The organism is Marivibrio halodurans, assembly GCF_017963645.1.
In the GTDB taxonomy this organism is placed as follows: Bacteria; Pseudomonadota; Alphaproteobacteria; order UBA8366; family Aestuariispiraceae; genus Marivibrio; species Marivibrio halodurans.
Genome location: NZ_JAGMWN010000004.1, coordinates 161,379 through 215,890, shown reverse-complemented (window position 1 = coordinate 215,890; position 54,512 = coordinate 161,379). Strand labels below are relative to the sequence as shown.

Genomic DNA, 54,512 nt, shown 5'->3' with positions numbered 1-54,512 from the left:
TTTCCGGCCGGACGCGCGGATGGGCACATGATCGTCAATCGCACCGAGCGTCCCGTGCGCCTGCTGGAGGTCGGAACGCGCGCCCAGGCGGATCGCATCCATTATCCCGATATCGATCTTTTCCTGGAGCGCGGCGTCGGCGCGGCCCGATGCACGCGCAAGGACGGCACGGCCTATTGAGGGCGCGCGTTGTCCGGCCGCGCGCCCTCCAGCGCCTCATAGGCGGCGGAGAGCGCGGACACCCCGAAGGCGATGGCGAGGTAGCTGAGCGCCTGCCCGACGAGCGCGAGCAGCGCCGTGCCCGTCATCGTCTGAAGGGCGCCGGCCGAATCCAGCGCCATGCCGATCAGCATGACCGGGATGGAGGCGATCATCGCCAGCAGCCCGGGCAGGATCATCACGCCGAGCATGCCGACGGCACGTCCCTTGGTCAGCGCCCAGGCGGCCTTGAACCCGAAATCCCGCCGGCCGACCGCGATCGCGGGAAAGACCAGCGACAGCCGCGCGAAGATCGCGAAGACCAGCAGGAACCCGATGACGAAAGGAATCATCTGCATGCCCGAAAGGCCGGAGAGCCCCATCGGCGCGCCTGCGGCGAGCCCGCCGCCGAACGCCGCGGTGACGAAGATCACGACCGTCATGATCGGCACGCCCACCAGCATCACCAGCAGGAAGCTGAGCACGAAATAGAGCAGGAAACGTGTCTTTTCCGGGCCCCAGCTCAGTGCCCGGGCGACCGTCATGCCCTCGTCCGGGATCAGGTACTTGCGATGCCACGCGACCGCGAACATGACGTAGAGAATGATGCTGAAGCCGAAGAAGGCGAGATTGGCGAGACCCGCCCCGCCGCCATTCTCCACGGGCAGCCCGCCCGGCCCGCCGGCATCGTCCACGCCCGGTGCGGGAAGCACGAGTTGCAGCAGCGCCTCGACGATCGCGAGGCCGATCACCGGCGGTGTCGCCAGGCGCGCGAAGTCCGCGAAGTTCGCCACGAGATACTTGAAGGCGCCGTCCATGCAGTGGAAGGCGGAGAAGGAGGGGGGCGTGTTCATGTTACCTCAGTGTCCCTGCCGGTTCGCCGGATCGGGCGGTGCCGTCCTGTCGCCCGCGGCATGTTCGACGGAGCCGAGCGCATCCGCAAGCCTGTGCTTCGCGCTCCCTGGCCGCAGCGGCTTGGGCTGGCTGGCGTCCGGCGCCCAACCGTGCAGATAGACGATATCGACGGTCGCCGTGATCCGGCCGTCGGGGCCGGCATGGCGCTCGGCATAGATGCGCGCGGCCTCTTGGAACAGCACGCGGGGCGGGATGCCGCGTGGGCTATCGATCAGCGCCGCCGTCTCGCCCATCGCGCGCAGATCGGCGGCGAGGTGGAAAAGCGTGTCGTATGTGATCGTCACCCGGTCGAAATCCACGACCGGCAGCGCGAAGCCCGCCCGTTGCATCAACGCGCCCGCGTCCTGCAAGGCCAGCGTCGGGGCGACGCGGATCGCGGCCCCGCCGCGCACCCGGCTCTCCGCCTCCACCATGACCGCGCGAAGCTCGGCCAGCGTGTCCCCGCCGAGCACGGCCGCGAGGAACAGCCCATCCGGTTTCAGGGCGCGGTTCACCTGGATCAACGCGCCCGGCAGATCCTCCACCCAATGCAGCGCGAGGTTGGAGAGCACGAGGTCGAAGGCCCCCTCCTTGAAGGGCAGCAGGTCGATATCGGTCGCGACCGTCGGCTGGTCCGTCCGGGCCCGTGCCGTCCGCGCCATCCCGGCCGAGACGTCGCAGCCGATCAGATGCGCGACCCCCGCCTTGGGCGGCAGGGCGCGGGCCAAGGCCCCCTTCCGGCAGCCGATCTCCAGCGCCGAAGGGAACTGGCGGCTGACGTCGAGCAGCCGGTCGCACAGCCGATCCGCGGCTTCCTCGAAAAGGAATTCCGCGCGGTCGTCGCGCATGGCGGCCCGGTCCCTGCGGCGGCGCAGCAGGGGGATGTCGAACAACTGTCCGGTCTCCATCGCGGGCTCCTCGAAACGGCGCGGGTCCAAGCGGCGCGGGGCGGATCGGCCCTTGAATAGGACGGGTGGCGGGCACGGTGCAAACCTTTGTCACCCCGGTAGCCCCGCCGACCCGGCACGCTCCCGCGCTTGAGGCGCGCGCGGGGATGCGCCTAGACTTCTCATCCGCCGGGCCGCGACGATCCCGTTCACCGGCATCCGGAGGAGAGGGGCCATGACGTGACGAGCGAACGCGATATCGCGGCCGTGCCCTTCCTTCGGGGACGCCTTCTCCGGGCGGGTCTATCGATTGGCCGGGCGGTGCGCGACGGGCTGTTGCCGCCGCGCTGTCTCTCCTGCGGCACGGTGGTCGGGCGGGACGGCGTGCTTTGCGCCGGTTGCTGGGCCGAGGTCTCGTTCCTCGCCCCGCCGCTTTGCGTGCGCTGCGGCTATCCGTTCGAATTGGATTTCGGCGAGCCGGTGACCTGCGGACGGTGCCTCGCCGATCCGCCGGCCTTCGACAGGGCGCGCGCCGTTTTCGCCTATGACGAGGCCAGCCGGTCCATGCTGCTGGATTTCAAGCATGGCGACCGTACCGACTACGCGCCCAGCCTCGCCGCCTGGATGGCGCGGGCGGGGGCGGAGTTGCTGGCCGATGCGGACCTGATCGCGCCGGTGCCGCTGCATCGGCGGCGGCTCTGGTCGCGGCGCTATAATCAGGCGGCGCTGCTCGCGCTTGAACTGGGGCGAAGGACGGGTCGGCGGGCGGTGCCCGACCTGCTGGTCCGGCGCCGTGATACGCCGAGCCAGGGGCGGCTCTCGCCCGCGGGGCGGCGGCGCAATGTCGCCGGGGCCTTCGCGCTTCGCCCCGGCTGCCGCGCGATGCTGGCGGGGAAACGGGTGCTGCTGATCGACGATGTGATGACCACGGGCGCGACGGCGGAGGCCTGCGCCAAGCTGCTCAAGCGCGCGGGCGCGGCTTCCTGCGATCTGCTGGCGGTCGCCCGGGTGGTTCGGGCGGGCTGAGGCGAGGGGCCTTTCCAGCCGCATGCGATGGCGGTGGCATTTCCCCGGCCACTTCCTATATCCTGCCCGCGTGGCGAGAGGCGCGCGCGGGGGGCATGCCGCCCTCCCGGCTTCCTCCCACGGCGATTCATCGAATGAAAGGCGCGAAACATGGCGCATGTTGAGATTTATACTCGTCCGATGTGCGGCTTCTGCTTCAAGGCGAAGAAGCTGCTCGGCAAGAAGTCGATCGACTTCGTCGAATACAACATCTGGGAAGAGGATGGCCGCAAGGACGAGATGACCGAGCGCACGGGCGGCGCCACGACGGTTCCGCAGGTCTTCATCGACGGTAAGTATGTCGGCGATTGCGACAAGCTCCATCGGCTCGACGACGAGGGCGAGCTCGACAAGCTGTTGGCGAGCGCGGCATGAGCGCGGAGCGCCTGACGGTCGCGGCCGCGCAACTCTGCTCGACGACCGATCCGGCGCGTAACCTGACGCTCGCCGGAGAGTTGGTGCGCGAGGCGGCGTCCAAGGGCGCCGATCTCGTCGGCCTGCCGGAGGTGGTGAACCTGATGCAGGTGCGCCGCAAGGACGCGGTCGCCGCCGCCCATTACGAGGCGGACGACCCGAGCCTCAAGGGGTTCCGGGATCTGGCGGCGGAACTCGGCATCTGGCTTCATGTCGGCTCGCTCGCCCTTCGGATCGAGGGGGAGGAGCGCCTTGCCAATCGCGGCTTCATGATCGACCCGAAAGGCGAGATTCGCGGCCGCTACGACAAGATCCATATGTTCGACGTCGATCTGGAGGGCGGGGAGAGCTATCGCGAGAGCAACGGCTATCGCCCCGGCGATCATGCCGAACTGGTCGAGACACCCTGGGGCGGGTTCGGGATGAGCGTGTGCTATGACGTGCGCTTCCCGCACCTGTATCGCGATCTGGCCCAGGCGGGCGCGAAGATGCTGGCGGTGCCGGCGGCCTTCACGCGCAAGACCGGCCGGGCGCATTGGCATATCCTGTTGCGCGCGCGCGCGATCGAGAATGGCTGTTTCCTGATGGCCCCCGCCCAATGCGGCGATCACGAGGACGGGCGGGAGACCTTCGGGCACGCGCTGATCGTCGCCCCCTGGGGCGAGGTGCTGGCGGACGCCGGGGAGGACCCGGGCCTCGCGCTGGCCGAGATCGATATGGCGGAGGTCGCCCGGGTGCGCGGCATGGTGCCCTCCCTTTCCAATGACCGGGACTACGCGCGGCCCAGGCGTGTCGGGCTGGCGGCGGAATAGGTCGAATGGAATAGGGCGGGGGTCATTCCCGCCGGCGCGCCGCGATCCATTGCTTGATAGCGGGCGCGGGGCTTTCGGTCCGGCCTTCCTCGAAGGCCAGGATGTCGAACGCCGGGGCGGCGAGGTCGCGCAACTCTCCGGGGCGTAACAGGAAATCGGGATTGCGCGGCCGTCCCAGTGCCTCGTTCCCGGCCATGAAGGTCTCATAGAGCAACAGGCCGCCCGGCGCGACCAGCCGCGGGATATCCTTCAGGATCGGCCGCCAGAGATAGTTGACGACGACCACCGCCGCGAAGCGTTCCCCGTCGAGCGGGAAGGGGCCGTCCGTCTCCAGATCGGCCTCGACGATCCGCGCGCCGTCCACGCCGCGCAGATCGTGAAGCCGCCCGATATCACGGTCGAGAAAGGTGACGGCATGGCCGCGCGCCAGGAAATGCCGGCCGTGCCGCCCCGCGCCGCAGGCGAGGTCGAGGATCGCTCCCCCCTCCGGTACGTCATCCGCGAATCGCGCGATCCAGGGGCTTGGGCGGCTGTGGTCATGCGGGGTCGTCATCGTCTGGTCACCGGATTGACTTGCCGTTTCAGGGGTATGACGCCAAATATATTTCAGTCGGACGGAAAGGGGCCGCCCATGCAGGGCGCGCGACCGGTCCGTCGAGAGGGTCGCGACGCATGATTTCCTTCAATCTACGATGCAGCAAGGATCATGAATTCGAGGGCTGGTTCCACGATAGCACCAGTTTCGAGAAGGATTTGAAGAGGCGCCGGATCGAGTGTCCGGTCTGCGGCGATTCCAATTTGGAACGGGCCTTGAGCGCGCCCAATATCGCCAGTTCCGAGCAACGCGACGCCGCGCGCCGGGACCGGGACCGGGCCATGCGGGAGACGCTGCGCGCCTTTCGCCGCCATGTCGAAACCAATGCGGAGAATGTCGGCGAGCGTTTCGCGGAGGAAGCGCGGCGCATTCATTACGGCGAGACGGAGAAGCGCGCGATCTACGGAGAGGCGAGCGCGGACGAGACGCGCGATCTGGTCGAGGAGGGGGTGCCCGTCGCCCCCATCCCCTGGATCGAGGAAGCCAAGGACAATTGACCGACCGGCGCCCGACCGGCGCGGCGTGCCATGTCATGGCACGCTCTAATCGCTTGAAACCCGCGACACCATTCCCCGCCAGGTCACGATCCGGGCCATATAGCCCTCCCGGTCGAGTGGGGCCCCCTCCAATATGGCCTTGAGGCGCCCGGGAACCTCGATCGTGCCGTCCTGCGCGATATCGCGCAACTTGAACCGCCGGTCCGGTCCGATATAGGCCCTGGTCGCGACGAAGCGGCGCGGCTGCGCGGCGAGCGCGCGCAGACTTTCGATCGCCGTCTCGGGTGGGAAGGGCTTGTTCAGGATCTGGTCGAAGCCGGCGGCCGCGTAGCGTCCCGCGAGATCCTTCGTCACGCCGGATCGACAGGCGACCGCCACGAGGAACGGGTCGCCGCCGAGGCGCGCGCGCCGCACCCGGCGAACGATCTCCACCAGGGCGTCGTCCTCCCCGTCCATGTCGAGCAGGGTGAGGTGCGGCGCATCGCGCATGATCGCATTGGCGAGCGATTCAGCGTCGTGGAACGGTTCGAGGTTCCGCAATCCCTCCTCGCGCAGAAGGTTCGCCATGGCCGCCGCCTGATGCCGGTCGGGCGAGAAATAGAGGGCGCGTATCGATCCTAGGCGCTTGAGGCGCGGGTCCTGATTTCGAGGAAGGCGAGGATCGAAGGCGGTCATGCCCGAAAGTCTGGCCGCATCCCGTGAGAACGGCAAGTTGGATATACCATGGATGTGTCGCACGTTATTTTTATATCAAATTGATATATTATGGCTTGATATAGGAAGGGCTTGAGGCTATGTGCCCCCCGTTCGGAAAGGGGATGGTGCGAAATGGATGTGAAAACCACATGTCTCGGCGTTCTGGCGATGGGCGAATCGAGCGGCTACGAGATCCGCAAGCATTTCGAGGAAGGCCCATTCAGCCATTTCGCCGAAGGTGGTTTCGGTTCCATATATCCCGCCCTCAACCGCTTGACGGCCGACGGGCTGATCGATTGCAGCGAACAGGCGCAGGAGAAGCGGCCGGACAAGAAAGTCTACCGCATCAATGAGCGCGGCTTCGCGGCGCTTCTCGATGCGCTCGGTAAGGCCCCGGCGGAGGATCGCTATAAGTCGGATCTGCTGTTCATCCTGTTCTTCGCGGATCATATGTCGCCGGAACGGTTGGAGGGGCTGATCGATGCGCGCATCGCCTTCTATGACGAGAAATTGGCGCATATGTCGGTGCGTGGCGCGGATATCTGTGGCGCCGGCGGTGCCGGTCCGGATTTCGTATGCGGTTTCGGGCAGGCCGTCTATCAGACGGCGCGCGACTACTTGAACGACAACAAGGCGGCGCTGATCGACCGGGTAACGGCGCGGCGCGAGACCAACGCGGCGGAGTAGCGGCGGATGAGCGAGCACCCGAAGAATATCGAGACCAATGGCGGTGGCCGCCCGAAGCGCCGACGCCTGCCGGTTCGTCCCTCCGTATTGATCGCGGTGATGCTGGCCGCGGGCGCGGCGGCCTGGATCATGAGCGGGGATATGGAAAGCCAACGGCCCCCCGTGGCGGGCGCTCCCATGCAGGACGAGGGGGAAAAGGTCGGGTCCGGGGGGATGTCCGCTCCTTCTCCGGCAAACATGCCGGACGGCAAGGCCGTCGCGGTACGCGTCCAGGACAGTGTCGCCGAGCCGCGCCGCGCGCATATGCGCCTGACCGGCAAGACCGAGGCCGACCGTCGCGCGGTGTTGAGCGCGGAGACGGTGGGCCGCGTGGTCGAGATCGGCGTCGATCTAGGCGACCGGATCGAGACGGGGCAGACGGTGGCCCGGTTGGCGACCGACGACCGCATGGCGCAGCTTCGCGAGGCGCGGGCGTTGGTGACGCAGCGCGAGATCGAGTTCAACGCCGCCGACAAGCTCTCCAAGAAAGGCTTCCAGTCCGAGACCGCCAAGGCCCAGTCCCGCGCCCAGTTGGAGGCCGCCCAAGCGCAGCTCGAACGCATCCAGGTGGAGATATCCAAGACCGAGATCACCGCGCCCTTCGCCGGACGGGTGGAGGAGAAGCTGGTCGAGGCCGGCGATTTCGCCCAGACCGGCACGGCGTTGCTACGCCTCGTCGATCTCGACCCGATGCTGGTGACGGTTCAGGTATCCGAACGCGAGATCGAGGAGATCGAGGTCGGTACCGAGGCGACGGTCGACCTGATGTCGGGGCAGTCGCTGACCGGCACGGTGCGGCGTCTCGCCCCCACCGCCACGGAGGAAACCCGGACCTTCGAGGTGGAGATCGAACTGCCAAATCCCGATTTCCGCCTGCGCGATGGCGTCACCGCCAGCGTGCGCCTGCCGACGCGCGAGCGGCTGGCCCATTCCCTGAGTCCCGCCGTGCTGACCCTGGACGATGCCGGCCGCGTCGGCGTCAAGGCGGTCGATGCGGACGACAAGGTGGTTTTCCATCCCGTGCGGATCCTGGAGGATCGGGCGGACAGGATGTGGGTTACGGGCCTGCCGACGACTCTCACGATCATTACTCTCGGCCAGGAGTATGTCGGCGTCGGCGCGACGGTGCGCCCGATGCAGGACGATGTCTTCGAGGATGCCAACGGCCCCAGGATCGAAGCCGATCCGATCGATGAAGATACCCCGCCGCGCGTCAGTCAGGGCGAGGGCGGCGACGTGGGGAACGCCCAATGAGCCCGATCGACGCGGCGCTCGACCGCTCCCGCACCGTCCTGTCGCTGCTGCTGTTCATTCTGATCGCGGGCTTCATCGCCTATGCGACGATCCCCAAGGAAGCCGACCCGGACGTCAATATCCCGATCATCTATGTCTCGATGCATCACGAGGGCATCTCGCCCGAGGATGCGGAGCGTCTGCTCGTCCGGCCGATGGAACAGCAGATGCAGTCGATCGAGGGGCTGAAGGAGCTGCGCTCCACCGGCTATCAGGGCGGGGCCAACGTGCTGGCCGAGTTCGAGGCCGGCTTCGACGCCGACGAGGCGCTCCAGGATGTGCGCGAGAAGGTCGATATCGCGAAGCCCGAATTGCCGGAGGAGACCGACGAGCCGACGGTGAACGAGGTCAATCTGAGCCTTTTCCCCGTCCTGGTCGTGACGCTTTCCGGTCCGGCGCCGGAGCGCACGCTGCTGCGCCTCGCCCGCACCCTGCAGGACGAGATCGAATCGATCCCCTCCGTCCTGGAAGCCAGGATCACCGGCGACCGGGAGGAATCCGTCGAACTGCTGATCGATCCGGCGGAGGTCGAAAGCTATGGGCTGGAGCCGGCCGACCTCTTCAACAAGATCGACCGCTCCAACCAATTGATCGCCGCCGGCGCGCTCGACACGGGCGCCGGGCGGTTCTCGATCAAGGTGCCGGGCCTCTATGAAAGCGTGGACGACATCCTGAACCAGCCCCTGGTCAGTTCCGGTGAATCGGTCGTGCGGGTGCGCGATCTGGCCGAGGTGCGGCGTACCTTCAAGGACCCGACGCAATTCGCCCGCGTCGATGGCGAGCGCGCCATCGGTCTGGAGGTCTCCAAGCGCACGGGCGAGAATATCATCGAGACGATCGAGGCGGTGCGCGCCCTCGTGACGGAAGCCGCGACGCGCTTCCCGGAGACCGTCGAGGTCTCCTTCAGCCAGGATAAGTCGGAGGATATCCGCACCATGCTGAAGGACCTGCAGAACAACGTCATCTCGGCCGTTCTGCTGGTCATGGTGGTGATCGTCGGTGCGCTGGGCGTGCGCGGCGGCCTTCTGGTCGGGATCGCGATTCCAGGCTCTTTCCTGGCCGGTATCCTGGTGCTGTCGATCGCCGGGTTGACGGTCAATATCGTCGTGCTGTTCTCGCTCATCCTGGCGGTCGGCATGCTGGTCGACGGCGCCATCGTGGTGACGGAATATGCCGACCGGAAGCTCGCCGAGGGCGAGAGCAAGGATGTCGCCTACGGTCTGGCGGCCAAGCGCATGGCCTGGCCCATCATCGCCTCCACCGCCACGACGCTGGCGGCCTTCCTGCCGTTGCTGTTCTGGCCCGGCATCGTCGGCGAGTTCATGAAGTTCCTGCCGATCACGCTGATCGCGACACTGTCCGCCTCGCTCGCCATGGCCCTGATCTTCGTGCCGGTGCTGGGCGCGCGGCTCGGCGGGGTGGTGCGCATCGTCCTCACGCTCGCCGTCGCGGCCGCGCTGGTCGGCATCGCCATGGGACTGACCGGATCCGTGCTCGGGTGGATGGCGCTGATTGTCACCGGGGTCGCGGGGGTGGCCGGCCTCGTGCTCGGCTGGTGGCTGGGCGGTATCGCCGGCCGTTTGGTGGAGCGCCAGGACATCGACCCCGAGCGGGCCAAGGCCCTGGCCGCCGAGGCGGATGAGGACCGCACGCCGCTTGACCGGATCGGCGGTTTCACGGGCGGGTATCTGAAGCTGCTGGGCTTGATGCTGCGAGCGCCGGGGACGGTGCTGTTCGTCTCCTTACTGTCCCTCGTCGGCGTCTATGCCGCCTATGGTCAGTTTGGCAAGGGCGTGGAATTCTTCCCGAGTGTCGAGCCCGAGCAATTGATCGTGAACATCCATGCGCGCGGCAACATGGCGGTGCGCGAGAAGGATGCGTTGGTGCGCGAGGTCGAGGCCGACCTGCTGGCCATGCAGGCGGAACGCGGCGAATTCCATACCATCTACACCGCCGCCGGCATCTTCCAGAATCGCGACGACGAGGCCGAGGACATCATCGGCAAGATTCAGCTCGAATTCGTCGATTGGGAGGAACGGCGTCCGGCCGCCGCCATCAAGCGCGAGATCCGCGAACGCACCGCCGATCTGGCCGGCCTATGGGTCGAGGTGCGCGAGCCCGAGGCCGGGCCGCCGACGGGCAAGCCGGTCCATGTCCAACTCTCCGCCCGTGACCCCAGCAAGCTCGACGACGCGGTCCGGGTGATACGCGACCGTTTGGAATCCATGCCGGGCCTCGTCGATCTGGAGGATTCCCGGCCGATCCCCGGCATCGAATGGAAGCTTAGCGTCGATCGGGCGCAAGCGGCCAAGTTCGACGCGGATATCAGCCTGATCGGCAGCTTCATCCAACTCGTCACCAAGGGGTTGAAGGTCAGCGAATACCGTCCGGACGACAGCGACGACGAGGTCGATATCTCCGCCCGCTTCCCGGAGGAGTATCGCACGATCGACCAACTCGACCGGCTGCGCATCAACACCGGCCGGGGGCAGGTGCCGGTCGGCAATTTCGTCGAGCGCTCGGCCCAGCAGCAGACCGGTGTCCTCAACCGGGTCGACAGTCGGCGCATCATGTATGTGCGCGCCGACGTGGCCGAAGGGGTTCTGCCCGACGACAAGGTGCGCGAGATCCGGGCGTGGCTGGACGGGAACCCTGGCTTGCCGGAGGGGGTGAATGTCGAGTTCAAGGGCGAGGACGAGGAGCAGAAGAAGGCGCAGGAATTCCTGGTCCAGGCCTTCGCCGTCGCGTTGTTCCTTATGGCGGTGATCCTGGTGACCCAGTTCAACAGCTTCTATTCCGCCTTCCTGATCCTCTCTGCCGTCGTGATGTCTACCGTCGGCGTGTTGCTCGGCCTCATGGCGATGGGCGAGCCGTTCGGCATCGTCATGTCGGGGATCGGGGTGATCGCGCTCGCCGGGATCGTGGTGAACAACAATATCGTGCTGATCGACACCTTCGACCGCTTGAAACTGACCAGCCCGACCCCGCGCGAGGCGATCCTGCGCACCGGCGCCCAGCGCCTCAGGCCGGTCATGCTGACCACGGTGACGACGATCCTGGGGCTGATGCCGATGGTGTTGCAGACGAATATCGACTTCGTCGCCCGCACCGTCTCGATCGGCGCGCCGTCCACGCAATGGTGGGTGCAACTCTCGACCGCGATCGTCTTCGGGCTTGCCTTCGCGACGGTGCTCACGCTGTTGGTGACGCCGTCGGCGCTGATGGTGCGCGCCAATATTCAGACCCGGCGCGCGCGCAAGGCGGATGGGACGGGCGCGACGGCGCAGCCGGCGGAATAAGGCGGTCGTCCCCGCCTGCCGGCCGTATGGGGCCGCGTCAACGCGCCGGGTCGGTGTTGTCCTCGTCGCGCACGATCCTATGGGCCTCGTGCTTGTCGCGCCCGCGCGCTTCCTCCTCGCGCTCGCGTATCTTATCCGCCTTGGTACGGCCGAACTTCGTCCGGTTGGCGGAGGCCTCGGCGTCCTTCACTCGGCGCGCCTTTTCCTTACGGAAGGTCTTCAGATTGACGATGTCGGCCATGATCCTGGGATCTCCGAGGATAGGAAGCGGCCGTGTCCGCGGGCGCCGCTTCGGTGACGGTCTCCGGGTGACGACGGTTGATCGACCGTCGCCCTCGGGTAATCTTAACGCCACGCGGGGAGGCCGCGCGATAGCAAATGACGGGACGGGCGCCCTTGGGCGGCCGCCCGGGTGCGCGCGCGGGCGGACACGCGGTCGATTCCGAGCCCCGGGGGCAGGGGCGATACGGGGGGGACCAAGCGGGTGGGACCAGCAGGACGGGAGGCCGGATGAAACGGCTTTATTGGGCGGCTGGCTTGGCCTGCGCCGGGCTTGTCGGGGCGCTTTTCATCGCTCCCCGTTTCGTCGATTGGGATGCCTGGAAACCTGACATCGAACAGGGGGCGGCGGCGTGGCTGAACATGCCCCTGGCGATCGATGGCAATCTCGCCGTCGATCTGCTGCCGAGTCCGCGCCTGACCGCGACCCAGGTGACGCTGGGCCCGGCGGACGCGCCGGCGGCCACCATGCGATGGGTTCGCGCCTCGCTCGATCTGCGTGAATTGATCAAGGGCTCTATCGTCCTGAAAAGCGTCCGCCTCGTCGAACCGGAAGTCCATATCAACCGAATGATCGCGGCCACGGAGGGGGCATCGCCGGACGGGGCGACCGCGCCCTCCGGTGACGGCGGTTCGGCGGCGCCGAATTTCCTCGGCGGCACCGATGCGCTCAACACCATTCCCTTTGAAATCGTCGATGGCGTCTTTCGCGGCACGCCGATCGAGAATCTGGCCGTGCGGCTCGACGATGTCGACGGTACGCTATCCGTGCGTCCGGGGGCCGGCGGCATCGCGGCGGAAACCGGATTCGATGGCGCCTTCACGCTCGCCTCGCGGCGGCTTTCGGGTGGCTTCCGGATGCAGGCGCGCGATGACGGGTTACGCCTCGGGGTCGAGTTGAGCGCGGCGGATGTGCGCGCCGACAATCCGCAGGGTGTTTCCCGGCTCAGCTTCTCCGGACGTAGTTCCGGGGAGGATCGGGGGCGTATCGCCGGCGATCTTCGCATTACAGCCGGCCGCTTGACCGCGTTGCCCTGGTTGCCGGGCGCCGTGATGGCGGAGGCGGAACGGATCGCGCCCGGCGCGGTCACGCTGGAGGGCCGGTTGATCGCGGATCGGACGGAGGAGACCATCCGCCTGGAGCAGGCCAGCGCCTCCACCGATGATCTCAGAGGGACGGGCGGATTGGGGCTTTCCCTGGCGGGGCGGCCGCGTCTGAACCTGACCTTGTCGCTCGCCTCGCTCGATCTGACCCGCCTCGACGAACCGTCGGCGTCGGCCGCCCGGGGGGATTTGCTGGATGGCGAGGGGGAGGCCCTGGGCTCGGAGGCCGCGTTGCCCGCGCTCCTTGGCGACACACGGCCGGCGGGCGAGGCGGGGCCGTTGGCGCTCGACGATCCCGCGCGCTTCCCGGAAGCCTTGAGCGCGCGTTTCGCCGCTTTCCACGCCGCCTTGCTGGCGCGGGTGCGAAGCATTGCGGCCGCCTCGCGGGCCTTCGACGGAATCGCCACCACGCTCGATATCTCCGCCGACACGCTGCGCCTACCCGGCGGGGTCGTTCGGCAGGCGGCCTTACGGGCCTCCGCCTCGTCGGGCGAACTCCTGATCGAGCGCGCGAGCGCGCTGCTTCCCGGCGGGTCCGATCTGGCGGTCTTCGGTTTCATCGACACCGACGTGGACGCGCCGCGGTTCGAAGGCGAGTTGGCGCTACAATCGGACGATGCGCGCCGTGTTCTCGAATGGCTTGGTTGGGAGGAAGAGGCCTGGGTTCGCGCCATCCCCGACGACCGGCTGCGCTCGGTCCGTTTGTCGGCCTCGGCCGTCCTGGACCGGGAAAGCCTGCGCGTCAGCGATATCCTGGCCGATATCGACGCGGCGACGCTGTCCGGTTCCGCCCATCTCGAAGCCGGTACGGGGGGGCCTCGTCTTTCCGTCGATTTCGACGCCGATAGCCTGAACATCGATGCCTATCGCGGTGATCTGTCGGACGATCCGACGGGCACCGATCCGGCCTCCCCCGATCCAGCCGCCGACGCGGCCGGGAGGGGCATGGTGACGGATGCCGGGCGCCCCGCCCCCTTCATGGCGGGAGAGATGGTGCAATTCTTCAGCCGGGCCAGCGCCTGGGCCAAGGCCTTGGCTGGCGCCCCCATCGCGTTCGATATCGATGTCGGCCGGGTGACGGCCGCGCGCAGGGCTTATGAGGGCGCGCGCTTCACCCTCGGCACGCGCGAGGGCGAGCGGCGCGTGACCCTGTCGGTCGACCAGGTGGCCTCGATCGGCTTGCGCGCCGCTTTGCGGTTTCCGGTGGAGGAGGCGCGGGTCGATTGGCGTCTGGCGCTGCGGGTGGAAGGTCCCGATCTCGGCACCAGCGCCGCGGCTTTCGGCGCCAGCCCGCATTGGACCCAGCGCGCGCGCGCGGTGGAGGCCGGATTTCTGCGCGCCACGGTCGATGGCAACTCAGCCGGTCTTGGGTTCCGGGCCGATCTGGGAGCGGGGCCCCAGGCGATCGATGGCGAGGCGCGATATCAACTCACCCTCGGAGGCGTTCTTTCCCCGGGGCGGGAGGGGGGGTACCGTCTTCAGGTCTCGCAGGGGCGGTTGCTTAACCGGGGGCGGTCTTTCGATGGGGTGCAGGGTGTCGCGCGAATCGCCCATCCGTTCGACGCCGCCCGAACGATCGCGATCGATTCGGCACGTTTGAACCTGCTTGGCGGGACACTGGATGTCTCCGGGCTGGCCGCCGCCGCGTCGGCGGGCGGAGTCGATCTTGATCTGCGCGGCGGGCTGACCTCGATCGATCTTGCCAGGGCGGTGGGCGATATCGGTCCGCTGGTGCGCGTCGATGGAGAGGCGCAATTGACCGGTCGACTGATCGGCCGGGATGTCGGCTTCGTCGATCCCTGGGCGGGGCTGTCGGGGGAAGGACGTCTTGATGGGCGGGCGTCCCTCGCCGTGCGGCCGGGTGCCGCCGGTCAGGCGGCCGGTGTCGCGCAGGTCGAGCGTCTGGCGAACAAGCTTTCGGACTATTTCGGTGGCGAGGGAGGCGCGCTGGGGGGGACCTTCACGCTCGATGCGGGCCATCTGAGCATTCCCGATCTCGCGGTCGAGGCCTCGGGCGCGCGGGCAGCCGGTCGAATCGATGCGGACCTCGCCGAGGACCGTCTCGACGTTCGATTCAGCGTGCGCGAGCCGTCGGCAGATTCGTCCTATCTCGAACTTGAGGCGCGGGGCCCGATGACAAGCCTCGATGTACGCACTGCGGGAAGCTGGATTTCCGGGAATCGGTAAGCCGAGCGGACCTCGTTCAACGGGACGTCTTCGCCAGCAGCACGTAGGTTCGAATCGCGCTCGACAGATTGCCGCGTCGGCCGCGGTCGATTTCCGTAACCAATTGGTTGACCGATATCGAACGCGCGCCGGCCAATTCGCGAAGCGCTTCCCAGAAGGCGTTTTCCAGGGAAATGCTGGTTCGATGACCGGCGATGACGACGGAACGCTTCTTGATTTCGGCGGCGTCGGGTCGCGGTTCGGCGGAGCCCGATCCGGTGGAATGTGATCCATCGCCTTGATCGGAATAGGCGGCGAGAAGTCTGTGCTCGTTCATGGCTACCGGGTTCTCCAACACGGCCGGCGTTTCGCCAATTGTGGCGCTGGCCCCGCATTCAACCAAATTCTGACTGCGTTCTAGCGTCCAACCCCTTAAGGAAAGTTTAAACGAAATGCTTTAGAAATTCGGCGATCGTTCGGGCCGAGTCGTTCAGGGTGTCGGCATGGTCGAGGCCGCTTTTTTTCCGGGGGGCAAGGTCGTGGTCGCCGTCCGGTGCCCAGAAAAGATCGATATGGGGGGAGAGGGCATAGCCCTCGACCTCCTCCCGCCGGCCGAACGGGTCACGCTCCCCCTGACAGATCAGCGTGGGCGTGCGCAGCGTCTCCAGATGGGCGGTTCGGGTACGCTCCGGCTTGCCCGGCGGGTGGAATGGATAGCCAAGGCAGATCAGCGCATTCACCCCGGTCTCGGCCGCGATCAGGCTCGCCATGCGTCCCCCCATGCTCTTGCCGCCGATGGCGAGACGCGCCGATGCCGGGCCGGCGAGGTTCGCGCGCAGATCGTGAACGACGGTGCGATAAGCGTCGAGCAGCACGGGCTGGCGGTCCGGCGGGCGGCGGGTTCCTTCCAGACGGCGCCTGACCATATAGGGAAATTCGAAGCGGATTACCCGAATGCCATGCGCGGCGATGCGCGCGGCGATATCCGTCATGAAGGCGGAATCCATCGGCGCGCCCGCCCCATGGGCAAGGCACAGACACCAGGTCGCGTCCTCCGGCCCGTCGAACAGCCAATTCCGCGCCGTGGTCTCCATGCGTCGTCTCCATCGCTCGTTTCTCGGTCGCCATGCCCTGAAAGGCACGGGGCGGATGCCGGGATGGCATGGACCGGCGGCATTCGCGTCAATAGGATATTAACCTGGATAAGGTCTAATATAGGGACGGAATGGGTGGCACCGGATCGCGATGGTCCGCTATCCTCCTAGGAATCGTATGAAGAAAGGGAGGGATGGACGATGTCCAGCCTGGCCGTCGCGGATAAGACAAGGTCTCATGAGATGAATGCCGAGGACGAAGAGCAGCTCGTCACGATGATCGTGGACGATCAACTGTTCGGCATCCCGATCCTGCGCGTCCAGGATATCGTCGAGCCGACGCAGATCACGCCAGTCCCCCGCGCGCCCTCCGCTATCGCGGGTGTCCTCAATCTGCGCGGCCGGATCGTCACCGTCATCGATCTGCGCGAATGCCTGGGCGCCCCGCCGGTTTCGAGCGAGAACCGCCTGATGTCGGTCACGGTCGAGCATAATGGCGATCTCTTTACCCTGTTGGTCGATTCGATCGGCGATGTGCGTTCCCTGCCGCGCGCGGCCTTCGATAAGCCGCCGGTCACGCTGGACCAGCGCATGCGGCGCCTGTGTTCCGGCGTCTTCCGGCTGGAAGGGCAACTCCTCGCGGTCCTCGATGTTGAGAAGGTGCTGGACGAGGAATTCATCGCCAGCATGCCGACGCGCACCCGGCCGCGCCTGGACCTGGGACGGAAGAAGGACAAGAGCAAGGACAAGGATCGCCCGCGCGCGGTCAAGGAATCCGCCCGCTCCAGCGTCAAGCGCGCCTCCTCGGCCGAGGACGATTCGGCGGCGGACGCCGCACCGCTCTATGAACGTCTCGGCGGCGAGGCGGCGGTCGATGGGGCCGTCGATCTCCTGCAGGGAAAGGTCGCCGGAGACGACCGTCTGGATGCCTTCGTCGCGGGGCGCGACACGGCCGCGCTGAGCAAGACGATGAAGCGTTTCATGGCCCAGGTGCTGGGCGGCCCGAAGCACTTCAGCGAGGCCGATATGCGCGCGGCCTATAAAAAGCTGGTGCGGGAGCAGGGGCTCGACGACACGCATTTCATCGCGGTCGCCGGCCATCTCGCCGATACGCTGAATCAGATGGGCGTGCCGGACGACATGATCCACGAGGTGCTCGGCGCGGTCGAAACACTCCGGAATCAGGTGCTGGATCGCTGATAATTCCCGTTCCGCCGGCCCGGGCGCGATGACGCGGGGCCGGCGGAACGGGATTATAGGCACCGCAATCCTATTTGTTCAGGCCGACGGTCCGATCATCGCCTTCGGATCGACCCAACGGTCGAAATCCTCCGCCGATACGAGGTCGAGCGCGACCGCCGCCTCCTTCAGTGTCGTGCCCTCCGCATGCGCCTTCTTCGCGATCCTGGCGGCATTGTCATAGCCGATATGCGGGTTGAGGGCCGTCACCAGCATCAATGACTGGCGCATCAACTCCGCGATGCGGCTTTCGTTCGCCTCGATTCCGTCGATGCAATGCTCGGCGAAGCTGACCGCCCCGTCCGCGATCAGCCGGATCGACTGCAACACGTTATGGACGATCACCGGCTTGAAGACGTTCAACTCGAAATGGCCGTTCGATCCCGCGACGGTCACGGTCGTATGATTGCCCATGACCTGGGCCGCGACCTGGGTCAGAGCCTCCGCCTGGGTCGGATTCACCTTGCCCGGCATGATGGAGGAGCCGGGCTCGTTCGCCGGCAGGATCAATTCCCCCAGGCCCGAGCGCGGGCCGGAGCCGAGAAACCGGATATCGTTCGCGATCTTCATCAGGCTGGCGGCCAGCGTATTGAGGGCGCCCGACATCTCGACCAACGCGTCGTGGGCGGCCAGCGCCTCGAACTTGTTGGGGGCGGTGGTGAAAGGCAGGCCCGTCGCTTCCGCCACCTTCTCCGCGACCAGCCGGTCGAAGCCCTGCTTGCTGTTGAGGCCGGTGCCGACGGCCGTTCCGCCCTGGGCCAGTTCCATGGCGCGGGGAAGCGCGGCCTCGATCCGGGCGATGCCGTTGCGCAGTTGCTGGGCATAGCCGGAGAATTCCTGGCCGAGGGTCAGCGGCGTCGCATCCTGGGTATGGGTACGGCCGATCTTCACGATCTCCGCGAAGGCTTTTTCCTTCGCCTCCAGGCTCGTCAGCAACTGCTTCAGGGCGGGCAGCAGGCGTTCGTTCGCCTCGACCCCGACGGCGATCGCCATCGCGGTCGGCATGCTGTCGTTGGAGCTTTGGCCGCGATTGACATGATCGTTGGGGTGGACCGGCGTCTTCGTGCCCATTTCGCCGCCCAGCCGGACGGAGGCGCGGTTCGCGATCACCTCGTTCAGGTTCATATTGGTTTGCGTGCCGGAGCCGGTCTGCCAGACGACCAGCGGAAAATGGTCCGTCAACCCGCCGGCGACGATCTCGTCGGCGACGGCGGCGATCGCCTCGGCGATGTCCGCCGGCAGTTCGCCTAAATCCTTGTTGGCCAGCGCACAGGCCTTTTTCTGGATCGCGAAGGCACGGATCAGCGCCATCGGCATCCGCTCCTCCCCGATGCGGAAGTTGCGGCGGGAACGCTCGGTCTGCGCGCCCCAGTAACGGTCGGCCTCGACCTCGATTTCGCCGATGCTGTCGGTCTCGATACGCGTATCGGTCATGAACCCCTCTTTGGCGGCTATCGGTCCCTCGTCCTCCCTGCATATGGGGCGCGGGTAGGGGCTTGCCACCGTGCGTTCGGAAAGGGAGAGGGGTCAGGGCTCCTCCGTGCCCAGGGTTTCCTTGCGCTTGGCGACATAGGCGTCGATCGCCTCCAGCCGTCCCGGGTCCATCGGGGGCGGCTCGTATTCCGCCAGCAGGCGCTGCCAAACCCCCGTCGCGCGTTCCGTCGCGGTCTTGGCGCCGTCCTCCCGCCAATTCTCCTGGGTGCGCCAATCGCTGAGGAAGGGGGCATAGAAGGCGGTCTCGTAGCGCGCCATCGTATGCTCCGTGCCGAAGAAATGGCCGCCCGGCGCGACGGCGGCGATGGCCTCCGTCGCGATCTCGGCGGGGGAGGTGTCGATCGGTTTCAGGAAGCTGATGATGTGTTGCAGGATTTCCGCATCGACCACCAGCTTCTCGAAGGACGCGACGAGCCCGCCTTCCAGCCATCCGGCACCGTGATAGATCAGATTGCCGTGACCCATGACGGCGCCCCACAGGGCCATCATCGTCTCCCAGGTGGCCTGGGCGTCGACCGTGTTGGCGGCGTTGCAGTCGCTCGTCCGGTAGGGCAGGCCATAGCGCCGGGCCAATTGACCGCCGGCCAGATTGGCCTTGGCGTTTTCCGGCGTGCCGAAGGCGGGGGCGCCCGTTTTCATGTCCACGTTGGAGGTGAAGCCGCCATAGACCATCGGCGCGCCCGGCCGGGTAAGCTGCACCAGCGTCAGGCCGAGGAGCGCCTCCGCGTTCTGCTGCGTCAGCGCGGCGGCGAGCGTCACCGGCGTCATCGCCCCCATCAGGGTGAAGGGGGTGACGATGGTCGCCTGATTGCGCCGGGCGCTCTCCATCAAGCCCTCCGCCATCGCCTCGTCCAGCTTGCGCGGGCTGTTGATGTTGAGGTTCGTGATGACGGAGGGGTCGTTCTCCAGATCCTCCGCGCTCATCCCCCGCGCGCGGGCCACCATCTCCACCGCGTCGGCGACGCGGCCCGCCCCGATACCGATGGCGTGGAAGATGCGGTCGGTGTGGACGAGGTTCGCGCGCGCGATGTCGAGATGCCGGCTGTTCGCCGGCAGTTCGATCGGCGGTGCCGGTTGCGAGCCGAGGAAATGGATGCAGGGAAAGCACTGCCCCAGGCTGACGAGGCGGATATAGTCCTGGAGATTGCCCGCCCGGCGACCGTTGATCCGGTCATGCAGGTTCGGCGCGCCGGAGACCAGCCCGAAATGGATGCGGTTACCGCCCAGTTCCAGCGCGTGCGCCGGTTCCCGCGGGGTAAGCGTGAAGCGGGACGGCGCCTTCGCGATCGCCTCGGCCACCAGCCCCCGGTCCAGGCGTACGACACCGCTTCCGCGATCGACCATGGCGCCGGCCCGCGCGAAGCTGTCGAGCGCGGCATCGCCCATCACCTCGATGCCGTGATTCTCCAGCAGGTCCATCGAGGCCTCGTGGATCGCCTCGACCTGATCGGCGCTCAGGGGTTCCAGGGGGGGAAATGGATTTTCGACGGATTGCCAGGGCAGGGTACGGATGCCGGGATCGCGATCGCGACGCTCGCGGCCGCGGGCGCGTCGCTGGGGTCGGGGCATGGGATGAACGCTCCTCGCCTATGCTTGGGACCGGATCGTTTCTCGCGCGGCGGCGGGAGCCGGTCTCCGATCCGCCGCCGCTTCGATCCAGCATTTCCCGATGACGAGTGGGCCTGTGTCTCATCCGCGACGGAAATGCCTTCATTTCGGCGACGGGTGAGCGGTGCTCAGCTGGGTGGTTCGGCGGGGAAACGGTCCGGCGGGCGCATCCTCGCGCGCCCAAGACGGGATTCGCGTACCGCGATATAGGTGCCAGCGGCGAAGATGGTGCCGCCGCCGATCCAGGTGAAGAGATCCGGTACCTCCAGGAATAGCAGATAGCCGAGCGCCGCCGCCCAGATCAGCTTGAAGAAGTCGACCGGCATGACCACGGCCGTTTCGCCGAGGCGCAGGCTCTCCGACAACGCCCATTGCGCCAACGCGCCCAGGCACCCGATCCCGGCCAGCCAGATATAGGCTTCCCCACTCGGCCATTGCCAGACGAAGAGGGCCGGGACCAGCGAGAGCGGTGCCAGCATGATTCCCATATAAAGCGTGATGGTCGTCGAGCTTTCCGTGCGCGAGAGAAGCTTGATCACCAACAAGGCCACCGCCCAGACCACGGTGGAGAGGACGACCAGGATATGACCGAGGTCGAATCCGCCGAAGCCGGGGCGGATCAGCACCATCGCGCCCGCGAATCCGGCCAGGATCGCGGCCCAGCGCCGTGGACCCACATGTTCGCGCAGAACAAGCGCGCCGAGTAGCGTGACGAAGATCGGCGCCAGGAAGCCCAGCGCCGAGACATCCGCGAGCGGCGCCAGGGAGAGCGCCGTGAAATACATCAGCATCGCGACCAGATTGGTCGCCGCCCGCAGACCTAGAAGCCCCGGCCGCTTCGTGCGCAATGGCGCGATTCCGACGCGTAGCAGGACCGGCAACAATGCGATCACCGCGAAGAAATTGCGGAAGAACGCGATCTCGAACGGGTGAAGTTCATGACTCACCTGCTTGATACCGGCATGCATGCTGGCGAAGGCGATCGCCGCCACCAGCATCCACCCCATGCCCTTTAGATTGTTGGCGCGCTTAAGATGGTCCGATGTCGGCGGTTCGATGCGGAACTTGGGGACGCGCGCCCTCATGCGCCTGGTACCGGCCGGTCGGCAAGACCCGTCCGATTGCGCCGCGCCATCACATGGCCGACCGCGCGCAGGCCGCTCATATAGGCGCCATGGGCGGAGGCGAAGCGCGTCGGGTGCGTCGCCTCGCCCGCGAGGTGCAAGCGCTCTTCCACCGGTTCGGCCAGCCGGGGACGCAGATGCGCGCGACCCGGCACGGCATGGGAATAGGCGCCCCGGATCAACGGGTCGCCCGACCATTGACTGGCGACCCAGCCGGTGATCCGCTTCTCGATGCCGGCGCCGAAGACCTCCTTCAAGGCGTCGCGCAGGAAGGCGAAGGCCGCCTCCTTGCCCGCCCGGCCGAGATCGCGCGCCAGGTCGCCGGATAGATAGCCGGTCAATTCCGCGCGGCCGAATTCATGGATCATCAGGCCGATCTGGTCGCCGTTCCGGGTCAGGATATGGCCCGGGGCTTGATCGCCGATACCGTCGAGCCGTTCCGTCAACGCGATGCCGACACGTTCCGCATGGCCGAGGGGCACCGCCTCGATCGCGGAGAGAACGTCCGCGGGCAGCCCCGGTTCGATCGCGATCGCCCCCTCGGCGAGGACGGTGCTGGACACCGCCAGGATCACGTCGTCCGCCTCGATCGTGCCCTGGGCGGTCTCCACCCGGATATGTTTGCCCGCGCGGTCGATGCGCCGGACCGGGCAATCCAGCGTCACCGGCTGGTCGCCCAATATCTCCGCGATCATCGCGCCGTAGCCGTGCTCCAAGGGCCAGTTCTCCGGTGTCTCCATCTGCCGGGCGATGTCGCCGGTGGAAATCCGTTCCGGCGGGACGCTATAGATCGCGCCGGCCCAACCCCGGAATAACGGGTAGTAGGGTGAAGATGTATCCAGGATCTCCGCGCCGACCCGGTCCGCGCCCGCCGCGCCGGCCTCCTCCAGCGCCGTGAAGCAGCGCAGGTAATAGGCCGCGCAATCCGCGCGCGTGGCCGCGTCCATGACCGCGCCCCGCATGGCGAGCCAGCGTGGCACGCCGTCGGGGTGCGGTTGATTGCGCAGTGCCTTGCGGTGGCTCAGCGCGAGGGCGGCGAGCGGATTCTCGCTCGCGTCGTGCATCCAATGGCAGCCGATATCGTACGGGCCGCTGGGCAGGCCGGTCTTGTCGGTCAGCGCGCGGCCGCCGATACGGCCCGCCGCCTCGACTATCACGACATCGAGACCGCCCGCCCGTGCCGCCAGCCCAGCGGCCAACCCGGCCGCGCCCGCGCCGACGATGACCAGATCGGCCTCGCTCCGCCCGCTCATGAGATGCTCCGATTTTGTGATCACAATATTGACCGGAGGAGGCTAGCCGAGCGAACCGGGTTTGTCAGCCCGGGAGGCCAGGTTGCGCGGGGGCCGCCGACTTCTTATCCGTTCTGGTCGAGGCGCCGGTCGATCCGCTATATGACATGCCTGTCCGCGCGTTCAGGAGAAAGCCCATGGTGGCCGCATCGAGGATAAAGGTCGCGGTCGCGCAGGTCGCGACCGATCTGCACCACGTCGCGCGCAATCTGGAGCGTCATCACGATTTCATCGCCCGGGCGCGGGAGGCGAAGGCGGACCTGCTGCTGTTCCCGGAGCTTTCCCTGACCGGCTATCAGGTCGCGGAACATGCGGTCGATCTGGCCATGCCGAAGGACGATCCGCGTCTTCGCGCGCTGGCCGAGGCGGCGGGCGACATGACCGTCATCTGCGGCTTCGTGGAGGAAGGCTATGCCGCCCAGTTCTATAACGCCGCCGCCGTGCTGCGCGGCGGGCGGGTCGATTTCGTCCATCGCAAGATCAACCTGCCCTCCTACGGCCGGATGGAGGAGGACAAGTATTTCGCCGAGGGACGCTATGTCGAGGTCTTCCCGTTGGAGGACCCGTGGACGGCCGGACTCCTGATCTGCGCCGATCTGTGGAATCCGGCGCTGGTCCATCTCTCGGCCTTGCACGGGGCGACGCTGCTGCTCTCGCCCATCGCGTCCGCCAACGAGGTGGTCGGCGGCGATTTTTCCAACCCCGACGGCTGGGACGTGACCTTGCGCTTCTATGCCATGATGTACGGCATGCCGGTCGCTATGGCGAATATCGCGGGCCGGGAGGGTGGACTGCATTTCTGGGGCGGCAGCCGTATCCTCGACCCGCACGGTCGGGTGCTGGCCCAGGCCGAGGGGGACGAGGAGGTTCTGCTGACCGCCGATCTGGATTATGACGCGGTGCGTCGGCAGCGCTTCGCGCTTCCCACCGTGCGGGACAGCAATCTCGACCTGATCCACCGGGAGGTCGATCGTCTGGTCAATCGCGTCGGCGTGCCCGTGGCGTTCCGGCGGCCGGGGTGATCCGCCGTCTCCGGGACGGGATACTCGATATGACGAATAAGGAGGGACGGAAATCCATGTCCATTACCATCTACCACAATCCGCGCTGCACGAAGTCGCGCCAGACACTGGACCTGCTGAAGGAAAAGGGCGTGACGCCGGAGGTGGTGCTGTATTTGGAATCGCCGCCGGACGCGGCCGCGCTCAAGGACCTGAAGGCGAAGCTGGGCCTGGAAAGCGCGCGGGACATGATGCGCACCAAGGAAGCCGCCTATAAGGACCAGGGGCTGAAGGATGTCGCCGACGAGGATGCCCTGATCCGCGCGATGGCCGAGACCCCGATCCTGATCGAGCGGCCGATCGTCGTGAATCGCGACAAGGCGCGGATCGGCCGCCCGCCCGAGACCGTGCTGGAGATCCTCTGAGCGATGAGCACGGCCCCCGTCCTGTTCGAGAAATCCGGTCATGTCGCGACCCTCACCCTCAACCGGCCGGAGGAGTTGAACGCCTTTTCCGAGCCCACGATGATCGAGGCGTTCCTGGAGGCGCTCGACCGCGTCGCGGGCGACGCGGAGGTGCGCGCGGTCGTGCTGACGGGGGCCGGGAAGGCCTTCTCCGCCGGCGGCAACGTCAAGCATATGCGCGAGAAGACCGACATGTTCGCCGGCACCGCCGCCGATATCGAGAGCGCCTATCGCGACGGCATTCACCGCGTGCCGCCGCGCTTCGACGGGCTGGAGGTGCCGGTGATCGCGGCGGTGAACGGCGCGGCCTTCGGCGCGGCGCTCGATCTGGTCTGCCTATGCGACATCCGTCTCGCGGCGCCGGAGGCGCGTTTCGGCGCGCCCTTCGTGCGCATCGGCATCGGGCCGGGCGACGGCGCGGCCTGGTTCCTACCGCGCGCGATCGGTGAGCAGGCGGCGGCCGAGATGCTCTATACCGGCGAGCCGATCGACGCGGAGCGCGCGCTCGCCCTCGGCCTCGTCTCGCGCATCGTGCCGGCGGGCGAATTGCTGGCGGAGGCGCGGGCGCTCGCCACGCGGATCGCCGCCAACGCGCCCCAGGCGGTGCGCTACACCAAACGTCTGTTGCGCGCCCAACGCGGGCAGAGCCTGCCGGAACATCTGAGCCAATGCGCCGCCTATCAGGCGATCCTGCATGGCACGGCGGACCATGCGGAGGCGCTCGACGCCTTCTTCGAAAAGCGGCCGGCCATATTCGCGGACCGCTGAACGCGGCCCCGAATATGAAATCATCATATGCTAGCCGGTGCCGATGCTGATCCGTCCCTGCCTGGCGAGGCAGGTTCGCGCCGCCGGCCAGTCGGCGACATGTCGATAGCACCGATCGATCGCCGGCCGGCTCGCCAGGAGTTCCTCCATCGGATCGAACCAAGTGATCAGCATCATCATATAGATATCGACGATGCTCGGCCGGTCGCCAAGATGGAAGGGGCCATGGGCGGCCAGATGCGTTTCGACCAACGACCAGGCGTCCTCCAGTTCCCGCACGGCCAGCGCCCTGATGCCGGCCGCCGCCCGCCGGTCCGTCGTCAGGCGTTCCGGATAGTAGAACCGCTTGTAGAGGGGTTGCACCGCCGTCGCCAGGAAGGTCAGGCCACTGAGGAAGAGGGGGCGGTCGGGGTGGCCGGTCGCGGGGGAAAGCGCGCCTTCAGGGGTCATGTCGGCCAGATGGAGACAGATCGCCGCCGCCTCGGTCATTATCCGGCCGTCGGGGAGGCGAAGCGCCGGGACCTTGCCGGCGGGATTGACGGCGAGGAAATCGGGCGTGCGATGCATGCCCTTCGTTATGTCGATCTCGATAAGGCGATAGGGCAGGGCGAGTCGTTCCAGCACCACCTGCGGTGCCAGGCAGGCGGTTCCTTCCGCGTAATAGAGATCGAACATGCCGGCACCTCCATCGCCTTCCCGGTCGGAAGAGTACCGGCAGGAATGGGCGTCGATAAAGGACCGGGATTCGCGGGCCGGCACTTGCCCGGCGGAGCCGGAGCCAGGAAGGGTTTCCTTGGATGTCGTCTAGCTGGCAAAACAAGTCGCGGCCACGCTGTCCTCGTCCGTGGGTTGGGATAGCGTGCGCCTCGCAGTAGGGCGGCGTCTGGCACCGCCTCCTGTCAACGCTTCATACCCGGGGGAAGGCCATCCGATGAGCAAGTCCGATATCGAAATCGCGCGCGAAGCGACCATGAAGCCGATCACCGAGATCGGCGACAAGATCGGCATTCCCGCCGACCAGTTGATGCAGTATGGGCCCAGCAAGGCGAAGATTTCCTACGATTTCCTGCAGTCGATCCAGGACCGTCCGAACGGCAAGCTCGTGCTCGTCACCGCGATCAGCCCGACCCCCGCCGGCGAGGGTAAGACGACGACGACGGTCGGTCTCGGCGATGGCCTCAACCGCATCGGCAAGAAGGCGATGATCTGCCTGCGCGAGCCCTCGCTCGGTCCTTGCTTCGGGGTCAAGGGTGGCGCGGCCGGCGGCGGCTATGCCCAGGTCGTGCCGATGGAGGATATCAACCTCCATTTCACCGGCGATTTCCATGCGATCGGCGCGGCGCACAATCTGCTCTCCGCGCTGATCGACAATCATATCTATTGGGGCAACGACCTCGGCTTCGACGAGCGCCGCGTCACCTGGCGGCGCGTGCTGGACATGAACGATCGGGCGCTGCGCGATATCGTCTCCTCGCTCGGCGGGGTGGCGAACGGCTTCCCGCGCCAGACCGGTTTCGACATCACGGTCGCGTCCGAGGTGATGGCCATCTTCTGCCTCGCCGACGGTCTCAAGGATCTGCAGGAGCGCCTCGGCGCCATCGTCGTCGGCTATACCCGCGAGAAGAAGGCGATCTATGCCCGCGACCTGAAGGCCGAGGGGCCGATGACCGTCCTGCTCAAGGACGCGCTGATGCCGAACCTGGTGCAGACGCTGGAGAACAACCCGGCCTTCATCCATGGCGGCCCCTTCGCCAATATCGCGCATGGCTGCAATACCGTGTCGGCCACCAAGGCGGGCCTGAAGCTCGCCGACTATACCGTGACCGAGGCCGGTTTCGGCGCCGATCTGGGCGCGGAGAAGTTCTTCGACATCAAGTGCCGCAAGGCCGGGATCAGCCCGGACGCGGTGGTGATCGTCGCGACCGTCCGCGCGCTCAAGATGCATGGCGGCGTGGCCAAGGACCAACTCGGCGAGGAGAATGTCGAGGCGGTCAAGAAGGGCCTGGAGAATCTGGGCCGTCATATCCGCAATGTCGCCAAGTTCGGCGTGCCGGCGGTCGTCGCGGTCAACAAGTTCATCAAGGACACCGACGCCGAACATCGCGCGATCCAGGAGTATGTCGCGGAACTCGGCGCGGAAGCCGTGATTTGCGAGCATTGGGCCAAGGGGTCCGAAGGGACCGAGCAACTGGCGCAGAAGGTCGTCGCGCTGGTCGAGGGCGGCACCGCGGATTTCCGCACGCTCTATGACGACGACACCGGCCTGCTGGCGAAGATCGAGACCGTCGCCAAGGAAATCTACGGCGCCGATGGTATCGCGGCCGACAAGAAGGTGCGCGATCAACTCGCCCAGTGGGAGGCCGACGGCTTCGGCAAGCTGCCGGTCTGCATGGCGAAGACGCAGTACAGCTTTTCCACCGACCCCACGCTGCGCGGTGCGCCCACGGGCCATACCGTGCCGGTGCGCGAGGTGCGGCTGTCCGCCGGCGCCGGCTTCATCGTCGCCATCTGCGGCGAGATCATGACCATGCCGGGCCTGCCCCGCGTGCCCAGCGCCAACCACATCAAGCTGAACGAGAAGGGCCAGATCGAGGGGCTGTTCTAAACGCTCCACCCGCATCGCCCGTCCATTCGACGCCCCCCGGCACCCGCCGGGGGGCGTTCGCTTGCCCGGAGCTCGACCTTGCGCCCCGCCCCCTTATTGCGGATAACCGGGACACTTGCAGGACGGACCAGCGACGAGGAGGCCCCGATGAGCGACGCGAAGACCCTGGACCAGCCCGCCACCGATCCGGCGTTCCACGAGATGTTCCCGCTGGGGGCGGACGAGACGCCCTATCGCAAGCTGGCCGACGGCGATTTCATCAAGACGGCCACGTTCGAGGGCGAGGAGATCGTGAAGATCGACCCGGAGGCGCTGCGGCTCCTGTCCGAGGAAGCCTTCCGCGACATCAATCACCTGCTGCGACCGGGACACCTGCAACAACTCGCCAATATCCTGCAGGACCCGGAAGCGTCCGCGAACGACCGCTTCGTCGCCTTCGACCTGTTGAAGAACGCGAATATCGCGGCCGGCGGCGTGTTGCCGATGTGCCAGGACACTGGCACGGCGATCATCATGGGCAAGAAGGGCCGGCGCATCTGGACCGACGGGACGGATGCCAGCGCGCTGGGGCAGGGTGTGCTGGACGCCTATGACCGCAACAATCTGCGCTACAGTCAGGTTTCGCCCGTCTCCATGTTCGAGGAGAAGAACACCCGGAACAACCTGCCCGCCCAGATCGACCTCTATGCCGAGGGCAAGGGGCAGGCGGAGGACGCCTATAAGTTCCTCTTCGTTGCCAAGGGCGGCGGGTCCGCCAACAAGACCTTCCTGCATCAGGCGACGCCGTCCCTGGTCGACCGGGAGCGGATGCTGGCCTTCCTGGACGAGAAGATCCGCACGCTGGGCACCGCGGCCTGCCCGCCCTATCACCTGGCGATCGTGATCGGCGGCACCTCGGCGGAGATGAACCTGAAGACGGTGAAGCTCGCCTCCTGCCGCTATCTCGACGGCCTGCCGACGCAGGGTGGGGAGACCGGCCAGGCCTTCCGCGACCTGGAGATGGAAGAGGCCGTCCATGAGATGACCCGAAACATGGGCATCGGCGCGCAGTTCGGCGGCAAGTATTTCTGCCACGACGTGCGCGTCATCCGCCTGCCGCGTCACGGCGCGTCGCTGCCGGTCGGCATCGGTGTTTCCTGCTCCGCCGACCGTCAGGCCAAGGGCAAGATCACCAAGGACGGCATCTATCTGGAGGCGCTGGAGCGCGAGCCGGCCAAGTACCTGCCCGAGATCGACGAGAGCGAGTTCGAGGGCGACGTCGTCCAGGTCGATCTGTCGAAGCCGATGGCGGAGCAGTTGGCGCTGCTGTCCCAATATCCGATCCGCACGCGCCTCAGCCTGACGGGCACCATCATCGTCGCGCGCGACTCCGCCCACCGAAAGCTGCGGGAGCGGCTGGCGAAGGGCGAGCCGCTGCCGCAATATTTCAAGGATCACCCGATCTACTACGCCGGTCCGGCGAAGACCCCGGAGGGCTATGCCTCCGGTTCCTTCGGGCCGACCACGGCCGGGCGCATGGACGGCTTCGTGGATGAGTTCCAGGCCGCCGGCGGCTCCATGATCATGCTGGCCAAGGGCAATCGCAGCGCCGCCGTCACCAAGGCCTGCGCCAAGCATGGCGGCTTCTATCTGGGGTCCATCGGCGGGCCGGCGGCGCGTCTCGCCCAGGATTGCATCCGCAAGGTGGAGTGCCTGGAATATCCCGAACTCGGCATGGAGGCGATCTGGAAGATCGAGGTCGAGAACTTCCCCGCTTTCATCGTGGTCGATGACAAGGGCAATGATTTCTTCAAGGATCTGAAGATCTGAGCGCCGTCGCGGATCTTCAATAAGCCGCTTTCCCGACGCCTCGAGTCGTGTAGATTTTCGCGACTGTTCCGTTTCCGACATCGCTGTCGGAAACGGCGTGAGAGGGAAGAGGGCATCGGCCATGTTCGAGGGGACGCCGGACAAGCTGCCGCAGCATTTCGGCTATCTGATGCTGCCGAATTTCTCGCTGATGGCCTTCTCCTCGGCGGTGGAGCCGTTGCGGGCGGCCAACACGCTTTCCGGCAAGACGCTCTATCGCTGGACGCTGCTCTCCGCCGACGGGGCGCCGGTGGCGGCGTCCAACGGCATTTCCGTGATGCCGGAGATGGCGATCGGCGGCTACCAGTCCTTCGACGCGGTGATCGCCATCGGCGGGGCCGGGACGGAACGGGTGAAGGACCCGCGCATCATCGGCTATCTGCGCCGGATCGCGCGGATGGGCACCCATCTGGGCGCCGTTTCCACCGCGCCCTATGTGCTGGCCCATGCGGGGCTTCTCGATAGCCGGCGCTGCACCATCCATTGGGAATATATGGATGGGTTCCGGGAGGATTATCCGCATCTGGACGTGACGGACGAGTTGTTCGAGATCGACGGGCCGATCTTCACCTGTTCCGGTGGCACGGCGGCGATCGACCTGATGCTGCATCTGGTGAGCGCCCAGCATGGGCACGACCTGGCGGCCGCCGTCTCCGAATGGTTCATCCACAAGCAAATCCGCGAGCAGGGGGAGCATCAGCGCATGGCGCTGCGTTTCCGGGTCGGTGTCAGCCACCCGAAGCTTCTGGCCGCCATCGCGGAGATGGAGGAGAATCTGGAGGCGCCGGTCGAGCGGGAGGATATCGCCGAGGCCGTGGGGCTCTCCACCCGCCAGTTGGAGCGGCTGTTCCGGAAATATCTCAACGCCACGCCGCGCAAATACTATTTCACCCTGCGCATGCAGCGCGCGCGTATCCTGCTGCGTCAGACGACGATGTCCGTTCTGGACGTCGCGCTGGCATGCGGGTTCGTCTCCGCCTCGCACTTCGCGAAATGCTATCGCGAGCATTTCGGCCACAGCCCGCGCGAGGATCGCTCGCCCGAGGCATGATCCCGTGGGGTGTGATTCCCTGGGGCGTGATCCGCGAGGCGCGGGATATGGACGAGGTGGTCTATTCCGACGCCTCGCCCTCGGCCGACGGCGCGGCCTCCTCCTCCGGCATGTTTTTCTGGATCAGGTCCAGGATCTTGATCGCGAGGTCGTAGGGCATCTCCATCTGGATATTGACCCGCATCGCGTCCGGCAGGCTGTCCGATCCGATGAATTCCAGAACTTTGTCGGCCATGATCTTCGCTCGCTCCTTCGATCGGGTGCCTGCCTCGCGTGCTGGGATGGGCGGCCCGTCGGTTCCTCATATCCTCGCTTCGGCGTGTCGGCGCGGCGCTCAGTTCGCGGCCGTGCCGCCATCCGTGCCGCCAGTCTGGGCCGCGTCGGCGGGCGCCGCGGCGTCGGTCTTCGTCGTGCTTGCTTTTTTCGCCTTCGCGGCCTCGGCCTGGGCGGCCTTCTTGGCGGCGGCCTCGGCCTTGCGCCGGTCGGCTTCGGCGCGGCGCCGTTCGGCCTCCGCCTGCTTCTTCGCCTTGTCCTTGTAATCATGGACGATGCCAAGCACCGCCATCGCCTCGGCATGCGGCAATTCCAGGTCGAGCTTTACCCGGATTTGGCCGGGCGGGCTCTCGTTGCCGCTCAGTTCGACGATATCATCGCTCATGGCGTCTCCCCCTTTGTCGTGGCTTCGCGCCCGCGCTGTCGTTGAGTGTAGGCATAAAGCGCCCTGGTGCGCCAGGGATGTTGAAACGCTTTCTTTTCAAGAAGTTGGAGGGGGGATTCCTGAGCATCAAATAGCGTCAGGGATTCCGGGATTTTATTGGAAGACTCCAGAAGGTTCGCCAAGTAACAACCCTGACAAAAACCCGGGTGAATTCGGCACTTGCAAGAATTTTCTAATTCGATTTTACTTCGCAATGGGATAAGAGGGCGCCGCGCCGAATCGGCGGGCGGCCGCCCATCAATCGCGAGCGGGTTGACGGCCGGGCGGGCCGCCAATCGATGTCGCCCGGGAACAGCCGTGCCCGGGAGGCGAACCATACGGGGGGACGTCGATGTCCGACAGCATCCAGCACAAGATCGGCCGGGTCCGCCCGCCGCGTGTCCAGATCACCTATGACGTGGAGATCGGCGGCGCGATCGAGATGAAGGAGCTTCCCTTCGTCATGGGCATCATCGCGGACCTGTCCGGCAAGCCGACGGAACCGCTGCCCAAGATGAAGGAGCGGAAGTTCGTCGAGATCGACCGCGACAATTTCAACGACGTGATGGCCGGCGTGAAGCCGCGCGCGGCCTATCAGGTCGACAACCGCATGGCGGACGAGGACAGCGAGGACGCCGGCAAGATGAATGTCGAGCTGACCTTCCGCAGCCTCGACGATTTCGAGCCGGAGAACGTCGTGCGGCAGATCGAGCCGCTGAAGAAGCTGTTCGATGCGCGCCGGCGGCTGGCGGACCTGATGACCAAGCTCGACGGCAACGACGATCTCGATCGTCTGCTGCGCGAGATGGTTTCCGACGCCGACAAGCAGAAGGAGCTGAAGAAGCTCCTCGAAGAGGCGAAAAGCGGCGACGAATAGGCCGCCCCCGCGCATCGACTAGAATCGAGCGGGGCACACTGGCTCCTCGCGCCGCGACCGCCGAGGCGGCGGGGCGGGCCGGGGCGAAGGGAAGCGAGCGATGGCTGACGAAAAAAGCGAAATGAACGTCCTCGAGCAGATCATGACCGAGGGCAGGCTGGCCCGGGCGGAGGAGCAGAAGCCCTATGCCGTCGATCTGGTCGGCGAATTCATCGACAGCGTCGTGGCCGAGGGGACGGATGTCTCCGCCGACACGGCCGCGTTGATCTCGCAAAAGATCGCCGAGATCGACGCGCTGATCTCCGAGCAACTCAACGAGATCATGCACCATGCCGATTTCCAGGCGCTGGAGAGCACATGGCGCGGCATGCATTATCTCGTCATGAACACCGAGACGAGCACCAAGCTCAAGCTGCGGGTTCTCAACGCCAACAAGAAGGACGTGCTGACCGACCTGGAGAAGGCGGTCGAGTTCGACCAGTCGGCTCTATTCAAGAAGATCTACGAGGAGGAATACGGCACCTTCGGCGGCCACCCCTACAGCGCCCTCATGGTCGATTTCGAGTTCGGCCGTCATCCGCAGGACATGGCGCTTCTGGAGAAGCTGGCGGAGGTGGCGGCGGCCGCGCACGCGCCGATGGTCTCGGCGGCCAATCCGCGGCTGTTCGACATGGACAGTTTCACCGATCTCGGCGGGCCGCGCGATCTCGCCAAGATCTTCGAGAGCGCGGAACTCATCAAATGGCGCAGCTTCCGCGACAGCGAGGAAAGCCGCTATGTCGCGCTGACATTGCCTCACGTTCTGCTGCGCCTGCCCTACGGGCCCGACACGGTGCCGGTCGAGGGGTTCGAGTTCGTCGAGGATGTCGATGGCCGCGATCATTCGCGCTATCTCTGGGGCAATGCCGGTTGGGCACTCGCCCAGCGCATTACCAACGCCTTCTCGCTTTATGGCTGGACGGCGGCGATCCGCGGCGTCGAGGGCGGCGGCACGGTGAAGGGGCTGCCCGCGCATACCTTCAAGACCGACGACGGCGAGATCGCGTTGAAATGCCCGACGGAAATCGCCATCACCGACCGGCGGGAAAAGGAACTCTCCGACCTCGGCTTCATCGCGCTGTGTCACTGTAAGGGCACGGACTATGCCGCCTTCTTCGGCGGTCAGACGGCGCAGAAGCCGAAGAAGTACAATCTCGACAGCGCCAATGCGAATGCCGCGCTCTCCGCGCGCCTGCCCTATGTGCTCGCGGCCTCGCGTTTCGCCCACTATCTCAAGGCGATCATGCGCGACAAGATCGGCAGCTTCCTGACGGCCGCCAATGTCGAGGATTACCTCAACACCTGGATCGCGAACTACGTGCTGCTGACGGACGATGCGCCGCAGGCGACGAAGGCACGTTTCCCGCTGCGCGAGGCGCGGATCGACGTGCGGGAGATTCCGGGCAAGCCGGGTGCCTATAACGCGACCGTCTTCCTGAAGCCGCATTTCCAGCTCGAGGAGCTCACCGCCTCGGTCCGTCTCGTGGCCGAACTGCCGCCGCCGGCGGCCTGATCGACGATCGCCGCCGCGCGCCCGGCCCACCGGTGTCGGGGCGCCTAACGGCTAGCAATAGGGGAACGCCGTCATGGACGTGCTGGTCATGAAGATCGATGGGGTGGAGGGCGAGGCCACCATCGAGGGCTATGAGAAACAGATCCTGTGCCAGAGCTTCAATCACTCGGTGCACAACCATCTGCATACCGACGTCTCCAATGTCGGCCGGTCGCGCGGGCGGGTGGAGCATAGCGATTTCGTCATCTCGAAATACGCCGACAAGTCCTCGCCGCTGCTGAATTTCAAATGCTGCATGGGTGCCAATCTCGGCACCGTGATCTTCACCGTCCTGCGTACCGCGGGCGAGAAGGCCCATACGCCGCAACTGATCTATACCTTCGAGAACGCCATGGTTTCCTCCGTGTCGATCTCCGGCGGCGGCGGCGACACGCCGATCGAGATGGTCAGTCTCAACTACACCAAGATCAAATGGGAGGTGAAGGTTCAGTCGCAGGATGTGAAGGAGCCGGGCTCCATCGCCTCCGAATGGGACGTCACCGTCAACAAGGGCGCGTAGGCTGGCGACCCGGCGGGGGTGGAAAGCACAAGGTCGCACGCGCTTGCCCGCGCGGCGCGCGGCGGCCGGGCCGGGAGCTAGATCATGCGTCCCCTCCATTCCACCGACGGCGCCCGCGCCCCGCTCTTCGATCGGTTGATCGACGAGACTCCGTCCGTCACGGCGGAGCCGATTCCCCGGATCGCGATCGATATCGAAGCGCTGGCCCGGTCGATCGAGCGCGAGGTGCGTATGTTGCTCAACACCCGCTGTCCCTTGCGGGAATCCGAGGTCGATTACGGCGCGCGCACGGTGATCGATTACGGCCTCGTCGATCTGAACGCCTTCTTCACCGACAGCGTTGAGGACAAGCGCCGGCTGGCGAGCCATGTCGCGCGCACCATCGCGGCCTATGAGCCCAGGCTGGCGTCGGTCAATGTGACGATCGGCGGGCTTCACCGGGAGACCCGCGTGCTGGAGGTCGAGGTTTCCGGCGAGATGCGCTACGGCACGGTCACCCAGCCGATCGCCTTTCCCGTGCGCATCGCGCCGCCCGGCGAGGAAGGCGACGAGCAGGGCGAGGCCGGGGAGACGGCCCGATGAGCGACGATTACCGCGAGGAGCTTCTGCCGCATTACCAGCGGGAACTCGATTATCTTCGTCGCATGGGGCGCGCCTTTGGCGAGACCTATCCGAAGGTGGCGGGCCGCCTGGAGATGGGCGAGGGCGAGAGCGCCGATCCCCATGTCGAGCGCCTGATCGAGAGCTTCGCCTTCCTGACCGCGCGCATCCAGCAGAATATCGACGCGGAGTTTCCGAAGATTCCGGAGGCGCTGCTCGGCATCCTCTATCCGCAATTCACCTGTCCGACGCCCTCGATGACGATCGCGCGCCTGCGCCCGGACCCGGAGCGCGGGAAACTCACCGGCGGTCATCCGATCCCGAGGGGAACGCCGCTTTTCGCCACCGCCCCGAACGGCATGACCTGCCGGTTCCGCACCGGCTATCCGGTCACGCTCTGGCCGCTGGAGGTGGCGGAGGCCGGGTTTCAGTCGACCGACGGCTATGACTTCCTCGACCATCGGCCGGATGTGAACGCGGTCCTGCGGCTGTCGATCAAGACGACGGACGCGGCGATCTCGGAACTCGGACTCGACCGGCTGCGCGTCCATCTCAACGCGGACAGGGTCACGGCCGATACGCTCTATGAATTGTTGTTCGTCCATGCGCGGTCGGTCGTGTTGTTGCCCGACGGCCGGCGCGACCGGCCGATCGAACTCGGCCCGGCGGCGATCGAACCGGTCGGCTTCGAGCGCGAGGATGCGGTGATCGACGTGCCACCGCACGGTCAGCCCGCCTATCACCTGCTGCAGGAATATTTCACGATCCCGGAGAAGTTCCTGTTCTTCGATCTTGCGGGATTGCGGCCCGGCGATGCGCGGCAGCGTCTCGATATCCTGATCCTGTTGGACAAGGCCCCGAAGCGCCGTCTCAGCATCGATGCGGAGACCTTCGCGCTTCACTGCACCCCGGTCGTCAATCTGTTCCGCAAGACCTCCGAGCCCGTGCGCATCGATGGGCGGCAGAGCGAGTATCGCCTCGTCGCCGACCGGCGGCGGGAGCGGATCACGGAAATTCACTCGATCCTCGACGTCACGGCCAGCAACCTGCCGGAGGCCGACGCCTATCGGGTGGAGCCCTTCTTCTCCTATTCCCACGGTGCGAGCCAGACACGCGGCGGGCAGGGCGCGCATGCCTTCTGGTACGCGCGGCGCGACGCGACCAGTCGCGGCGACCTGCGCGGCACCGATATGTGGATCAGCTTTCTCGACCTCGATTGGCGGCCGGCGAAACCTGCGGCGACCACGCTCTACGCCCATACGCTGTGCACCAACAGGGGCTTGGCCGAACAGCTTCAGGCCGGTGCCCTTCTGCAGATCGAGGAGAGCGCGCCGCTCGCCGGAATCGATGTGCTCTACAAGCCGACGCGCCAGTTGAACCCGCCGCTCGGCGGGGAAACCCTGTGGCGGCTGGTCTCGCATCTCTCGCTCAACTATCTCTCGCTCAGCCAGTTCGAGGGTTCCCTGAAGGCGTTGCAGGAGATCCTGCGCCTCTATGCCCGAACCGGCGATCCGGCGGTGGAACAGCAGATCAACGGCATCGTGCGCATGGAATGCCGGCGCGCCGTGCGCCGCCTGGGGCCGGAGGCCTGGCGTGGCTTCGCGCGCGGGGTCGATGTCAACCTGACCTTCGACGAGGGGGCCTATGTCGGGTCCAGCGCGATCCTCCTGGCCTCGGTCCTGAACCGGTTCCTCGGGCTCTATGCCTCGATCAACTCGTTCGCGCAGCTCACCGCGCGCTCCCAGCAACGCGAAGGGATCTGGAAGCAATGGCCGCCTCGCGCCGGCGATCAATTCCTCCTCTGATCCGCGCGCTGGAGGAGGAGCCCTATCGCTTCGATTTCTATCAGGCGGTGCGGGTTCTCGAATTGTCGCGCGGTCTCGATTTCGAGGATGGTGGCCTCGTCCTGTCCGGCGACGATCCGGAGTCCGCTTCCCCACCCGCCGTGCCGGTCGGGGAGACCGGCGATCCGAGGCGCGAGGCCGTGCGCTTCACCGCCGACCCCTCGCTTGCCTTCCCGGCCAGTTCGATCCGCGATTTGACGCTGGCCGACCGGCCGGACCGGCCGGCGCGCATGACGACGCGGTTCCTGGGGCTGGTCGGTGCCATGGGCCCCATGCCGCGGGTGATGACGGAACGCTTCCTCGCCCGCGCCGCCCGGAAGGATCATGCCTGGCGCGCCTTCTTCGATATCTTCAATCACCGGCTGATATCGCTCATGGTGCGGGTGCGCAAGGCGCACCGACTGGCCTTGGAGAACAGGCCGCCCCATCGCGGACCCGTCGGGCGGTTCCTCTTCAGCTTCATGGGGCTCGGCACCCCTGGGCAGCGCGACCGGATGACGGTGCCGGACCGCTCGCTGCAACGCTATGCCGGGCTGCTTGTCCATCGCCCGCGAACGGCGTTGGGATTGGAACAGATGTTCCAGGACCATTTCGGCGTGCCGATGCGGGTTCGGCAGTTCGTCGGAACCTGGTTCCGGCTGGAACGCGATCAATGGACGCATCTGGGGGCGCGGCCGGGTGTGCCGGGTGGCATGACGGGGGGGCGGAATAACGCGCTCGGCCGGACGGCGGTGCTCGGCACGCGTTTCTGGGAGCAGCAGGCGGGGATAGAACTCGTCATCGGGCCGCTCGATCTCGACCGTTTCCTTGAGTTCCTGCCGGGCGCACCGGCGAACCGGCCCCTGCTGTCGATGGTGCTGTTCTATGTTTCCCCGGAATTCAACTTCACCGCCCGGCTCGTGTTGAAACGCGATCAGGTGCCGCCCATGCGGCTTGGTGGCGATATGCGGCTCGGTTGGACGACGTGGCTCTCCACCCATCCGCCCGCGCGCGATGACGAGCAGGTCCGCATCACCATCCGCGACGAGGGCGCGCTGACCCGGCTGTAAGGCGGTGCCATCGCTTTCCCCGGGAGCCGCCCAAAAAAATGCCCGCCGGCGCATTGGCGCGCCGACGGGCCGGTTCATCCCGCCGATGGCGGAATGGGATGGCGAATGGATCAGTCCGGCAGCGCGACGGCGTCGATCGCATGAATCACGCCGTTATCGGTGTCGATATCGGTGGCCACGATATGGGCGTTATCGTAGTAGATGCCGCCGCCCGTCGCATCGATTCGAACCGCGTCGCCGTTGACGGTTTGGGGGCGAAAGCCGCTTTTCTGCATGGCTTCCTGCGAGAGCAGCGTGCCGGAAACGACGTGATAGGTGAGAAGCTCGCGAAGCTCCTCCTTATTCTCCGGTTGCATCAGCGCGTCGAGTCGGCCGGCCGGCAATTTCGAGAAGGCCTCGTCGGTCGGCGCGAAGACGGTGAAGGTGTTGCTGTTCAGCATCTCGGTCAGCCCGGCGGCCTCGACCGCCCGGGTGAAGGTCGAGAACCGTGTGTCCTCGCCGGCCGTCTGCATCAGCGTCGCGGCGTTGGCGGTCCCCATGGCAAGCATGGCCGGAACGGCGATGGCTGCGGCGGCGGTCACGGATCGATGTTTCATCATGGGCTCTCCTTGCAACATTGCTTCGGAACACGAAACAACACCTAGGATCGCTTCGCGATGGGACAAGGGGTGGGGGATCAATTCTCCGGACCGATCCATTCGGAAAGATAGCGCGTGGGATCGGGCCGCTTCTTGGTCCGTTGCTGCTCTCCCGGCGTGCCCATATAGACATAGCCGATGAGTTGATCCTTTTCCGCGAAGCCGAGGGCCTTGCGGACCATGGGGTCATGCGCCGTCCAGCCGGTCAGCAGGATCGCGCCCCACCCGTCCGCATGGGCGGCGAGCAAGAGATTCTGCGCGGCGCAGGCGGTGGCGATCACCTGTTCCTCCGGCGGAACCTTCGGGTGGTTTTCCGTGATCTCGGCCACCACGGCGACGATCAGCGGGGAGCGCAGCGGCTTGCCGCGAAGCGCGGCGATTTCATCTGCCGCGACATCGGGATCGCGGGCGCGCAAGGCCTTTTCGAAGATGTCCGCCAGACGGTTGCGTGCCTCTCCCCGGATGGCGAGGAAGCGCCAGGGCCGGATCGCGCCATGGTCGGGCGCGGTGACGGCGGCGCTCAACAACCGTTCCAGGGCGGTGTCGTCCGGGGCGGGCTCGTTCAACTCGACCGCCTTGATCGACTGGCGGGAACTCAGAAATTGGATCAGATCGTCCGAGGTGACCCCGGTCATGGGCATTCTCCGATAGGATTTATAATTGCGAGAGAGTCGCATCTGGCGTTTATTTAGGAACTCCCCGCATGTCAAAAAAGGGCATCAACAGGAATCCGGCCAGCAATCCGCCCAGATGGGCCTCCCAGGCGATGGCCCCCTCGATCCCGGATATGCGTGGCGCCACCCCCATCAGGAGCGTGATCCCCACATAGACGCCCGCGATCACGAAGGCGCGGCGGCGCTGATTGAAGGGGAAGGGGGCAGGCGGCACCCCCGCCGGCGGATAGAGCGCGACGCGCAGGATCGCGCCCAACAGACCGAAGATCGCCCCGGAGGCGCCGACCAGCGGCGATATACCCTGGGGCGTGAAGGCGGTGAACATGAAGGCCCCTGCCGCCGCCGTCAGTCCATAGAGCAGCAGGAATTGCACGCCGCCCATGCGCCGCGCCACGGGGGCCCCGAAGGCGAGCAGAAAGCCCATATTGACCAGCAGATGCGCCCACCCGCCATGGATCAGCGTATGCCCGAACGGGGAAATCAGGATGGCGGCGAGGTCGGTTTCCCACGCGCCCGCGGAGCCGTAGCGCGCCGGAATGAAGGCGAGCGTCAGGAAGGCGCGTCCCACCCATTCCCCGGTCCCGAGCCAGCCATTCATCGCGAGCAGGCGGATGACATGGGCGGCGATCGTCACGCCCGCGACCCAGCGCACGATGGTCGGTGCGTTCAGAAGCGGTTGCCTCGTGCCGCCGGACGGGGGCGCGCGGAAAGGGGAACGGGGAGACGGTTTCATGGGGGATATGGGCCTTCGGTTGACGGTGCTCGGGCTCCCGGATCATGCCGGTCGCCCCCGGAAGGGTCAAAGCGCATCACCCACCCCTTGCCGGTGCCGCGCGGGGCGGGTGCTCATGCGAGGGTCGAGGTCCCGCCCGTGGTGGTCCGCATGATATAGGGGGGCGCGGCCAGATGGCCATGCGGTCCTCCCCCCCCGGAGGGGGCGTCGATGCCCCACGGGATGGCGGAGGGGACGCCGCGTTCCTGGAAAGCTGCCCGATGCTTGGGCATAATCCGCCAGCGCGCGGACCATGGGAAAAGGAATAGCAGAACGCCGCGCCAAGGGAGGATCGATGAATCTCGCCAAATGGGTGGAGCATGCGGCCCGGGCTCATCCGGATGTGGCCGCGACGGGTTGGGGTAAGGCCATCCACCGCGACTATGCGGACATGGGCGCGCGCGCCGCGCGTCTCGCCGCCGGTTTGCGGGACAACGGACCACGCGGGGCCGGCCTCGCGCCCGGCGCGCGTGTCGCCCTGCTGGCCCGTAATCACCCGGCCTATGTCGAGGCCATGGTCGCGATCTGGCATGCCGGGCTCGCCGTCGTGCCGATCAACAACAAGCTGCACCGGGACGAGGTCGCCTATATCCTCGACGCGGCCCGTGTGTCCCATGTCCTCGTCACGCCGGACTTGGCGGAGACGGTCTCCGGCGGGCGCGTGGCGATCGACTTGGAGGGCGCGGCCTATGAGGCGCTGATCGCCGATCACGACCCGATGCCGGTGGCGGATGTGGCGCCGGACGATCCGGCGTGGCTGTTCTATACCTCGGGGACGACCGGGCGACCCAAGGGCGCCATCCTCAGCCATCGCAACCTGATGGCCATGACGGCGGCCTATCTGGCGGATATCGCCCCGATCGCGCCGGGCGACGCCTGCCTGCACGCCGCACCGATGAGCCATGGCTCCGGCCTCTATATCGTGCCGCACCTGGCCCATGCGGGGACCAACGTGGTGCCGGAAAGCGGCGGCTTCTCCCCACCGGAGATCGTCGAGACCCTGACGGCCTGGCCCGGAACGGCGATGTTCGCCGCCCCCACCATGGTGAACCGGCTGGTGCGCTGGGAGGGGGAGATCACGGAAACCGCCCTCGCCAACCTGAAATGCATAATCTATGGCGGCGCGCCGATGTATGCGGAGGACGCGGCCGCCGCCCTCGGCCGTCTCGGCCCCCGGCTGGCCCAACTCTACGGTCAGGGGGAAAGCCCGATGACCATCACCTGCCTGCGCCGGGAGGAGATCGCGGATCGCGACCACCCGGATTGGCGCGCGCGCCTGGGCTCCGCCGGGCGGCCCTATTTCAATACCGAGGTGCGCGTGGTCGACGATGACGGGCGGGACGTGCCGACCGGGGAGTCGGGCGAGATCGTCTGCCGGGGCAACAGCGTCATGCTGGGCTATCTCGACGATCCGGACGCGACGGCGAGGACGCTGCGCGACGGGTGGCTTCATACCGGCGATATAGGGGCCTTCGACGCCTCCGGTTTCCTAATCCTCAAGGACCGGTCGAAGGATCTCATCATCTCCGGCGGCACGAACATCTATCCACGCGAGGTGGAGGAGGTGCTGCTGACCCATCCGGCGGTCTCCGAGTGCTCCGTCATCGGACGACCGGACCCGGAATGGGGGGAAATCGTCATCGCCTATATCGTGGGATCGGCGACGGCCGACACGCTCGACGCGCTCTGTCTCGACCGCATGGCGCGGTTCAAGCGGCCCAAGCATTATGTCCATGTGGACGAATTGCCCAAGAGCAATTACGGGAAGATCCTGAAGACCGAACTGCGCGCGCTCGACACCGCGAGAGAGGACGCCGCGAGGGGGGACGTCACGAGGGGGACGGGGACCATGGAACCGGTGGCCACCAAGGAGATGGGGACATGACGAAACGGACAGGCGGCTGCCAGTGCGGCGCCGTGCGCTACGAGGTGACGGGGGAGCCGCTCGACACCGGCTATTGCCATTGCTCGATCTGCCGGCGTCTGTCGGGCGGGCCGGCGCAAGTCTATGCGGAATTTCCGGCGGAGGCGGTGCGCTATATCAAGGGCGCGCCCAGCATCTACCGTTCCAGCGAGGGCGCCCAGCGCCGCTTCTGCCCAACCTGTGGCAGCCATCTGGAGTTCCGCGACCGCGACCACCCGGAAAGTATTTCGATCGAGGCGATGACGCTCGACCGGCCGGGGGATTTGCCGCCGCGTCGCCATATCTTCGAGGCGGACCGCCTGCCCTGGTTCCAGGTCACGGACGATCTGCCGCGTCACGCACGGGGCGAGGACTGACGGGAAACAGAACCGTCCGGCCCGAGCCGTCCGACAAAAAGTGAAAATCAGGGAGAAACCATGACAAAACGCCTGGAGGGCAAGATCGCGCTCGTGGTGGGGGCCGGCTCCGTCGGCCCCGGCTGGGGCAACGGTAAGGCGACGGCGGCGCTCTTCGCGCGGGAGGGGGCCACGGTCGTGTGCGCCGACGTCAATGCGAAGGCCGCCGAGGAGACCGTCGAGATCATCAAGGGCGAGGGCGGGGAGGCGATGGCGCTATCCGTCGATGTCGCGAAATCGGCCGAGATCGAGGCGGTCATCGCACGGACTGTCGAGGCGCATGGGCGGCTCGACGTGCTCGACTACAATGTCGGGATCGCCCATGTCGGCGGGGTGGTCGAGTTGCCGGAGGCGGAGTGGGACCGCGTCTTCGACGTCAATCTGAAGGGCTGCTATCTCGCGATGAAATACGCTATCCCGCATATGGAGGCGGCGGGCGGTGGATCGATCGTCAATATCTCCTCGATCGCGGCGATCCGCTATACGGGCGTTCCCTACAGCACCTATTACGCAACCAAGGCGGCGATGAATCACCTGACCAAGACCACGGCCGTGCAGTACGCGCCGAAGGGCATCCGGATCAACGCGGTCCTGCCCGGCCTGATGAAGACGCCGATGGTCGAGAAATCGACGGGCCTCGCCGGCGAGTACGCGAGGGGGGATGTCGAGGAGATGTGGAAGATTCGCGATTCGCAATGTCCGATGGGCCATATGGGCGATGCCTGGGACGTCGCCAATGCCTGCCTTTTCCTGGCCAGCGACGAATCGCGCTATGTCACGGGCTTGGAATTGGTGGTCGATGGCGGCATCACGCTTAAATATAGTTGAGGCGGCGAGGCGATCCTCGATCGCGGAGTGGGGAGTTATCGGCCGCGATGGCTGACGGCACGCAGATCGCCATGACCTATGAGCCGCACGAGGACCGCATCCTCGTGCGTTATCCGGCGCAGGGACGGGAAGTGCGGCTTTGGATGACGCGCCGCATGGCGTCGCGTTGGCTGGGGGCGACGGCCAAGATCCTGGATCATGTCCAAGGCATGGGCGCGGCGCCGGTCGATCAGCGCCGCGCGGTCAGCCAGTTCCGCCGGGAAAGCGCCGTCGCCCAGGCCGATTTCACGCGGCCATACAACCCGACCGGGAACGGCCCGGACGCGGAAAAGGCCGCGCCGGATACCGATACCGTGGTGGATGGCGACGGGAACGGCAAGGAAACGGGGCAGGGATCGGGACTGCCGCCCTTCCCGCCGGACGGGCCGCTTCTGGTCGGGCGGATGACCATCAACGCCAAGAAGAACGGCATCATGGAGGTCATCCTGTCGGAAGGCGGCGACAATACGCGGAAAGTCACCCTCGCCGTCAGCGAGCGGGAGATGCATGGCCTGACCCATATGCTGATCATGACCGCCAACCGCGCGCAATGGGGCCTCGCCGACCCCAGCCTGCCGGACCCCAAGGCCCCCAAGGTACCCCAACGCGTTAACTGATATCGCGGGTGCTATTCGCGGCGTGTTTCCCGGTCGCGTCCCTTGTTCCAACGGGCGCTCAGGCGGAAGAAGGCGGGCGCGGCCATCACCACCAGGATGATGCGCACCATGTGGTGCGTCGCGACGAAGGCGACGTCCGTCCCCAGTGCCAGTGCCACCAGCGACATTTCCGCCAGCCCTCCGGGCGCGTAGGCGAGAACGACCGTATCTACCTCCATCCCCACCAGCCAGTGAAGCAACAGGGCGAAGAAGGCGCACACCGCCAGCATGATCGCGGTCGCGCCGACGGAGATGCGCAGTACCCGGAAAATCTCCGCCCGCGCGACACCGACGAACCGGCAGCCGATCACGGTGCCGATGATCCATTGAGCCAGATTGACGATTTCCCGCGGCGGCTGCGAAGCGCTCCACCCCATCAGGTGGACGAAGGCGCTGATTATCATCGGGCCGATCAGCAGCGCCGCCGGCAGGCGCAGCAGCTTGGCGACCGGCACGCCCACCACGGCGCAGGTGGCGAGGATCGCATAGTCCTTCAGGCTGACCTCGTCGATGGAAACGCCGAAGGCGGACCGGTTCGACATGTCGATATCCGTGGTCAGGCGGAAGAAGATCGGGATCAGCAGCACGGCCAGCAGGATACGGCTGGCATGGGTCAGGACGATGCGCCGGTCGTCGCCGCCATAGGCATGGCCGACCAACATCATCTCGTTCAGCCCGCCGGGCATGCCGGCGAAGAAGGCCGTGACGCGATCATAGCCGCCGACCCGACGGAAATAAGGATAGGCGAGCGCCCCGACCGTCGCGACATAGGCCCCCAGCATCGCTAGGCTGACCGCCCATTGGCTGGCCCGGCCTAGCATCTCGGGGCTGAATCCCGACCCCAGCATGATGCCGAGGATCGCGATCATCGGCGGGCGGATCGGCATCGGCCCTCGGATCGGTACCTTCAGGAGGGCAAGGGCGGTGCATACGCACATCGGCCCCAGCATCCAGGGCAACGGCAGGGAAACCGCCTGGGCGCCGAAGGCGCCGGCCGCGCCGGCCGCCAAGGCGAGGACCATCGGGCCGATATCCGCGCGCACGACCCCCATCATTCGACCGGACCTTCGCGCATGCCGGCATCCTCGATCGCCGCGTGGAAGAGTGCCGCATCCGGCGCGGGAAGGGCCTCGGCCAGTGCACGCGGCCTGTCGGTATCGAAGCAATGGGCGCGGAAGCCAAGCGCGCGGGCGGCCGCCACGTTCTCCGCGCGGTCGTCGATGAAGAGGGTGCGGGCGGGGGTGATGCCGAATCGCTCGATCACGATTTGATAGATCGTGGGCTCCGGCTTGATGACACCCTCATGGGCGGAGATCACGCGGCCGTCGAATTCCGTCAGGATCGGGTAATGTGGTTCGCTCCAGACCATGTGGTCGGCGGCATAGTTGCTGAGTGCGTAGACCGGTCGCCCGGCGGTGCGCAAGGCACGCAGGAAGGCCACGGTTTCCGGAATTTCACCGGCGATGGTCTCGATCCATCGGCGCTCATAGGTTCGGAAACTCTCCAAATGCTCCGGTGCGCGGGCGGCGACCCGTGCCTCGGCCTCCGCGACGGTGAGGCCACGATCCTGGTCCAGGATCAATCCCGGCAGGTCGATCGCCGCGGAGAAGTCGCGCACCGCCGTGCCGTCGCCGCCGAAGAGATCATGGAGCAGGACCTCAGGCGTCCAGCGGATCAGCACATTGCCGATATCGAAGAGATAGGTGTCGATCGGATAGGGAGGGGACATGGCATTCCTGATAGCGCGATTTCTCCGAATGGGCAAAGCACCAAGCTTGACCTCTCGGCGAGGATGATTATTTTACACCTTGTTGCAGTGCAATATCGGGAAGGATCGTGTCGATGGATGGTGGAAGTCGGACAAGCGAGGCAACGGCGGAGAAGGCCACATTTCCGATTCCGGACAATGTGTTCGCCGAAACCGTGACGGAGGTCGAACATTATACCGACAGCCTTTTCCGGTTCCGGATCACGCGCCCGGCCAGTTTCCGCTTCCGCTCCGGCGAATTCTGCATGATCGGCCTGCCGAATGCGGAAAAGCCGGTGTATCGCGCCTATTCGGTTGCCAGCCCTTCCTGGGACGACACGCTCGAATTCTATTCGATCAAGGTGCCGGACGGTCCGCTGACGCAGCACCTTCAGAAAATCCAACCGGGCGACACGGTGCTCATGCGCAAGAAGCCGACGGGCACGTTGGTCAATGATGCGTTGCTGCCGGGCAAGCGGGTCTATTTCTTCGCCACCGGCACCGGCATCGCGCCTTTCGCCAGCTTGATTCGCGATCCCGAGACCTATGAGAAATTCGATCAGGTCATCCTGACCCATACCTGCCGCACCTCGGCCGAACTGCGCTATGGCGAGGAACTCGTGGCCGCGTTGCGGGACGACCCGCTGGTCGGAGAGATGGTGGACGGCCATCTCATCCATTATACCAGCGTTACTCGCGAGCCCGATTTTCCGCGCCGGGGCCGGATCACGGAACTGGTCGACAGCGGTAAACTCGCCGCCGATCTGGGGTTGCCGCCGATCGGTCCGGAGGAGGATCGCGCGATGATCTGCGGGTCGATGGCGATGTTGGCGGACGTGAAGGCGATGTGCATCGCCCACGGCCTAGAGGAAGGCGCCAACAACCGGCCGGGACAGTTCGTTGTGGAAAAAGCCTTCGCCGAATAATGGGCGGGACACATGGACGAGGCGGGTGGGGTTCAGCTCTTGCCCGTGATCCGTGTCAGCGTCTCCGGCTCCACGACCTTCGCGATCTTTTCGCACCGCCCGGCGCGCTTGTGGTAAGGCAGGATCAGGCGCGTATAGCTCCAGGGCAATCCGGCGATCGAGATATGGCTCCGCTTGGCCAATGTCGGCCGCCCCTCGCACGCGGCCGAGAAGAGCGAGGCGAGGACCAGCGGGCCGTCCTCCTCATCGAAGAAATCATGGACCGATATGCCGCGCATTTCCCGGCCATAGAGATCGCAGGCCGTCGTGCCAGCCAAGCGGACGGTAGCATCCTTCTGCTCGAAGTCGAGGTCGACCAACATCATGTGCGAGAGTGCCCGGGGCGGGATCAGAACCGGGTCGATCGTATCCGGCGGATCGGGATCGCAGAGGTTCAGCCACGCCGCGTATGTCTCCGCGAGGATCGGGTAATCCGCGACGCACTCGATATCCAGCGGCTTGTCCACCGTGGGAAACAGGGCTTTGCTCAGGCTTCCGGGCTTGCCGGGGTGGCCGTTCATCGTCGACCCTCGCTTGATTGCATGCCATATCGCCACATTCGATGGGACCATTAGAAGTAAAGCGTCGCCGGACAAGGTGAAAGAGGCCCGCCCTCCGTGAAAATGCGCGGACAGCCACGGAGCCGGCCCGGGACATGAAAAAGCCCCCGGCCGCGATGGCCGGGGGCAGTTCACAGGGAGCACCGTGGCGCGACCCGGCATTTCAGCCGATCGCGCCGCCCGGCAAATAGGCAGGGCCGGGCCTCATGAGCACCCGCTGGTGGCGCCACAGGTGACGCATTTCATGCAGGTGCCGTTCCGCACGAGAGTGAAGTTGCCGCATTCGCCGCATCCATCGCCCTCATAGCCTTTCTGACGCGCTTCGCGGATGCGCGCCGCGCGGGTATCCGCCTCGGTCATCACCGTATCCTCGACGGCCATGGCCGCGACATGGGTATGGCTCTCCCGCGTGGTGGCGGTGCCGGCGTCGTTGGAGGCGCGTGGCCGTCCGCCGCCACCGCCCCCCGCGCTGTGCGCGACCGCGTTGGAATAGACGGTCAGATCCGTCTTGCGCACGAAACCGCGGCTGGTGATCCGCTGGATCGCCTCGATGGCACTGGCGGCGGTCTCGGGCAGTTCGCCCTCCCGGTCGCCCTTGCCCATGGTGTCGGGCAACATGTCGTCGGGCTGCACATGGGCGAGATCGTCGCGGCCGAGATAGCTGATCGCCACTTCCCGGAAGATATAGTCCAGGACGGAGGTCGCCATCTTGATGGCGTCATTGCCCTCGACCATGCCCTGCGGCTCGAAGCGCGTGAAGGTGAAGGCCTCCACGAACTCCTCCAGCGGAACGCCATATTGCAGACCGATCGACACCGCGATGGCGAAGTTGTTCATCAGCGATCGGAAAGCGGCGCCTTCCTTGTGCATGTCGATGAAAATCTCGCCGAGGCGCCCGTCCTCGTACTCGCCCGTGCGCAGATAGACCTTGTGGCCGCCGACGATCGCCTTCTGGGTATAGCCCTTGCGGCGATGGGGCAGGCGCGCGCGTTCGGCGGCGCGTTCGACGATCCGCTCCACGATGCGTTCGGCCACCATCGGCGCGGCCTCCTGGGGCTTGGCCTCGGCGATCTCCTCCGCCAGATCCTCCGCCTCGTCCACATCGTCGACCAGCGAGGTCGCCAGCGGCTGCGAGAGCTTGGAGCCGTCGCGATAGAGCGCGTTCGCCTTCAGTCCGAGGCGCCAGCTCATCATGTAGGCGTTCTTGCAATCCTCGACCGTCGCCTTGTTGGGCATGTTGATGGTCTTGGAGATAGCGCCCGAGATGAAGGGCTGGGCGGCCGCCATCATACGGATATGGCTGTCGACCGAGAGATAACGCGTGCCCAGCTTGCCACAGGGATTGGCGCAGTCGAAGACCGGCAGATGCTCCGCCTTCAGGTGCGGCGCGCCTTCCAGCGTCATCGCTCCGCAGCAGTAGATGTTCGCCGCCTCGATATCCGCCTTGGCGAAGCCGAGCGTGGCCAACATGTCGAAGGACATGTCGTCCATCAGGGATGCATCGAGTTCCAGCACGTCGGTGCAGAAGGATTCGCCCAGCGTCCATTTGTTGAAGGCGAACTTGATGTCGAAGGCATTACCCAACGCGGCTTCCAGACGGGCCAGGGCCTCGTCGTCGAAGCCTTTCTCCATCAGGGTCGCGTGGTTGATGCCCGGCGCGTCCTTCAGGCTGCCGTGACCGACGGCGTAGCGCACGATCTCGTCGATCTGCGCGTCGGAATAGCCGAGTTTCGAGAGCGCTTCCGGCACCGTGCGGTTGATGATCTTGAAATAGCCGCCGCCAGCCAGCTTCTTGAACTTGACCAGGGCGAAATCCGGCTCGATGCCCGTGGTATCGCAATCCATGACGAGGCCGATCGTGCCGGTCGGCGCGATGACGCTGGCCTGCGCGTTGCGATAGCCGTGCGCCTCGCCCTTCTTGAGCGCGCGGTCCCAGGCGGCGGCGGCGGCCGTCGCCAGGTCCGTGCCGGGCACGTTGGCGACATCGAGCGCCACCGGCGCCATCGCCAGGTCCTCATAGCCGTCGGCCCGGCCATGGGCGGCGGTGCGATGATTGCGGATGACCCGCAACATGGCGTCGCGGTTCTTCCCGTAGCCGGGGAAGGCGCCGAGTTCCTGCGCCATCTCGGCCGAGGTTTCGTAGGCGACGCCGGTCATCAGCGCCGTGATCGCCCCGCACAGCGCGCGCCCCTCGTCCGAATCATAGGACAGGCCGGCCGCCATCAGAAGGCCGCCGATATTGGCGTAGCCGAGACCCAGCGTGCGGTATTCGTAGGAGAGCTTGGCGATCTCCTTCGACGGGAACTGAGCCATCAGCACCGAGATTTCGAGCGTCATGGTCCATAGCCGGACCGCATGCTCGAAGCCTTCCACGTCGAAGCCGCCATCGTCGCGCCGGAACTGCATCAGGTTGAGGGAGGCCAGATTGCAGGCCGTGTCGTCGAGGAACATATATTCCGAGCACGGGTTCGACGCGTTGATCCGGCCGGAATTCGGGCAGGTGTGCCAGTCGTTGATCGTCGTATCATATTGCAGGCCGGGATCGGCGCTGGCCCAGGCCGCATGCGCGATCTGCTCCCACAGTTCGCGGGCACCGACCGTCTTGGCGACCTTGCCGTCGGTGCGGCGGATCAGTTCCCAATCCGCATCCTCCTCGACCGCCTTCAGGAAGGTGTCGGTGACGCGGACCGTGTTATTGGCATTCTGACCGGAGACGGTGTTGTAGGCCTCCGAATCCCAGTCGGTGTCATAGGCCGGGAACTCGATCTCGGCATAGCCCTGGCGCGCGAACTGAATCACTCGCTGAACGTAGTTCTCCGGGATCATGACCCGGCGCGCGGCCTTGATCTCGCCGCGCAGCGTCTCATTCGCCTTCGGGTCGAAGCGGGCCTCTTCCGAGAGCGCGGTCGCATCGTGGCAGGCGCGCATGATGGCGTTGAGGTGCCTGGCATGGAGCTTGGAGCCCGCGACCAGCGCGGCGACCTTCTGCTCCTCGATCACCTTCCAGTTCACGAACTGCTCGACATCGGGATGGTCGACATCGACCACGACCATCTTTGCCGCGCGGCGGGTCGTGCCGCCGGACTTGATGGCGCCGGCCGCCTTGTCGCCGATCTTGAGGAAGCTCATCAGGCCGGAGGACTTGCCGCCGCCGGCCAGCGGCTCGCACTCCGCGCGCAGGGCGGAGAAGTTGGTGCCCGTGCCGGAGCCGTACTTGAACAGCCGCGCCTCCCGGACCCAGAGGTCCATGATGCCCTTCTCGTTCACCAGGTCGTCGGCGACGGACTGGATGAAGCAGGCATGGGGCTGCGGATGCTCGTAGGCGCTCTTCGACTTGGTCAGCTTGCCCGTGCGGTAATCGACATAGTGGTGCCCCTGGCTCGGTCCGTCGATGCCGTGCAGCCAATGCAGGCCGGTGTTGAACCATTGCGGGCTGTTCGGCGCCGCCATCTGGCGCGCCAGCATGTAGCGCATTTCGTCGTAATAGGCCTGGGCGTCGGTGTCGGCGTCGAAATAGCCGCCCTTCCATCCCCAATAGGCCCAGGCGCCGGCAAGCCGGTCGAACACCTGACGGGCGCTGGTCTCATGGGTATAGCGAGCCTCCTCCGGCAGGCGGGCGAGCGCCTTCTCGTCCGCCACGCGCCGCCACAGGAAGGACGGAACGTCGTTCTCCTCCACCGGCTTGGTGGCCGCGGGAACACCGGCCTTGCGGAAATATTTCTGCGCCAGCACGTCGCAGGCCACCTGGGACCAATGTCCCGGAACCTCGATATTCTTGAGGGAGAAGACGGTCGTGCCGTCGGGATTGCGGATCTCGCTGTCGGTCCGCCGAAAATCGATCGTCTCGTAGGGCGACTCGCCTTCACTCGTGAATCGTCGCGATACCCGCATTGCTTCCTCACGCCAGGTTGGTACTTGAGAATGGTGCTAGTGGTCGTCGGCCATCGGTCACGGAAACGAAGCGGAACGGGCGCCCCGGGCCCGTATTTCCCCCATGTCTCCCCTATCCCTTGCGGCTGCGAGGATTAGAATACACTAGATGTAGCTCCCTTCAATTAGTTTTTGTGAGAGGAATTATTTCAAATACCCACTATCGATTCGTGGCGGCGGACAACGCCGCGAGAGGCGGGCGCCGGTTTTCCCGCCGGGCCGCTATGTTCGCGCGCGGCCCTTGCCCCTCTGGACGGACAGGACCTGCGGTGCGATAACGCCGGGCGGGTTCCGCGATGTCGGAACCGTCACGCGATTGGCTTTTCAGGAGGCGCTCGGCTCATGCCCAATGCGATCACCCGGGTCATCACCTGGCTCAACGGCGACTATGTCGGCGAGGATGCGTACGGCAATCGCTATTATCAGGCCAAGTCCGCGGCCGCGAAGGGCCGCCGCCGGCGGCGCTGGGTGATCTATTCCGACGATCCGAAGAGCCCGGTGGACCGCGACGAGGCCAGCCGCGTCCCCCCGATGTATCATGCTTGGCTGCACTATACCTTGGCGGATTTCCCGAACGAATCGACGATCGCGCGGCGCCCCTGGCAGAAGGAGCATCAGCCGAATCTGACCGGCACGCCGCTCGCCTACCGGCCGCCTGGCCATACCCTGCGCGGCGGCCAGCGCGACCGCGCCACCGGCGACTACGAGGCTTGGACGCCCGAATGACCGGGAGGTGAAGGGATCGCGCATGGCGGCGTTCGGCATCAGCCGCGAAAGTCTCAATATCGCGATCGGCGGGCTCGTCGTGCTGATTGGCGCGTTGGTCCTGGTGATCAGCTACCGCGGCGGCCAGCCGGGCGAGACGGATCAGCGCGGCTATCGCCTGGAGGCTCGTTTCGAGGCGATCGACGGTGTGCGCCCCGGCACCGACGTGCTTCTTACCGGCATCCCGGTGGGTGAGGTAGAAAGGCAATATCTCGACACGGCGCGTAACGAGGCGGTGGTCGTCATGCGTATCCGCGACGGCATCGAGATACCCTATGACAGCTCCATCAAGATTTTGAGCGAGGGCATCGCCGGCCGTAAATACATCAAGATCGGCGTCGGCGGCGATATGGAGATGCTGGGGCCCGGGGATTCCTTCCTCTATACGCAAAGCGCGGTTCGGTTCGAGGAATTGCTGCAGAAGGTCATTCTCTCCGCGGAGGCGCGGCGCGCGGCGGCGAAGGAGGACGCGAAGGCGGATCGTTCCGAGGACAGCGACACCGGCGCGGGCGCCTCGGAGGATGGGAACGGCGGTCTTGGCGGCTTCGGGATGCCCGCGCTCGGCGGCGATCGGGATGGCGACTAGGAAAGGGACGGACGGAGCATGAAGCGCAGCGCCATCGAAACCATCATGGGGGCGGTCGTCCTCCTGGTCGCGGGCTTCTTCCTGGTCTTCGCCTATCAATCGACCGATCTTCGGCTCGGCGCGTCCTACCGGTTGGAGGCGCGGTTCAATGCGGTCGATGGGTTGACGCTCGGCTCCGACGTCCGGGTCGGCGGCGTGAAGGTCGGATCGGTCGTGGGGCAATCGATCGATCAGGAAATCTATCAGGCCGTCGTCGCCATGGATGTGCGCAGTGGCGTCAACCTGCCGGTCGATAGCCGCGCGGTGATCGCCAGCGACGGTCTTCTCGGCGGACGCTATGTCAAGATCGAACCCGGCACGGCGGCGGAAACCCTTTCCGATGGCGGCCGGATCGATCGTACGGAAGACGCGATCGCGCTGGAGGAACTGCTCGGCAAGGCCATGTTCCTCGTGACCGGCGAGGATGGGCAGTGACCGCCGCCCCGGAAGGCGGGCCCTCCGCCGGCCAGCCTAATGCCGGTCAATATTGGGACCCGGTACGCTATCGCGCGGAAGCGGGGTTCGTCGCCACGCTCGGCCTTCCGGTGGTGGAATGGCTGGCGCCCGTGCCGGGGGAGCGTGTTCTCGACCTTGGCTGCGGGGAGGGGGCGCTGACGGCGAAGCTGGCGGCGCTCGGCTGCGTCGTGACCGGCGTCGATGCCAGTCCGGACCAGATCGCCATCGCGCGGGCGGAGGGGCTGGACGCCCATGTGGTGGATGGCCACGCACTAAGCTTCGAATCGGAATTCGACGCCGTCTTCAGCAACGCCGCGCTGCATTGGATGAAACGCGACCCGGGCGCGGTGGTCGCGGGCGTGGCCCGGGCGCTGAAGCCCGGGGGGCGATTCGTCGCGGAGATGGGCGGCGACGGCAATGTCGCGACACTGCGTGGGGCCCTGCATGCGGAACTGCGCGCGCGGGAGGTCGATCCCGCGCCGGTCGATCCCTGGTATTTTCCGACCCCGGCCGCCTATGAAGCGCACCTCGCCGCCGCCGGGTTCGAGGTGACCCGGATGGAGCATTTCGCGCGGCCGACGTCGCTGCCGGGCGATGTGCTGGGGTGGCTCGCGACCTTCGCGGAGTGTTTCACGAACGCGCTTCCGGCGACTGACCGGGCGGCGGCCTTGGAAGCCGTTCGCGCGCGGGTCGAAGCCGATTTGCGCGACCCGGCGACGGGGGGCTGGCAGGCGGACTATGTGCGCCTTAGGCTGGCCGCGCGGAAAGTCGGGTGAAGGCAAGGACGCGTGAGAGGCGGTTGGAGATGATGGGTTCGAGGATTATTCGCGCGGCGCGGCGCATCCTATTGGCGGGGGGAGCCCTGTCGGCCGCCATGCTTATGCAGGGGGTGTCGTCCGCCGGGGCGGTTCCGCGCGCGACCGCCGTCCTGCAGGGCTTGGATAAGGTGACGGCGCGCGTCTCCACCTTCGAGGCCCCCGTGGGGGAAAGCGTGCGCTTCGGCGCGCTCGACATCACGGTGCGGCATTGCGACCGCACGCCGCCGCAGGAGGCCCCGGAATCCTCCGCCTTCCTGGAGATCGACGAGGTCAAGGAGGGGGAGGAGCCGGTGCCGCTCTTCACCGGATGGATGTTCGCGTCTTCTCCCGGATTGAACGCCCTGGAGCATCCCGTCTATGACGTCTGGGTCCTGGAATGCCGGGGGGCCGAACTGGAAGGCGAGGCGCCGCCGCCCCGCCAATAGGTACCGCTTCCGGACGCCTTTATGAGCCGTTTTGGAAGGCTTCGATCGCCTGTCGTGCCGAGTCCGCGTCGGTGAAGAAACCGGCGAGCAAACTGACGGCGAGCAGGAATGCCGCCTGATCCCAATGGGTGAGATGCGGCGCGCGGATCGGCGTGCGCGTGATCGCCCCCCAGAGCAATCCGGCGCCGGCCGCGGCGAACAGATAACTGGAGAACAGCGGCGCAAGCAACGCGTCCGGCTGCGGCAGGGCGAAGGCCAGGCACACGGCCAGCATGAGCGCGGTGCCGCGCAGGATTGCCGTATTCCGCCGGGCGATCTCCTCCGGTCCCTCCGGCCCGCCGCCACCACCGCCGGTTTCCGGCTGCTGGTCGCGTCCTGCCGGCCGGTCGATGCTCCAGCGATTGTCGAGACCGTCCGCTTGCGGGCGGCCCTGGCGGCGATCCTCCGATTGCTTCTCGCGATAGGTGGCCATTTCGTGCCTGCCTCTCCGATATGACGGAGGGCCGTCGGACCCGGCGTGGGCCGGAACCGGCCCTCTTATACATTGAATATTGGGATGCGGCCGGCGCGGATCAACAGCCCGCCCGCTGGCCGGGACGCTCAC

55 protein-coding genes (2 of these 55 cut by a window edge) are annotated in these 54,512 nt (G+C 66.3%); 32 read left to right on the top strand and 23 right to left on the bottom strand.

Annotated features, from left to right (window positions below; translation table 11 throughout):
• Positions 1–180 carry the 3' end of a cupin domain-containing protein gene (locus KAJ83_RS10325; RefSeq protein ID WP_210681988.1) on the top strand. 303 nt of this gene lie to the left of the window's left edge, so the window shows 180 of its 483 coding nt (coding positions 304–483); its start codon lies off the left edge, out of view; it ends in the stop codon at positions 178–180.
• Here KAJ83_RS10325 and KAJ83_RS10320 read toward each other — a convergent pair.
• Positions 174–1,052 (bottom strand): hypothetical protein, encoded by an 879-nt coding sequence (locus tag KAJ83_RS10320; protein WP_210681987.1) that lies wholly within the window; start codon positions 1,050–1,052, stop codon positions 174–176. The genes KAJ83_RS10325 and KAJ83_RS10320 overlap by 7 nt on opposite strands.
• Positions 1,053–1,058: 6 nt before the next feature.
• Entirely contained in the window at positions 1,059–2,000 is a 942-nt protein-coding gene (locus KAJ83_RS10315; RefSeq protein WP_210681986.1) for a methyltransferase domain-containing protein, read from the bottom strand.
• Positions 2,001–2,219: 219 nt separating this feature from the next.
• On the opposite strand from KAJ83_RS10315, the gene KAJ83_RS10310 reads away from it, so the two are divergent.
• The 3 genes from KAJ83_RS10310 to KAJ83_RS10300 all read left to right on the top strand — a co-directional run bounded on the left by KAJ83_RS10310 (position 2,220) and on the right by KAJ83_RS10300 (position 4,270).
• The gene (locus KAJ83_RS10310) at positions 2,220–3,005 is read left to right on the top strand and encodes a ComF family protein (protein WP_343221983.1); all 786 of its coding nucleotides are present in this window, start codon (positions 2,220–2,222) and stop codon (positions 3,003–3,005) included.
• A gap of 150 nt (positions 3,006–3,155) precedes the next feature.
• The gene (grxC, locus tag KAJ83_RS10305; RefSeq protein WP_210681985.1) at positions 3,156–3,419 is read left to right on the top strand and encodes a glutaredoxin 3; all 264 of its coding nucleotides are present in this window, start codon (positions 3,156–3,158) and stop codon (positions 3,417–3,419) included.
• On the top strand, positions 3,416–4,270 hold the full coding sequence (locus tag KAJ83_RS10300) for a carbon-nitrogen hydrolase family protein (protein WP_210681984.1): 855 nt from the start codon (positions 3,416–3,418) through the stop codon (positions 4,268–4,270). Before grxC ends, KAJ83_RS10300 begins: the two co-directional genes overlap by 4 nt.
• A gap of 22 nt (positions 4,271–4,292) precedes the next feature.
• On the opposite strand, the gene KAJ83_RS10295 is transcribed toward KAJ83_RS10300, so the two are convergent.
• The gene (locus KAJ83_RS10295) at positions 4,293–4,823 is read right to left on the bottom strand and encodes a class I SAM-dependent methyltransferase (RefSeq protein WP_210681983.1); all 531 of its coding nucleotides are present in this window, start codon (positions 4,821–4,823) and stop codon (positions 4,293–4,295) included.
• Between the two features lie 119 nt (positions 4,824–4,942).
• Between KAJ83_RS10295 and KAJ83_RS10290 the strand changes: the two genes are divergently transcribed.
• Positions 4,943–5,362 (top strand): DUF1178 family protein, encoded by a 420-nt coding sequence (locus KAJ83_RS10290; protein WP_210681982.1) that lies wholly within the window; start codon positions 4,943–4,945, stop codon positions 5,360–5,362.
• A 45-nt stretch (positions 5,363–5,407) separates the two neighbouring features.
• Here the strand turns inward: KAJ83_RS10290 and KAJ83_RS10285 are convergent, their stop codons facing one another.
• A complete protein-coding gene (locus KAJ83_RS10285; RefSeq protein WP_210681981.1) occupies positions 5,408–6,037 on the bottom strand; it encodes a response regulator in 630 nt (209 codons plus the stop codon).
• A gap of 153 nt (positions 6,038–6,190) precedes the next feature.
• Here KAJ83_RS10285 and KAJ83_RS10280 point away from each other — a divergent pair, with 153 nt between their 5' ends.
• Genes KAJ83_RS10280 through KAJ83_RS10270 form a run of 3 tightly spaced genes read left to right on the top strand, consistent with a single transcriptional unit; the run spans position 6,191 to position 11,376 of the window.
• The gene (locus KAJ83_RS10280; protein ID WP_210681980.1) at positions 6,191–6,745 is read left to right on the top strand and encodes a PadR family transcriptional regulator; all 555 of its coding nucleotides are present in this window, start codon (positions 6,191–6,193) and stop codon (positions 6,743–6,745) included.
• A 6-nt stretch (positions 6,746–6,751) separates the two neighbouring features.
• Positions 6,752–8,038, top strand: a complete 1,287-nt coding sequence (locus KAJ83_RS10275) for an efflux RND transporter periplasmic adaptor subunit (RefSeq protein WP_210681979.1) — start codon at positions 6,752–6,754, stop codon at positions 8,036–8,038.
• Positions 8,035–11,376 carry an efflux RND transporter permease subunit gene (locus tag KAJ83_RS10270; RefSeq protein ID WP_210681978.1) on the top strand — a complete coding sequence of 1,114 codons (3,342 nt, stop codon included), beginning with the start codon at positions 8,035–8,037 and terminating at the stop codon, positions 11,374–11,376. The genes KAJ83_RS10275 and KAJ83_RS10270 overlap by 4 nt, the downstream gene beginning before the upstream one ends.
• 37 nt (positions 11,377–11,413) lie before the next feature.
• Here the strand turns inward: KAJ83_RS10270 and KAJ83_RS10265 are convergent, their stop codons facing one another.
• On the bottom strand, positions 11,414–11,617 hold the full coding sequence (locus KAJ83_RS10265; RefSeq protein WP_210681977.1) for a DUF4169 family protein: 204 nt from the start codon (positions 11,615–11,617) through the stop codon (positions 11,414–11,416).
• Positions 11,618–11,886: 269 nt separating this feature from the next.
• Between KAJ83_RS10265 and KAJ83_RS10260 the strand changes: the two genes are divergently transcribed.
• The gene (locus KAJ83_RS10260) at positions 11,887–14,946 is read left to right on the top strand and encodes an AsmA family protein (RefSeq protein WP_210681976.1); all 3,060 of its coding nucleotides are present in this window, start codon (positions 11,887–11,889) and stop codon (positions 14,944–14,946) included.
• A 16-nt stretch (positions 14,947–14,962) separates the two neighbouring features.
• Here KAJ83_RS10260 and KAJ83_RS19300 read toward each other — a convergent pair whose 3' ends face one another.
• Together KAJ83_RS19300 and KAJ83_RS10250 are read right to left on the bottom strand one after the other, a co-directional pair.
• On the bottom strand, positions 14,963–15,262 hold the full coding sequence (locus KAJ83_RS19300; RefSeq protein WP_210681975.1) for a ribbon-helix-helix domain-containing protein: 300 nt from the start codon (positions 15,260–15,262) through the stop codon (positions 14,963–14,965).
• 106 nt (positions 15,263–15,368) lie between these two features.
• Positions 15,369–16,019, bottom strand: coding sequence for an alpha/beta family hydrolase (locus tag KAJ83_RS10250; RefSeq protein ID WP_210681974.1), 651 nt, complete (start codon positions 16,017–16,019; stop codon positions 15,369–15,371).
• Positions 16,020–16,220: 201 nt separating this feature from the next.
• On the opposite strand from KAJ83_RS10250, the gene KAJ83_RS10245 reads away from it, so the two are divergent.
• Positions 16,221–17,219 carry a chemotaxis protein CheW gene (locus KAJ83_RS10245; protein WP_210681973.1) on the top strand — a complete coding sequence of 333 codons (999 nt, stop codon included), beginning with the start codon at positions 16,221–16,223 and terminating at the stop codon, positions 17,217–17,219.
• 78 nt (positions 17,220–17,297) lie between these two features.
• Here KAJ83_RS10245 and fumC read toward each other — a convergent pair whose 3' ends face one another.
• The 4 genes from fumC to KAJ83_RS10225 form a co-directional block, all read right to left on the bottom strand.
• Positions 17,298–18,692, bottom strand: coding sequence for a class II fumarate hydratase (fumC, locus tag KAJ83_RS10240; RefSeq protein WP_210681972.1), 1,395 nt, complete (start codon positions 18,690–18,692; stop codon positions 17,298–17,300).
• 93 nt (positions 18,693–18,785) lie between these two features.
• Entirely contained in the window at positions 18,786–20,321 is a 1,536-nt protein-coding gene (locus KAJ83_RS10235) for a trimethylamine methyltransferase family protein (protein ID WP_210681971.1), read from the bottom strand.
• A gap of 167 nt (positions 20,322–20,488) precedes the next feature.
• Complete coding sequence (locus KAJ83_RS10230) at positions 20,489–21,445, bottom strand: DMT family transporter (RefSeq protein WP_210681970.1); 957 nt, start codon at positions 21,443–21,445, stop codon at positions 20,489–20,491.
• A complete protein-coding gene (locus KAJ83_RS10225; protein ID WP_210681969.1) occupies positions 21,442–22,737 on the bottom strand; it encodes a flavin monoamine oxidase family protein in 1,296 nt (431 codons plus the stop codon). Before KAJ83_RS10225 ends, KAJ83_RS10230 begins: the two co-directional genes overlap by 4 nt.
• Positions 22,738–22,913: 176 nt before the next feature.
• On the opposite strand from KAJ83_RS10225, the gene KAJ83_RS10220 reads away from it, so the two are divergent.
• Genes KAJ83_RS10220 through KAJ83_RS10210 form a run of 3 tightly spaced genes read left to right on the top strand, consistent with a single transcriptional unit; the run spans position 22,914 to position 25,009 of the window.
• Positions 22,914–23,798 carry a nitrilase-related carbon-nitrogen hydrolase gene (locus KAJ83_RS10220; RefSeq protein WP_210681968.1) on the top strand — a complete coding sequence of 295 codons (885 nt, stop codon included), beginning with the start codon at positions 22,914–22,916 and terminating at the stop codon, positions 23,796–23,798.
• Positions 23,799–23,854: 56 nt separating this feature from the next.
• Entirely contained in the window at positions 23,855–24,202 is a 348-nt protein-coding gene (gene arsC / locus KAJ83_RS10215) for an arsenate reductase (glutaredoxin) (protein ID WP_210681967.1), read from the top strand.
• A 3-nt stretch (positions 24,203–24,205) separates the two neighbouring features.
• The gene (locus KAJ83_RS10210; RefSeq protein ID WP_210681966.1) at positions 24,206–25,009 is read left to right on the top strand and encodes an enoyl-CoA hydratase-related protein; all 804 of its coding nucleotides are present in this window, start codon (positions 24,206–24,208) and stop codon (positions 25,007–25,009) included.
• Between the two features lie 30 nt (positions 25,010–25,039).
• On the opposite strand, the gene KAJ83_RS10205 is transcribed toward KAJ83_RS10210, so the two are convergent.
• Positions 25,040–25,684 (bottom strand): glutathione S-transferase family protein, encoded by a 645-nt coding sequence (locus KAJ83_RS10205; protein ID WP_210681965.1) that lies wholly within the window; start codon positions 25,682–25,684, stop codon positions 25,040–25,042.
• Between the two features lie 256 nt (positions 25,685–25,940).
• Between KAJ83_RS10205 and KAJ83_RS10200 the strand changes: the two genes are divergently transcribed.
• From KAJ83_RS10200 to KAJ83_RS10190, 3 genes are all read left to right on the top strand, one after another.
• Entirely contained in the window at positions 25,941–27,614 is a 1,674-nt protein-coding gene (locus tag KAJ83_RS10200) for a formate--tetrahydrofolate ligase (RefSeq protein ID WP_210681964.1), read from the top strand.
• 147 nt (positions 27,615–27,761) lie between these two features.
• Positions 27,762–29,423 carry a fumarate hydratase gene (locus KAJ83_RS10195; protein WP_246484430.1) on the top strand — a complete coding sequence of 554 codons (1,662 nt, stop codon included), beginning with the start codon at positions 27,762–27,764 and terminating at the stop codon, positions 29,421–29,423.
• A gap of 121 nt (positions 29,424–29,544) precedes the next feature.
• Positions 29,545–30,513: a GlxA family transcriptional regulator gene (locus KAJ83_RS10190; protein ID WP_210681963.1), complete on the top strand. Its 969-nt coding sequence runs from the start codon at positions 29,545–29,547 to the stop codon at positions 30,511–30,513.
• A gap of 61 nt (positions 30,514–30,574) precedes the next feature.
• Here KAJ83_RS10190 and KAJ83_RS10185 read toward each other — a convergent pair whose 3' ends face one another.
• Together KAJ83_RS10185 and KAJ83_RS10180 are read right to left on the bottom strand one after the other, a co-directional pair.
• Positions 30,575–30,748 (bottom strand): hypothetical protein, encoded by a 174-nt coding sequence (locus tag KAJ83_RS10185; protein WP_210681962.1) that lies wholly within the window; start codon positions 30,746–30,748, stop codon positions 30,575–30,577.
• A gap of 99 nt (positions 30,749–30,847) precedes the next feature.
• On the bottom strand, positions 30,848–31,171 hold the full coding sequence (locus tag KAJ83_RS10180) for a hypothetical protein (protein ID WP_210681961.1): 324 nt from the start codon (positions 31,169–31,171) through the stop codon (positions 30,848–30,850).
• Positions 31,172–31,562: 391 nt separating this feature from the next.
• Here KAJ83_RS10180 and tssB point away from each other — a divergent pair, with 391 nt between their 5' ends.
• The 6 genes from tssB to tssG all read left to right on the top strand — a co-directional run bounded on the left by tssB (position 31,563) and on the right by tssG (position 37,691).
• The gene (tssB, locus tag KAJ83_RS10175; RefSeq protein ID WP_210681960.1) at positions 31,563–32,087 is read left to right on the top strand and encodes a type VI secretion system contractile sheath small subunit; all 525 of its coding nucleotides are present in this window, start codon (positions 31,563–31,565) and stop codon (positions 32,085–32,087) included.
• Between the two features lie 100 nt (positions 32,088–32,187).
• Positions 32,188–33,639: a type VI secretion system contractile sheath large subunit gene (tssC, locus tag KAJ83_RS10170; protein WP_210681959.1), complete on the top strand. Its 1,452-nt coding sequence runs from the start codon at positions 32,188–32,190 to the stop codon at positions 33,637–33,639.
• Positions 33,640–33,712: 73 nt separating this feature from the next.
• Positions 33,713–34,198 (top strand): Hcp family type VI secretion system effector, encoded by a 486-nt coding sequence (locus tag KAJ83_RS10165; protein ID WP_210681958.1) that lies wholly within the window; start codon positions 33,713–33,715, stop codon positions 34,196–34,198.
• A gap of 84 nt (positions 34,199–34,282) precedes the next feature.
• Positions 34,283–34,780: a type VI secretion system baseplate subunit TssE gene (gene tssE / locus KAJ83_RS10160; RefSeq protein WP_210681957.1), complete on the top strand. Its 498-nt coding sequence runs from the start codon at positions 34,283–34,285 to the stop codon at positions 34,778–34,780.
• Entirely contained in the window at positions 34,777–36,603 is a 1,827-nt protein-coding gene (gene tssF, locus KAJ83_RS10155; protein ID WP_210681956.1) for a type VI secretion system baseplate subunit TssF, read from the top strand. Before tssE ends, tssF begins: the two co-directional genes overlap by 4 nt.
• The gene (gene tssG / locus KAJ83_RS10150) at positions 36,567–37,691 is read left to right on the top strand and encodes a type VI secretion system baseplate subunit TssG (protein ID WP_210681955.1); all 1,125 of its coding nucleotides are present in this window, start codon (positions 36,567–36,569) and stop codon (positions 37,689–37,691) included. Before tssF ends, tssG begins: the two co-directional genes overlap by 37 nt.
• 110 nt (positions 37,692–37,801) lie before the next feature.
• On the opposite strand, the gene KAJ83_RS10145 is transcribed toward tssG, so the two are convergent.
• From KAJ83_RS10145 to KAJ83_RS10135, 3 genes are all read right to left on the bottom strand, one after another.
• Positions 37,802–38,290: a fasciclin domain-containing protein gene (locus KAJ83_RS10145; RefSeq protein ID WP_210681954.1), complete on the bottom strand. Its 489-nt coding sequence runs from the start codon at positions 38,288–38,290 to the stop codon at positions 37,802–37,804.
• Positions 38,291–38,367: 77 nt separating this feature from the next.
• Positions 38,368–38,964, bottom strand: a complete 597-nt coding sequence (locus KAJ83_RS10140) for a nitroreductase family protein (protein ID WP_210681953.1) — start codon at positions 38,962–38,964, stop codon at positions 38,368–38,370.
• Between the two features lie 49 nt (positions 38,965–39,013).
• Complete coding sequence (locus KAJ83_RS10135; protein ID WP_210681952.1) at positions 39,014–39,736, bottom strand: rhomboid family intramembrane serine protease; 723 nt, start codon at positions 39,734–39,736, stop codon at positions 39,014–39,016.
• 334 nt (positions 39,737–40,070) lie between these two features.
• Between KAJ83_RS10135 and KAJ83_RS10130 the strand changes: the two genes are divergently transcribed.
• From KAJ83_RS10130 to KAJ83_RS10115, 4 genes are read left to right on the top strand one after another with little or no spacing between them, the layout of a single operon-like run.
• On the top strand, positions 40,071–41,660 hold the full coding sequence (locus tag KAJ83_RS10130) for an AMP-binding protein (RefSeq protein ID WP_210681951.1): 1,590 nt from the start codon (positions 40,071–40,073) through the stop codon (positions 41,658–41,660).
• A complete protein-coding gene (locus KAJ83_RS10125) occupies positions 41,657–42,055 on the top strand; it encodes a GFA family protein (protein WP_210681950.1) in 399 nt (132 codons plus the stop codon). Before KAJ83_RS10130 ends, KAJ83_RS10125 begins: the two co-directional genes overlap by 4 nt.
• 60 nt (positions 42,056–42,115) lie before the next feature.
• The gene (locus KAJ83_RS10120) at positions 42,116–42,922 is read left to right on the top strand and encodes an SDR family NAD(P)-dependent oxidoreductase (RefSeq protein WP_210681949.1); all 807 of its coding nucleotides are present in this window, start codon (positions 42,116–42,118) and stop codon (positions 42,920–42,922) included.
• Between the two features lie 47 nt (positions 42,923–42,969).
• Positions 42,970–43,578: a hypothetical protein gene (locus KAJ83_RS10115; RefSeq protein ID WP_210681948.1), complete on the top strand. Its 609-nt coding sequence runs from the start codon at positions 42,970–42,972 to the stop codon at positions 43,576–43,578.
• Positions 43,579–43,589: 11 nt separating this feature from the next.
• Here KAJ83_RS10115 and KAJ83_RS10110 read toward each other — a convergent pair whose 3' ends face one another.
• Positions 43,590–44,672, bottom strand: coding sequence for an AbrB family transcriptional regulator (locus KAJ83_RS10110; protein ID WP_210681947.1), 1,083 nt, complete (start codon positions 44,670–44,672; stop codon positions 43,590–43,592).
• Positions 44,669–45,346: an HAD family hydrolase gene (locus KAJ83_RS10105; RefSeq protein WP_210681946.1), complete on the bottom strand. Its 678-nt coding sequence runs from the start codon at positions 45,344–45,346 to the stop codon at positions 44,669–44,671. The genes KAJ83_RS10110 and KAJ83_RS10105 overlap by 4 nt, the downstream gene beginning before the upstream one ends.
• 113 nt (positions 45,347–45,459) lie before the next feature.
• Here KAJ83_RS10105 and KAJ83_RS10100 point away from each other — a divergent pair, with 113 nt between their 5' ends.
• Positions 45,460–46,290, top strand: a complete 831-nt coding sequence (locus tag KAJ83_RS10100) for a ferredoxin--NADP reductase (RefSeq protein WP_210681945.1) — start codon at positions 45,460–45,462, stop codon at positions 46,288–46,290.
• Positions 46,291–46,322: 32 nt separating this feature from the next.
• Here KAJ83_RS10100 and KAJ83_RS10095 read toward each other — a convergent pair whose 3' ends face one another.
• Together KAJ83_RS10095 and KAJ83_RS10090 are read right to left on the bottom strand one after the other, a co-directional pair.
• Entirely contained in the window at positions 46,323–46,850 is a 528-nt protein-coding gene (locus tag KAJ83_RS10095; RefSeq protein WP_210681944.1) for a PAS domain-containing protein, read from the bottom strand.
• 243 nt (positions 46,851–47,093) lie between these two features.
• On the bottom strand, positions 47,094–50,780 hold the full coding sequence (locus KAJ83_RS10090) for a vitamin B12-dependent ribonucleotide reductase (protein WP_210681943.1): 3,687 nt from the start codon (positions 50,778–50,780) through the stop codon (positions 47,094–47,096).
• 381 nt (positions 50,781–51,161) lie between these two features.
• On the opposite strand from KAJ83_RS10090, the gene KAJ83_RS10085 reads away from it, so the two are divergent.
• From KAJ83_RS10085 to KAJ83_RS10065, 5 genes are read left to right on the top strand one after another with little or no spacing between them, the layout of a single operon-like run.
• Positions 51,162–51,545 (top strand): NADH:ubiquinone oxidoreductase subunit NDUFA12, encoded by a 384-nt coding sequence (locus KAJ83_RS10085; RefSeq protein WP_210681942.1) that lies wholly within the window; start codon positions 51,162–51,164, stop codon positions 51,543–51,545.
• Positions 51,546–51,567: 22 nt separating this feature from the next.
• The gene (locus tag KAJ83_RS10080; RefSeq protein WP_210681941.1) at positions 51,568–52,170 is read left to right on the top strand and encodes an MlaD family protein; all 603 of its coding nucleotides are present in this window, start codon (positions 51,568–51,570) and stop codon (positions 52,168–52,170) included.
• Positions 52,171–52,188: 18 nt separating this feature from the next.
• Positions 52,189–52,644, top strand: a complete 456-nt coding sequence (mlaD, locus tag KAJ83_RS10075) for an outer membrane lipid asymmetry maintenance protein MlaD (protein WP_210681940.1) — start codon at positions 52,189–52,191, stop codon at positions 52,642–52,644.
• The gene (locus KAJ83_RS10070; RefSeq protein ID WP_210681939.1) at positions 52,641–53,441 is read left to right on the top strand and encodes a class I SAM-dependent methyltransferase; all 801 of its coding nucleotides are present in this window, start codon (positions 52,641–52,643) and stop codon (positions 53,439–53,441) included. Before mlaD ends, KAJ83_RS10070 begins: the two co-directional genes overlap by 4 nt.
• A gap of 29 nt (positions 53,442–53,470) precedes the next feature.
• A complete protein-coding gene (locus KAJ83_RS10065; RefSeq protein ID WP_246484429.1) occupies positions 53,471–53,908 on the top strand; it encodes a DUF2155 domain-containing protein in 438 nt (145 codons plus the stop codon).
• 19 nt (positions 53,909–53,927) lie between these two features.
• Here the strand turns inward: KAJ83_RS10065 and KAJ83_RS10060 are convergent, their stop codons facing one another.
• Positions 53,928–54,380 (bottom strand): hypothetical protein, encoded by a 453-nt coding sequence (locus tag KAJ83_RS10060; protein ID WP_210681938.1) that lies wholly within the window; start codon positions 54,378–54,380, stop codon positions 53,928–53,930.
• A 128-nt stretch (positions 54,381–54,508) separates the two neighbouring features.
• Positions 54,509–54,512, bottom strand: the 3' portion of a protein-coding gene (aat, locus tag KAJ83_RS10055) for a leucyl/phenylalanyl-tRNA--protein transferase (RefSeq protein WP_210681937.1). Its footprint extends 653 nt past the window's final position; 4 of the gene's 657 nt are visible here — the last part of the coding sequence; its start codon lies beyond the right edge, outside the window; its stop codon occupies positions 54,509–54,511.

Bases quoted from the DNA above. Each gene is read 5' to 3' on its own strand.
- KAJ83_RS10320 (WP_210681987.1), bottom strand. From the start codon at position 1,052: ATGAACACGCCCCCCTCCTTCTCCGCCTTCCACTGCATGGACGGCGCC.
- KAJ83_RS10315 (WP_210681986.1), bottom strand. From the start codon at position 2,000: ATGGAGACCGGACAGTTGTTCGACATCCCCCTGCTGCGCCGCCGCAGG.
- grxC (WP_210681985.1), top strand. From the start codon at position 3,156: ATGGCGCATGTTGAGATTTATACTCGTCCGATGTGCGGCTTCTGCTTC.
- KAJ83_RS10300 (WP_210681984.1), top strand. From the start codon at position 3,416: ATGAGCGCGGAGCGCCTGACGGTCGCGGCCGCGCAACTCTGCTCGACG.
- KAJ83_RS10295 (WP_210681983.1), bottom strand. From the start codon at position 4,823: ATGACGACCCCGCATGACCACAGCCGCCCAAGCCCCTGGATCGCGCGA.
- KAJ83_RS10290 (WP_210681982.1), top strand. From the start codon at position 4,943: ATGATTTCCTTCAATCTACGATGCAGCAAGGATCATGAATTCGAGGGC.
- KAJ83_RS10285 (WP_210681981.1), bottom strand. From the start codon at position 6,037: ATGACCGCCTTCGATCCTCGCCTTCCTCGAAATCAGGACCCGCGCCTC.
- KAJ83_RS10280 (WP_210681980.1), top strand. From the start codon at position 6,191: ATGGATGTGAAAACCACATGTCTCGGCGTTCTGGCGATGGGCGAATCG.
- KAJ83_RS10275 (WP_210681979.1), top strand. From the start codon at position 6,752: ATGAGCGAGCACCCGAAGAATATCGAGACCAATGGCGGTGGCCGCCCG.
- KAJ83_RS10270 (WP_210681978.1), top strand. From the start codon at position 8,035: ATGAGCCCGATCGACGCGGCGCTCGACCGCTCCCGCACCGTCCTGTCG.
- KAJ83_RS10265 (WP_210681977.1), bottom strand. From the start codon at position 11,617: ATGGCCGACATCGTCAATCTGAAGACCTTCCGTAAGGAAAAGGCGCGC.
- KAJ83_RS10260 (WP_210681976.1), top strand. From the start codon at position 11,887: ATGAAACGGCTTTATTGGGCGGCTGGCTTGGCCTGCGCCGGGCTTGTC.
- KAJ83_RS19300 (WP_210681975.1), bottom strand. From the start codon at position 15,262: ATGAACGAGCACAGACTTCTCGCCGCCTATTCCGATCAAGGCGATGGA.
- KAJ83_RS10250 (WP_210681974.1), bottom strand. From the start codon at position 16,019: ATGGAGACCACGGCGCGGAATTGGCTGTTCGACGGGCCGGAGGACGCG.
- KAJ83_RS10245 (WP_210681973.1), top strand. From the start codon at position 16,221: ATGTCCAGCCTGGCCGTCGCGGATAAGACAAGGTCTCATGAGATGAAT.
- fumC (WP_210681972.1), bottom strand. From the start codon at position 18,692: ATGACCGATACGCGTATCGAGACCGACAGCATCGGCGAAATCGAGGTC.
- KAJ83_RS10235 (WP_210681971.1), bottom strand. From the start codon at position 20,321: ATGCCCCGACCCCAGCGACGCGCCCGCGGCCGCGAGCGTCGCGATCGC.
- KAJ83_RS10230 (WP_210681970.1), bottom strand. From the start codon at position 21,445: ATGAGGGCGCGCGTCCCCAAGTTCCGCATCGAACCGCCGACATCGGAC.
- KAJ83_RS10225 (WP_210681969.1), bottom strand. From the start codon at position 22,737: ATGAGCGGGCGGAGCGAGGCCGATCTGGTCATCGTCGGCGCGGGCGCG.
- KAJ83_RS10220 (WP_210681968.1), top strand. From the start codon at position 22,914: ATGGTGGCCGCATCGAGGATAAAGGTCGCGGTCGCGCAGGTCGCGACC.
- arsC (WP_210681967.1), top strand. From the start codon at position 23,855: ATGTCCATTACCATCTACCACAATCCGCGCTGCACGAAGTCGCGCCAG.
- KAJ83_RS10210 (WP_210681966.1), top strand. From the start codon at position 24,206: ATGAGCACGGCCCCCGTCCTGTTCGAGAAATCCGGTCATGTCGCGACC.
- KAJ83_RS10205 (WP_210681965.1), bottom strand. From the start codon at position 25,684: ATGTTCGATCTCTATTACGCGGAAGGAACCGCCTGCCTGGCACCGCAG.
- KAJ83_RS10200 (WP_210681964.1), top strand. From the start codon at position 25,941: ATGAGCAAGTCCGATATCGAAATCGCGCGCGAAGCGACCATGAAGCCG.
- KAJ83_RS10195 (WP_246484430.1), top strand. From the start codon at position 27,762: ATGAGCGACGCGAAGACCCTGGACCAGCCCGCCACCGATCCGGCGTTC.
- KAJ83_RS10190 (WP_210681963.1), top strand. From the start codon at position 29,545: ATGTTCGAGGGGACGCCGGACAAGCTGCCGCAGCATTTCGGCTATCTG.
- KAJ83_RS10185 (WP_210681962.1), bottom strand. From the start codon at position 30,748: ATGGCCGACAAAGTTCTGGAATTCATCGGATCGGACAGCCTGCCGGAC.
- KAJ83_RS10180 (WP_210681961.1), bottom strand. From the start codon at position 31,171: ATGAGCGATGATATCGTCGAACTGAGCGGCAACGAGAGCCCGCCCGGC.
- tssB (WP_210681960.1), top strand. From the start codon at position 31,563: ATGTCCGACAGCATCCAGCACAAGATCGGCCGGGTCCGCCCGCCGCGT.
- tssC (WP_210681959.1), top strand. From the start codon at position 32,188: ATGGCTGACGAAAAAAGCGAAATGAACGTCCTCGAGCAGATCATGACC.
- KAJ83_RS10165 (WP_210681958.1), top strand. From the start codon at position 33,713: ATGGACGTGCTGGTCATGAAGATCGATGGGGTGGAGGGCGAGGCCACC.
- tssE (WP_210681957.1), top strand. From the start codon at position 34,283: ATGCGTCCCCTCCATTCCACCGACGGCGCCCGCGCCCCGCTCTTCGAT.
- tssF (WP_210681956.1), top strand. From the start codon at position 34,777: ATGAGCGACGATTACCGCGAGGAGCTTCTGCCGCATTACCAGCGGGAA.
- tssG (WP_210681955.1), top strand. From the start codon at position 36,567: ATGGCCGCCTCGCGCCGGCGATCAATTCCTCCTCTGATCCGCGCGCTG.
- KAJ83_RS10145 (WP_210681954.1), bottom strand. From the start codon at position 38,290: ATGATGAAACATCGATCCGTGACCGCCGCCGCAGCCATCGCCGTTCCG.
- KAJ83_RS10140 (WP_210681953.1), bottom strand. From the start codon at position 38,964: ATGACCGGGGTCACCTCGGACGATCTGATCCAATTTCTGAGTTCCCGC.
- KAJ83_RS10135 (WP_210681952.1), bottom strand. From the start codon at position 39,736: ATGAAACCGTCTCCCCGTTCCCCTTTCCGCGCGCCCCCGTCCGGCGGC.
- KAJ83_RS10130 (WP_210681951.1), top strand. From the start codon at position 40,071: ATGAATCTCGCCAAATGGGTGGAGCATGCGGCCCGGGCTCATCCGGAT.
- KAJ83_RS10125 (WP_210681950.1), top strand. From the start codon at position 41,657: ATGACGAAACGGACAGGCGGCTGCCAGTGCGGCGCCGTGCGCTACGAG.
- KAJ83_RS10120 (WP_210681949.1), top strand. From the start codon at position 42,116: ATGACAAAACGCCTGGAGGGCAAGATCGCGCTCGTGGTGGGGGCCGGC.
- KAJ83_RS10115 (WP_210681948.1), top strand. From the start codon at position 42,970: ATGGCTGACGGCACGCAGATCGCCATGACCTATGAGCCGCACGAGGAC.
- KAJ83_RS10110 (WP_210681947.1), bottom strand. From the start codon at position 44,672: ATGATGGGGGTCGTGCGCGCGGATATCGGCCCGATGGTCCTCGCCTTG.
- KAJ83_RS10105 (WP_210681946.1), bottom strand. From the start codon at position 45,346: ATGTCCCCTCCCTATCCGATCGACACCTATCTCTTCGATATCGGCAAT.
- KAJ83_RS10100 (WP_210681945.1), top strand. From the start codon at position 45,460: ATGGATGGTGGAAGTCGGACAAGCGAGGCAACGGCGGAGAAGGCCACA.
- KAJ83_RS10095 (WP_210681944.1), bottom strand. From the start codon at position 46,850: ATGAACGGCCACCCCGGCAAGCCCGGAAGCCTGAGCAAAGCCCTGTTT.
- KAJ83_RS10090 (WP_210681943.1), bottom strand. From the start codon at position 50,780: ATGCGGGTATCGCGACGATTCACGAGTGAAGGCGAGTCGCCCTACGAG.
- KAJ83_RS10085 (WP_210681942.1), top strand. From the start codon at position 51,162: ATGCCCAATGCGATCACCCGGGTCATCACCTGGCTCAACGGCGACTAT.
- KAJ83_RS10080 (WP_210681941.1), top strand. From the start codon at position 51,568: ATGGCGGCGTTCGGCATCAGCCGCGAAAGTCTCAATATCGCGATCGGC.
- mlaD (WP_210681940.1), top strand. From the start codon at position 52,189: ATGAAGCGCAGCGCCATCGAAACCATCATGGGGGCGGTCGTCCTCCTG.
- KAJ83_RS10065 (WP_246484429.1), top strand. From the start codon at position 53,471: ATGATGGGTTCGAGGATTATTCGCGCGGCGCGGCGCATCCTATTGGCG.
- KAJ83_RS10060 (WP_210681938.1), bottom strand. From the start codon at position 54,380: ATGGCCACCTATCGCGAGAAGCAATCGGAGGATCGCCGCCAGGGCCGC.